At 36.1% G+C, this 57475-nt stretch carries 65 protein-coding genes and 1 pseudogene (1 of these 66 only partly in view); 19 read left to right on the forward strand and 47 right to left on the reverse strand.

The window, feature by feature from the left end:
• Positions 1-420: 420 nt before the first annotated feature.
• Positions 421-1587 carry a pyridoxal phosphate-dependent aminotransferase gene (locus AC4D4B_RS03300; RefSeq protein ID WP_490999164.1) on the forward strand — a complete coding sequence of 389 codons (1167 nt, stop codon included), beginning with the start codon at positions 421-423 and terminating at the stop codon, positions 1585-1587.
• Between the two features lie 302 nt (positions 1588-1889).
• Here AC4D4B_RS03300 and AC4D4B_RS03305 read toward each other — a convergent pair whose 3' ends face one another.
• The 8 genes from AC4D4B_RS03305 to AC4D4B_RS03340 form a co-directional block, all read right to left on the reverse strand.
• The gene (locus tag AC4D4B_RS03305) at positions 1890-2315 is read right to left on the reverse strand and encodes a hypothetical protein (protein ID WP_490999165.1); all 426 of its coding nucleotides are present in this window, start codon (positions 2313-2315) and stop codon (positions 1890-1892) included.
• Positions 2316-2585: 270 nt separating this feature from the next.
• Positions 2586-2906, reverse strand: coding sequence for a hypothetical protein (locus tag AC4D4B_RS03310; RefSeq protein ID WP_490995612.1), 321 nt, complete (start codon positions 2904-2906; stop codon positions 2586-2588).
• A gap of 253 nt (positions 2907-3159) precedes the next feature.
• Positions 3160-3696: a dihydrofolate reductase family protein gene (locus tag AC4D4B_RS03315; RefSeq protein ID WP_490999166.1), complete on the reverse strand. Its 537-nt coding sequence runs from the start codon at positions 3694-3696 to the stop codon at positions 3160-3162.
• Positions 3697-3816: 120 nt separating this feature from the next.
• Positions 3817-4347 carry a cysteine hydrolase family protein gene (locus AC4D4B_RS03320; protein WP_490999167.1) on the reverse strand — a complete coding sequence of 177 codons (531 nt, stop codon included), beginning with the start codon at positions 4345-4347 and terminating at the stop codon, positions 3817-3819.
• A gap of 122 nt (positions 4348-4469) precedes the next feature.
• Positions 4470-4796, reverse strand: a complete 327-nt coding sequence (locus AC4D4B_RS03325) for a hypothetical protein (RefSeq protein WP_490999168.1) — start codon at positions 4794-4796, stop codon at positions 4470-4472.
• A gap of 159 nt (positions 4797-4955) precedes the next feature.
• Positions 4956-6398, reverse strand: coding sequence for a 4-hydroxyphenylacetate 3-monooxygenase, oxygenase component (hpaB, locus tag AC4D4B_RS03330; protein ID WP_490999169.1), 1443 nt, complete (start codon positions 6396-6398; stop codon positions 4956-4958).
• 112 nt (positions 6399-6510) lie between these two features.
• On the reverse strand, positions 6511-7296 hold the full coding sequence (locus AC4D4B_RS03335) for a glucose 1-dehydrogenase (protein ID WP_490999170.1): 786 nt from the start codon (positions 7294-7296) through the stop codon (positions 6511-6513).
• Positions 7297-7319: 23 nt separating this feature from the next.
• Complete coding sequence (locus tag AC4D4B_RS03340; protein WP_490999171.1) at positions 7320-8171, reverse strand: GRP family sugar transporter; 852 nt, start codon at positions 8169-8171, stop codon at positions 7320-7322.
• Positions 8172-8418: 247 nt separating this feature from the next.
• Here AC4D4B_RS03340 and AC4D4B_RS03345 point away from each other — a divergent pair, with 247 nt between their 5' ends.
• A complete protein-coding gene (locus AC4D4B_RS03345) occupies positions 8419-9678 on the forward strand; it encodes an esterase/lipase family protein (RefSeq protein WP_490999172.1) in 1260 nt (419 codons plus the stop codon).
• A gap of 239 nt (positions 9679-9917) precedes the next feature.
• A complete protein-coding gene (locus AC4D4B_RS03350; RefSeq protein WP_490995620.1) occupies positions 9918-11195 on the forward strand; it encodes an MDR family MFS transporter in 1278 nt (425 codons plus the stop codon).
• Between the two features lie 147 nt (positions 11196-11342).
• On the opposite strand, the gene AC4D4B_RS03355 is transcribed toward AC4D4B_RS03350, so the two are convergent.
• The 7 genes from AC4D4B_RS03355 to AC4D4B_RS03385 all read right to left on the reverse strand — a co-directional run bounded on the left by AC4D4B_RS03355 (position 11343) and on the right by AC4D4B_RS03385 (position 16676).
• Positions 11343-11555, reverse strand: coding sequence for a DUF3006 domain-containing protein (locus AC4D4B_RS03355; RefSeq protein WP_490995621.1), 213 nt, complete (start codon positions 11553-11555; stop codon positions 11343-11345).
• A gap of 292 nt (positions 11556-11847) precedes the next feature.
• Positions 11848-12549: a TVP38/TMEM64 family protein gene (locus AC4D4B_RS03360; RefSeq protein WP_490995622.1), complete on the reverse strand. Its 702-nt coding sequence runs from the start codon at positions 12547-12549 to the stop codon at positions 11848-11850.
• A gap of 190 nt (positions 12550-12739) precedes the next feature.
• Positions 12740-13555, reverse strand: coding sequence for a GNAT family N-acetyltransferase (locus AC4D4B_RS03365; RefSeq protein WP_490999173.1), 816 nt, complete (start codon positions 13553-13555; stop codon positions 12740-12742).
• A 73-nt stretch (positions 13556-13628) separates the two neighbouring features.
• Positions 13629-14489 (reverse strand): DUF421 domain-containing protein, encoded by an 861-nt coding sequence (locus AC4D4B_RS03370; protein WP_490995685.1) that lies wholly within the window; start codon positions 14487-14489, stop codon positions 13629-13631.
• Positions 14490-14521: 32 nt separating this feature from the next.
• The gene (locus tag AC4D4B_RS03375) at positions 14522-14719 is read right to left on the reverse strand and encodes a DUF1657 domain-containing protein (RefSeq protein WP_490995624.1); all 198 of its coding nucleotides are present in this window, start codon (positions 14717-14719) and stop codon (positions 14522-14524) included.
• 291 nt (positions 14720-15010) lie between these two features.
• Positions 15011-15709 (reverse strand): Crp/Fnr family transcriptional regulator, encoded by a 699-nt coding sequence (locus tag AC4D4B_RS03380; protein WP_490999174.1) that lies wholly within the window; start codon positions 15707-15709, stop codon positions 15011-15013.
• A 178-nt stretch (positions 15710-15887) separates the two neighbouring features.
• Positions 15888-16676, reverse strand: coding sequence for an HAD family hydrolase (locus AC4D4B_RS03385; protein WP_490995626.1), 789 nt, complete (start codon positions 16674-16676; stop codon positions 15888-15890).
• 270 nt (positions 16677-16946) lie between these two features.
• Between AC4D4B_RS03385 and AC4D4B_RS03390 the strand changes: the two genes are divergently transcribed.
• From AC4D4B_RS03390 to AC4D4B_RS03400, 3 genes are all read left to right on the forward strand, one after another.
• Positions 16947-18131 (forward strand): NupC/NupG family nucleoside CNT transporter, encoded by a 1185-nt coding sequence (locus AC4D4B_RS03390; RefSeq protein ID WP_066102060.1) that lies wholly within the window; start codon positions 16947-16949, stop codon positions 18129-18131.
• A gap of 182 nt (positions 18132-18313) precedes the next feature.
• Positions 18314-18442 (forward strand): YpzI family protein, encoded by a 129-nt coding sequence (locus AC4D4B_RS03395; RefSeq protein ID WP_490995627.1) that lies wholly within the window; start codon positions 18314-18316, stop codon positions 18440-18442.
• A gap of 66 nt (positions 18443-18508) precedes the next feature.
• The gene (locus AC4D4B_RS03400) at positions 18509-18919 is read left to right on the forward strand and encodes a putative ABC transporter permease (RefSeq protein WP_490995628.1); all 411 of its coding nucleotides are present in this window, start codon (positions 18509-18511) and stop codon (positions 18917-18919) included.
• Between the two features lie 28 nt (positions 18920-18947).
• Here the strand turns inward: AC4D4B_RS03400 and AC4D4B_RS03405 are convergent, their stop codons facing one another.
• Positions 18948-20171 carry a BRCT domain-containing protein gene (locus AC4D4B_RS03405; RefSeq protein ID WP_490999175.1) on the reverse strand — a complete coding sequence of 408 codons (1224 nt, stop codon included), beginning with the start codon at positions 20169-20171 and terminating at the stop codon, positions 18948-18950.
• 279 nt (positions 20172-20450) lie between these two features.
• On the opposite strand from AC4D4B_RS03405, the gene AC4D4B_RS03410 reads away from it, so the two are divergent.
• Positions 20451-21389 (forward strand): alpha/beta hydrolase, encoded by a 939-nt coding sequence (locus tag AC4D4B_RS03410; protein WP_490995630.1) that lies wholly within the window; start codon positions 20451-20453, stop codon positions 21387-21389.
• Between the two features lie 49 nt (positions 21390-21438).
• On the opposite strand, the gene AC4D4B_RS03415 is transcribed toward AC4D4B_RS03410, so the two are convergent.
• The 9 genes from AC4D4B_RS03415 to AC4D4B_RS03455 all read right to left on the reverse strand — a co-directional run bounded on the left by AC4D4B_RS03415 (position 21439) and on the right by AC4D4B_RS03455 (position 30152).
• Positions 21439-22050: a DedA family protein gene (locus AC4D4B_RS03415; RefSeq protein ID WP_490995631.1), complete on the reverse strand. Its 612-nt coding sequence runs from the start codon at positions 22048-22050 to the stop codon at positions 21439-21441.
• Positions 22051-23049: 999 nt separating this feature from the next.
• Positions 23050-23538 (reverse strand): GNAT family N-acetyltransferase, encoded by a 489-nt coding sequence (locus AC4D4B_RS03420; protein ID WP_490995632.1) that lies wholly within the window; start codon positions 23536-23538, stop codon positions 23050-23052.
• A gap of 368 nt (positions 23539-23906) precedes the next feature.
• On the reverse strand, positions 23907-25088 hold the full coding sequence (locus tag AC4D4B_RS03425; RefSeq protein ID WP_490995633.1) for an MFS transporter: 1182 nt from the start codon (positions 25086-25088) through the stop codon (positions 23907-23909).
• Positions 25089-25161: 73 nt separating this feature from the next.
• On the reverse strand, positions 25162-26001 hold the full coding sequence (locus AC4D4B_RS03430; protein WP_490999176.1) for a MerR family transcriptional regulator: 840 nt from the start codon (positions 25999-26001) through the stop codon (positions 25162-25164).
• A 118-nt stretch (positions 26002-26119) separates the two neighbouring features.
• A complete protein-coding gene (locus tag AC4D4B_RS03435) occupies positions 26120-26599 on the reverse strand; it encodes a methylated-DNA--[protein]-cysteine S-methyltransferase (protein WP_490999177.1) in 480 nt (159 codons plus the stop codon).
• Between the two features lie 38 nt (positions 26600-26637).
• Positions 26638-27081: a GNAT family N-acetyltransferase gene (locus tag AC4D4B_RS03440; protein WP_490999178.1), complete on the reverse strand. Its 444-nt coding sequence runs from the start codon at positions 27079-27081 to the stop codon at positions 26638-26640.
• Positions 27047-27589, reverse strand: coding sequence for an HAD-IIIA family hydrolase (locus AC4D4B_RS03445; protein WP_490999225.1), 543 nt, complete (start codon positions 27587-27589; stop codon positions 27047-27049). Before AC4D4B_RS03445 ends, AC4D4B_RS03440 begins: the two co-directional genes overlap by 35 nt.
• 75 nt (positions 27590-27664) lie before the next feature.
• Positions 27665-29791 carry a heavy metal translocating P-type ATPase gene (locus AC4D4B_RS03450; RefSeq protein ID WP_490999179.1) on the reverse strand — a complete coding sequence of 709 codons (2127 nt, stop codon included), beginning with the start codon at positions 29789-29791 and terminating at the stop codon, positions 27665-27667.
• 1 nt (position 29792) lies between these two features.
• Positions 29793-30152: an ArsR/SmtB family transcription factor gene (locus AC4D4B_RS03455; protein WP_490999180.1), complete on the reverse strand. Its 360-nt coding sequence runs from the start codon at positions 30150-30152 to the stop codon at positions 29793-29795.
• Positions 30153-30422: 270 nt separating this feature from the next.
• On the opposite strand from AC4D4B_RS03455, the pseudogene AC4D4B_RS03460 reads away from it, so the two are divergent.
• Positions 30423-30627: pseudogene (locus tag AC4D4B_RS03460) on the forward strand (hypothetical protein).
• A 164-nt stretch (positions 30628-30791) separates the two neighbouring features.
• On the opposite strand, the gene AC4D4B_RS03465 reads toward AC4D4B_RS03460, so the two are convergent.
• From AC4D4B_RS03465 to AC4D4B_RS03480, 4 genes are all read right to left on the reverse strand, one after another.
• Complete coding sequence (locus AC4D4B_RS03465) at positions 30792-31691, reverse strand: EamA family transporter (protein ID WP_490999181.1); 900 nt, start codon at positions 31689-31691, stop codon at positions 30792-30794.
• A 664-nt stretch (positions 31692-32355) separates the two neighbouring features.
• On the reverse strand, positions 32356-32688 hold the full coding sequence (locus tag AC4D4B_RS03470) for a zinc ribbon domain-containing protein YjdM (RefSeq protein WP_066102117.1): 333 nt from the start codon (positions 32686-32688) through the stop codon (positions 32356-32358).
• A 225-nt stretch (positions 32689-32913) separates the two neighbouring features.
• Positions 32914-33558 carry a protein kinase domain-containing protein gene (locus AC4D4B_RS03475; protein WP_490999182.1) on the reverse strand — a complete coding sequence of 215 codons (645 nt, stop codon included), beginning with the start codon at positions 33556-33558 and terminating at the stop codon, positions 32914-32916.
• Between the two features lie 562 nt (positions 33559-34120).
• Positions 34121-34321: a cold-shock protein gene (locus tag AC4D4B_RS03480; RefSeq protein ID WP_066102120.1), complete on the reverse strand. Its 201-nt coding sequence runs from the start codon at positions 34319-34321 to the stop codon at positions 34121-34123.
• Positions 34322-34788: 467 nt separating this feature from the next.
• Here AC4D4B_RS03480 and AC4D4B_RS03485 point away from each other — a divergent pair, with 467 nt between their 5' ends.
• Positions 34789-35019, forward strand: coding sequence for a hypothetical protein (locus tag AC4D4B_RS03485; protein ID WP_490995641.1), 231 nt, complete (start codon positions 34789-34791; stop codon positions 35017-35019).
• Between the two features lie 110 nt (positions 35020-35129).
• Here AC4D4B_RS03485 and AC4D4B_RS03490 read toward each other — a convergent pair whose 3' ends face one another.
• From AC4D4B_RS03490 to AC4D4B_RS03500, 3 genes are all read right to left on the reverse strand, one after another.
• Positions 35130-35312, reverse strand: a complete 183-nt coding sequence (locus AC4D4B_RS03490; RefSeq protein ID WP_490995642.1) for a hypothetical protein — start codon at positions 35310-35312, stop codon at positions 35130-35132.
• A 249-nt stretch (positions 35313-35561) separates the two neighbouring features.
• The gene (locus tag AC4D4B_RS03495) at positions 35562-35963 is read right to left on the reverse strand and encodes a cytidine deaminase (protein WP_490995643.1); all 402 of its coding nucleotides are present in this window, start codon (positions 35961-35963) and stop codon (positions 35562-35564) included.
• A gap of 59 nt (positions 35964-36022) precedes the next feature.
• Complete coding sequence (locus AC4D4B_RS03500) at positions 36023-37174, reverse strand: MFS transporter (protein ID WP_490995644.1); 1152 nt, start codon at positions 37172-37174, stop codon at positions 36023-36025.
• A 92-nt stretch (positions 37175-37266) separates the two neighbouring features.
• On the opposite strand from AC4D4B_RS03500, the gene yeiL reads away from it, so the two are divergent.
• Entirely contained in the window at positions 37267-37929 is a 663-nt protein-coding gene (yeiL, locus tag AC4D4B_RS03505; protein ID WP_490999183.1) for a transcriptional regulator YeiL, read from the forward strand.
• Between the two features lie 91 nt (positions 37930-38020).
• Here the strand turns inward: yeiL and arsC are convergent, their stop codons facing one another.
• The 4 genes from arsC to AC4D4B_RS03525 all read right to left on the reverse strand — a co-directional run bounded on the left by arsC (position 38021) and on the right by AC4D4B_RS03525 (position 40261).
• Positions 38021-38440 (reverse strand): arsenate reductase (thioredoxin), encoded by a 420-nt coding sequence (gene arsC, locus AC4D4B_RS03510; RefSeq protein ID WP_490995646.1) that lies wholly within the window; start codon positions 38438-38440, stop codon positions 38021-38023.
• Positions 38441-38444: 4 nt separating this feature from the next.
• Entirely contained in the window at positions 38445-39536 is a 1092-nt protein-coding gene (gene arsB / locus AC4D4B_RS03515) for an ACR3 family arsenite efflux transporter (protein WP_490999184.1), read from the reverse strand.
• A 25-nt stretch (positions 39537-39561) separates the two neighbouring features.
• Positions 39562-39864, reverse strand: coding sequence for an ArsR/SmtB family transcription factor (locus AC4D4B_RS03520; protein WP_066102141.1), 303 nt, complete (start codon positions 39862-39864; stop codon positions 39562-39564).
• 172 nt (positions 39865-40036) lie between these two features.
• Complete coding sequence (locus AC4D4B_RS03525) at positions 40037-40261, reverse strand: hypothetical protein (protein ID WP_490999185.1); 225 nt, start codon at positions 40259-40261, stop codon at positions 40037-40039.
• Between the two features lie 359 nt (positions 40262-40620).
• On the opposite strand from AC4D4B_RS03525, the gene AC4D4B_RS03530 reads away from it, so the two are divergent.
• On the forward strand, positions 40621-42801 hold the full coding sequence (locus tag AC4D4B_RS03530) for a beta-glucosidase family protein (RefSeq protein ID WP_490999186.1): 2181 nt from the start codon (positions 40621-40623) through the stop codon (positions 42799-42801).
• A 59-nt stretch (positions 42802-42860) separates the two neighbouring features.
• Here the strand turns inward: AC4D4B_RS03530 and AC4D4B_RS03535 are convergent, their stop codons facing one another.
• Both AC4D4B_RS03535 and AC4D4B_RS03540 read right to left on the reverse strand, forming a co-directional pair.
• Positions 42861-43610, reverse strand: coding sequence for a hypothetical protein (locus tag AC4D4B_RS03535; RefSeq protein ID WP_490995651.1), 750 nt, complete (start codon positions 43608-43610; stop codon positions 42861-42863).
• A 482-nt stretch (positions 43611-44092) separates the two neighbouring features.
• A complete protein-coding gene (locus tag AC4D4B_RS03540) occupies positions 44093-44293 on the reverse strand; it encodes a cold-shock protein (RefSeq protein ID WP_066102150.1) in 201 nt (66 codons plus the stop codon).
• Between the two features lie 287 nt (positions 44294-44580).
• On the opposite strand from AC4D4B_RS03540, the gene AC4D4B_RS03545 reads away from it, so the two are divergent.
• The 4 genes from AC4D4B_RS03545 (at position 44581) to AC4D4B_RS03560 (ending at position 47335) form a co-directional block, all read left to right on the forward strand.
• On the forward strand, positions 44581-44736 hold the full coding sequence (locus tag AC4D4B_RS03545; protein WP_490999187.1) for a hypothetical protein: 156 nt from the start codon (positions 44581-44583) through the stop codon (positions 44734-44736).
• Positions 44737-44779: 43 nt separating this feature from the next.
• Positions 44780-45961 (forward strand): DUF418 domain-containing protein, encoded by a 1182-nt coding sequence (locus tag AC4D4B_RS03550; RefSeq protein WP_490999188.1) that lies wholly within the window; start codon positions 44780-44782, stop codon positions 45959-45961.
• A 360-nt stretch (positions 45962-46321) separates the two neighbouring features.
• A complete protein-coding gene (locus AC4D4B_RS03555) occupies positions 46322-46528 on the forward strand; it encodes a hypothetical protein (protein WP_490999189.1) in 207 nt (68 codons plus the stop codon).
• Positions 46529-46600: 72 nt separating this feature from the next.
• The gene (locus AC4D4B_RS03560) at positions 46601-47335 is read left to right on the forward strand and encodes a TMEM164 family acyltransferase (protein WP_490995654.1); all 735 of its coding nucleotides are present in this window, start codon (positions 46601-46603) and stop codon (positions 47333-47335) included.
• A gap of 219 nt (positions 47336-47554) precedes the next feature.
• Here AC4D4B_RS03560 and AC4D4B_RS03565 read toward each other — a convergent pair whose 3' ends face one another.
• The 6 genes from AC4D4B_RS03565 to AC4D4B_RS03590 all read right to left on the reverse strand — a co-directional run bounded on the left by AC4D4B_RS03565 (position 47555) and on the right by AC4D4B_RS03590 (position 52044).
• Positions 47555-47755 (reverse strand): cold-shock protein, encoded by a 201-nt coding sequence (locus tag AC4D4B_RS03565; protein WP_066102150.1) that lies wholly within the window; start codon positions 47753-47755, stop codon positions 47555-47557.
• A 347-nt stretch (positions 47756-48102) separates the two neighbouring features.
• Positions 48103-48726, reverse strand: a complete 624-nt coding sequence (locus tag AC4D4B_RS03570) for an FMN-dependent NADH-azoreductase (RefSeq protein ID WP_490999190.1) — start codon at positions 48724-48726, stop codon at positions 48103-48105.
• Positions 48727-48904: 178 nt separating this feature from the next.
• Positions 48905-49948: an LLM class flavin-dependent oxidoreductase gene (locus tag AC4D4B_RS03575; protein ID WP_490999191.1), complete on the reverse strand. Its 1044-nt coding sequence runs from the start codon at positions 49946-49948 to the stop codon at positions 48905-48907.
• Between the two features lie 13 nt (positions 49949-49961).
• Complete coding sequence (locus AC4D4B_RS03580) at positions 49962-50306, reverse strand: DoxX family protein (RefSeq protein WP_490999192.1); 345 nt, start codon at positions 50304-50306, stop codon at positions 49962-49964.
• A 12-nt stretch (positions 50307-50318) separates the two neighbouring features.
• Positions 50319-50963 carry an NAD(P)-dependent oxidoreductase gene (locus tag AC4D4B_RS03585; RefSeq protein ID WP_490999193.1) on the reverse strand — a complete coding sequence of 215 codons (645 nt, stop codon included), beginning with the start codon at positions 50961-50963 and terminating at the stop codon, positions 50319-50321.
• A 220-nt stretch (positions 50964-51183) separates the two neighbouring features.
• Positions 51184-52044: an SDR family oxidoreductase gene (locus tag AC4D4B_RS03590; protein ID WP_490999194.1), complete on the reverse strand. Its 861-nt coding sequence runs from the start codon at positions 52042-52044 to the stop codon at positions 51184-51186.
• A gap of 183 nt (positions 52045-52227) precedes the next feature.
• Between AC4D4B_RS03590 and AC4D4B_RS03595 the strand changes: the two genes are divergently transcribed.
• Entirely contained in the window at positions 52228-52782 is a 555-nt protein-coding gene (locus AC4D4B_RS03595; protein ID WP_490995660.1) for a TetR/AcrR family transcriptional regulator, read from the forward strand.
• Between the two features lie 251 nt (positions 52783-53033).
• Here AC4D4B_RS03595 and AC4D4B_RS03600 read toward each other — a convergent pair whose 3' ends face one another.
• A complete protein-coding gene (locus AC4D4B_RS03600; protein WP_066102150.1) occupies positions 53034-53234 on the reverse strand; it encodes a cold-shock protein in 201 nt (66 codons plus the stop codon).
• Positions 53235-53683: 449 nt separating this feature from the next.
• The gene (locus AC4D4B_RS03605) at positions 53684-54688 is read right to left on the reverse strand and encodes a DNA/RNA non-specific endonuclease (RefSeq protein WP_490999195.1); all 1005 of its coding nucleotides are present in this window, start codon (positions 54686-54688) and stop codon (positions 53684-53686) included.
• Between the two features lie 588 nt (positions 54689-55276).
• Between AC4D4B_RS03605 and AC4D4B_RS03610 the strand changes: the two genes are divergently transcribed.
• Both AC4D4B_RS03610 and AC4D4B_RS03615 read left to right on the forward strand, forming a co-directional pair.
• Positions 55277-55717: a hypothetical protein gene (locus AC4D4B_RS03610; RefSeq protein WP_490999196.1), complete on the forward strand. Its 441-nt coding sequence runs from the start codon at positions 55277-55279 to the stop codon at positions 55715-55717.
• Positions 55718-55952: 235 nt separating this feature from the next.
• Positions 55953-56441 carry a hypothetical protein gene (locus AC4D4B_RS03615; protein WP_490999197.1) on the forward strand — a complete coding sequence of 163 codons (489 nt, stop codon included), beginning with the start codon at positions 55953-55955 and terminating at the stop codon, positions 56439-56441.
• 241 nt (positions 56442-56682) lie between these two features.
• On the opposite strand, the gene AC4D4B_RS03620 is transcribed toward AC4D4B_RS03615, so the two are convergent.
• Positions 56683-56895: a hypothetical protein gene (locus tag AC4D4B_RS03620; protein ID WP_490995664.1), complete on the reverse strand. Its 213-nt coding sequence runs from the start codon at positions 56893-56895 to the stop codon at positions 56683-56685.
• A 573-nt stretch (positions 56896-57468) separates the two neighbouring features.
• On the opposite strand from AC4D4B_RS03620, the gene AC4D4B_RS03625 reads away from it, so the two are divergent.
• A protein-coding gene (locus tag AC4D4B_RS03625) for a CBS domain-containing protein (RefSeq protein WP_490995665.1) crosses the window boundary here: on the forward strand, positions 57469-57475 show its 5' portion. The gene runs 719 nt beyond the window's last position; only the first 7 of its 726 coding nucleotides appear in the window; the start codon lies at positions 57469-57471; its stop codon lies off the right edge, out of view.

The raw sequence follows: 57475 nt of genomic DNA on the forward strand, positions 1-57475 counted from the left end.
TATCTTCTTTGCTAAAGCCTTTCGAAGCTTATACACATACATCGTATTAAAAAACTTCTCATTCTTCTTTTTAGCAACCGAACTAACGACAATATGCACACTCTATATTTTCGCAAGACGACTGAATAATACTTTCCTTCTTCACCATTTTCATACGCCAATCAATCTCATTTAATACATGGCCTCTACATTTCACATTTACAGAAAAACAATCACTACCGAAAGAGTCATCACAACCTCCTCCTCAAACATTTGCCCTTTAGAAAATCCTTGTATAACACAACAAATCTAATACCCATTTTTACTACCACTATTTTCAAAATCTAAAAGCTCACTATAGACATTTCTAAATAAAGGTTATAGAGTTTTATCTATTATCTAAATATTAAAAACTATTTTCTCGTCGTAAAGGTGAATGATATGACATATTCTAATCGCTTAAAAAAACTGCCAGTCCAATTTTTTGCAACACTTGTCCAAAAAGTTAACAGCGCTATAGCTGAAGGAAGAGATATTATTAATCTAGGACAAGGAAATCCTGATCAACCTACTCCCGCACATATCGTCAAAGCCCTGCAAGTAGCGGCTGAAGATACACAAACTCACAAATATTCTCCATTTCGAGGTTTGGATGAATTGAAAGAAGCTGCGGCACAATTTTATCACAAGCAATATGGCATCGAGGTTGACCCTGAAACTGAAGTTGCCATCCTTTTTGGCACGAAGGCCGGGCTAGTTGAGCTACCAATGTGCTTGCTCAACGATGGTGAGCTAATGCTCTTGCCAGACCCAGGCTATCCCGACTATTTATCAGGAGCCGTGTTAGCAAACGTAAACTATGAAACTTTTCCACTAACAAAAGATAATCAATTTTTGCCGGATTATAAAAGCATTCCTTTAGAACAAAGGACCCATGCAAAGCTAATGTATTTAAACTACCCAAATAATCCGACTGGAGCTACCGCCGATCATGCCTTTTTTGAAAAAACAGTATCATTTGCAAAAGAAAACAACATTACCGTACTTCATGATTTTGCCTATGGAGCTATTGGCTTTGATGGACAAAAACCTATCAGTTTTCTTGAAACGGAAGGTGCAAAAGAAGTCGGCATTGAAATGTACACACTCTCGAAAACTTACAATATGGCAGGCTGGCGCGTGGGCTTTGCTATCGGAAATCCAGATATCATCGAAGCACTCAATCTCATTCAAGATCATCTTTACGTCAGCCTCTTCCCGGCTGTACAAAGAGCAGCAATCGCAGCCTTGACAGGTGAGCAATCCTGCGTAGAAGAGCTTATAGATCGCTATGAACGACGACGAAACTCCCTCATTGACGCTTGCAATAAAATCGGCTGGAAAGTCGAAGCACCAACTGGATCATTCTTTGCTTGGCTTCCTGTCCCTGCCGGCTTTAAGAGCGAAAGCTTCGCTGATTATTTGCTTGAAAAAGCAGATGTAGCCGTTGCAGCAGGAAAAGGCTTTGGTGAATACGGAGAAGGCTATATTCGTGTCGGCTTATTAGTAGACGAAGACCGGCTAATAGAAGCAATAGAACGTATTGGAAAGCTAGGCATATTTACTTAAACAAATGCCGTAGTTAAATAATACTCTCTATTCCTGTGCCTCAAAATGCTTAATCGTACCATGATCAATACAGCGGCCACTTTTTAAGATAGAAAAACTCCCCAATTGAAAAACAGATTTTATTTGAATCTGTTTTTCAATTCGGGAGCATATCTATTTTATGAAATAAAAAGCTATTAGTTTCATTCCCTACAGGGATTTTGTCCCTTTATCAGCATAAGAAAAGACCGTCAACATGACAATCTTGATTTACTGCTTCCCCTAGCTGTGAAAGTAATCCCCCCCCCGTTAATGGAATAAGACTATTTTTCTATAATTATATAGTCTTTCGTTTTAGAATATGGAATCCCGTGTTTATTAGCAAACTCAACTAATTCTTTGAATACGTCGTTGGGAGTGAAATTTATAATTCGAATGGTAAAACCTTTTTTTACTTGTATAAAAGCACCTTTGTTATACCAATTGACTCGTTTAAATTTTATCTGTTTTGTTTGCTCAGGGAATATACTTGTTTTATATAAAGGCCATTTAAAAAACAAAATTTGATACGTCAAACAATCATCATTTATCACAAATTTATATTTAATACATAATAAAACAAGAATAACTAAAGAAAATATTATTTGGAAGTATAATAACCAATCGGAAAAGTCATTTATTGAAATTGTTAATATCATTAATGGTATACACCCTAATACTTCTCTTTGAGTCTTTGCGATATAAACCAACTATCTCCCCTCCCTACGAGTTCACTTTAACATAAATATCCAGTTTTTGTTGAACTCGGGCTGCCCTTTAGCCGCCTAACAAAAAAGAGCTGATCTGTATTACACCCAAAAAGTCAGATTTCAACTCTAACTTTTTGGGTCACTACATCACAGCCCCGATATTGGAGCGGGTACTCCCGATAGTTCCAGTGTATTCTTTCACAAAGAGAGTTAGCATTAGCTAAGACCTTCTTTTTCCTCAAAGTTCTATCTTTTATTTCAGCTGAAGATTTAGTTCTCCCTTTTTCTTAAAAGTTGCAAAGTCCCTTTTTTCTGTTCTTTAAAGTCCTCAAATCGTCTAGGAACATTAGTTACTCCATGATATATTGAATAAAACTCTTCCCACGGTTTTCCATCCAAGCGATAATATTTTTCTAATATATCTATATAAGTAAACAAAGCCTGTTCTACCACAATTTCAGATAGCTCATACTCGCTTGGCAATTCCATATCCAATCTTTCACACAATAATTTTTGTATTCTCTTTGCGTACTTTATCTGTCCTATGGAAACATCTACCGTCTCATATTCCTCTTTAATGCTCACTTTCATTTGGTTCCCTTCCGATAAAAAGTCGTTACAAATTATACTACTCTAATTATTAATTAAAAACAGATAATTTACAATACCTTCTATTATATTAAGATAATAACCGATTTAGTTTCTAATCGATTTGCAAGTCATCCTACTAATTACTAAATATTATTAAAATCAACTATGTCCACATAATTAATCATCAATTTTAGTCCACGTATAGATTAATGTAGACTTTAATGGAATTTCATCATACAAATTGATTAGAAAGTCAATGAGTGAGAGTTTTTTTAACTATATAATGGAGTTCCACAAACTGATTATAATTTTTCATCCTTTTCAATATGAGGTCTAATTGATAATCTCCCTCTCTAAATAAAGGGATACCATTGCCTAGTATAGTTGGGACAATCGTTACGATTAATTCATCCACCTCTTTTATAAAGGAATGTAACAATTCTCCACCACCGACAATCCATATATTTTTCCCATCTTCACTTTTTAGTTTATTAACAAATTTAGTTACATCTTCATTAATAAATTTTACGTCCTCGGTATCCTCAATAGAAGACCTTGTAAACACATAGCACTCTTTGTTTTTATATGGGAATTCCTCAGAATCTTGTTCCATAATCCAATCATAAGTCCTTTTACCAAGTAAAATGGTATCTACTGTTTTATAAAACTCTGAAAATCCGTTATCACCTTCACCTTCGACATTGAATAGCCACTCAAGAGAGTCATCTTTGGTAGCTATATATCCGTCTAAGCTTGAAGCAATAAATAACACCAAATTTCGTTTACTCATAAAACCCTCCATTAAATAGAATTATATGTCTGTTAAAATTGTACCCATTATAATCGGCGTGCTCCAAAAAAACCTTTTTTTCAAACCAACCCTTTAGAAAAAAAAGCGACTGCTATTATTTCACAATCGCTCTAGAAATGTAATGTCTCGACTCGAGTAAACATCCGCAAACCAACGTAATACACGGTTATGATGGTTTATAATTTGTTGGGCAGTAATGTCTTCTGAATTCCAAGTGCTGTGTGTATCTGAAGCTAAAGTGACTTTATATCCCATACTAAAGGCTCTTCTGCAAGTTGTATCAACACACACTTCTGTTTGAATTCCGGCAAGTATTAAATGTTCAATCCCCTGCTTTTTCAGTTCATCATCTAAAGTAGAATTAAAAAATGAATCAGGGGTAGTTTTTTGAATGATAATATCTTGATTATTCGGAATAATTTCAGAATGAATCTCCCAGTCCTTTGTTCCATATTCTAAAGGGTGTCCAGCAGATGCATTATGCTGTATATAGAAAATCGGTGTCTTAGAAGATCGTGCCCGACCAATCAATCCTTTTAAGTTTTTTAACAGGACATCTCCTTTATACACAACGTTACCTTCTTGAAACATTCCATTTTGAACGTCTATAACCAATAGTGCTTTTTTCATTATTCTCCCCCTTATGTTTCTTTGAATAGATTCTACTTGTGTTTTCCATTTCCTTCATCCGTTAATCTTCACCGGTTCTATAAAGAATAAAGAATGCAAATTTACAAACTCGACCTTAAGCTCTATTTCATATCAATATTTTCCAGCTGTTTCTTGAGCTCCCATTGCTTTGGTTTCTCTTTCTCCCAAAACCATTTAGCCCCCTTTTCTATCCACTCTTCTCGATAACTTTCAAATGTATATCCTAAATCTTCATCGTCGTACCCTGGTTGAAATCCACAACAAGCACAAATAAGGCTTACATCAGGAATACCCTTTTCATATAAAGGCCCTGGTAAACGATCATAACCACATACCGAACAAACAAAAAATCTCTTTTTTCTAAAAAACATTGCGCCACCTCTAAATAAATATTTCTCTATTATTATCGAGATTCGTACACCTACCAATCTCCCTCACTCTACAAATCTATTCCTTTTGTTGCAGTAGCTTTCTTTATCTAATGGTACCACTAAATGGATATTTACTCCTTTATATACAGGAACAACAATCTATGCAAAACACCCAAAATAAAGACAGCTATCATTATCCGATAACTGTCCTCCCTCTTAGTATTCATCTAAAAATTGATCAATTAATTTAACATATTTTTCTTTTGGGTAACTCATATAGAGCCCTGAAGCCAATCTGACTGCGTCACCAAAAAAGAATCGTTCATACAGGGATTGCCGCGATCCGAAAGCACTCATGGATATATCCCACGCCAACCGAAAAATCTTCACTTTTTCTTCTGCTCCAACGATGGCTCCCTGCAAATACAAATCAAGATCCGCACCAATTTCTGATGAAAAATCAGCTTCTGTTGGAATGGCCATAAGCCCACTCGCTCCGATTAATTGAAGAATTTCCGTACATCTTGGATACAAACGAGCAAACAATAAAATGGATGCCTGTAACGGATTTGCGTCCGGTACCATCGTTCCCCACTTATCCACCTTGGCATTTATCTCTGATGCCAGGAGCAACGCCTTTAATGATTCCAAACCAACATATATTTCACTGATTTTATCATGTATATGCTGATACTCACCCACCTGAATGGAATCAATTAGCTTTTGAGCAAGCCCTAAAATCAGTTCTAGCTTGATGATTCTCCTACTTGTAACCTGATGGACTGCCAGTAAATGAAAACTACTTTCCAGATAAATTCTTTGAGCTATGTTAGGATTCTCATAAAAAAGCACTCTCTCCCAGGGTACTAATACCTGATCAAACACAACAATTGAATCCACTTCATCAAAACGGGAACCAAGCGGATGATCAAATGCCGAATCGCGGTAGCTAAACGATTCTCTGCATATAAATTTCAATCCAGGCGTGTTGCTTGGAATGGAAAAGCCATAAGCCAAATCTTTATTATGCCCAGCGGCATTGGCAGGGAACACAAGTATTTCATCCGTAATTCCTCCCTGTGTGGCTAAAAGCCTGGCTCCATTTATAACAATCCCATCATCCTTTATTTCTGTCGTCTGTGCTGATATTGTCTGGGTGAAATTTTCAACATAATAGGATGAGCGATTAACCTGTGGATTAATAAATGTATGGGTGAAAGATAAATCTTGCTCGCGGGCATTCTCAAATATCGTCAGCATGTTTTTAGTGAAGCGTTCATCCTGCTCAGAAAAAATGGCCGCGGCAGACGCAAAGGACATCATCACAGTATTCATGTAGTCTGGTGATCTGCCCAAAAACCCTCCGCTCGATTTAGCCCATACTTGTGTCATCAGTCTTCTTTTTTCTAAATCCTCTTTTGTTTTTGGTTCCAAAAAAGAGGTCCCAACCAGATTGCCAGTAACAGGTGAACGAAATGTCATGATATCTCGGTTGGATTCCTTTAATTGCAAATCATATAAGGCAGCCTGACTTTTCATGACTCCTTTAAAAGCTTGATGTTCAGAAATTTCACCATTTACTTTTTGTCCATCGATCCATATCGTTGAATGAAGATTATCTATACTCTCGATGTATTCCAAACCAGATCTTATCGGCATAAAACTCCACCCTTATATTTCAGATACAATAGACTATGTACATACCATCCTAATAATGTATGTACGATTGTCTGTTAATTATCCAAAGGGCATGATCTTTTTTACCGAATGTTTATCCTCTGCCTGCCTGGAAACCTGGATATTGTGTCATTCCACCATCTACAAATAAGCTTAATCCTGTCACATAGCTTGATTCCTTCGAAGCAAGCCAAACTGCACACGCCGCAACCTCTTCAGGCTTACCGATATATCCCATCGGAATAAGATCAAGAACTTGCTTCTTCGCTTCAGGATCATTGAATTTTTCTTCATTGATAGGTGTATTGATTGCGCCCGGACATATATTATTTACGCGAATTCCTTTCGGAGCATACTCCAAGGCAAGCGTTTCACTCATTAGTTTAACCCCACCTTTACTTGCCGCATAGTGGACAAAATGGGGCCATGGAATTTGCTCATGTACAGATGACATATTAATGACGGAACCTTTTATCTTATGTTCAACCATATACTTAATGGCTTCTCTGCTTCCTAAAAAACATCCTGTTAAATTCGTGGAAATAACCTTATTCCAATCTTCAAGGCTTAATTCGTGTGAAGGCACTTCATTTTCAACTCCAGCATTATTAACCATGACATCAAGTGTACCAAATGTCTCAACTGCCTCATTTATTAACCTTTTAACGTCCTCTTCTTTCGAAATATCCGCCTGAACAGCGATGGCGTCCCCACCACAGGCTTTAATGATTCGAACAATCTCATCTAGATCTTTTTCAGTTGAACGATAATTAATAACTACTTTTGCTTTCTCTTCCCCAAACCTGAGGGCCATGGCCTTTCCAAGCCCTTTACTTGCTCCTGTTATTATTACAACTTTACCTGCTAAATCTTTATACATCATATGTTTCTCCTCTCGACTATTTATTTTTTGGTATATCCCAATATAACGCCTCCGGCAATAACAAGGAGACAGCCTGCGATGACCATTATTAATCTTTTCTTATCCTTTTTCTCACCCAATAAGAAAATCCCGCCAAGCGTGGAAATCACAATACCTGTTTGAGAAAGAGAATAACTTGTGGCTACTCCGATTTTTGGAACTGACAGAAGAAGTGCAATATTACCCGTTGCCCAGACAAGCCCGGAAAGCATATTTCTCACTGTATATTTATTAAACGCATGCTTCCAAAAGCCTATTACAAGACCAACAATTAGCATCCCGGAAGCTTGTGGAAGAATAGCTGACCAGCCATCAATTTCATACCATCTGATGATGACCACATAGCCTATATACCCCAATGATGATAATGTCAGAGTGATCAAACCTTTTTTTAACTGACTTCCTTCTTCATCACTGTCATTACCGACTGAATTAAGAATCACGCCTGCAATTAAACAGCAAAGGGCCAGTATCCCCATCATAATTTGCGCTTTCGTGCTCCATTCATTAAAGACAATCAATCCAAATAAAGAAGTTCCGATTAATTGCATGCCCGTTGAAATGGGAACGGTTTTCGATACACCTATATATTTAACGCTGATAAATTGCCCTGTTTGGCCAATTGCCCATAATCCACCTGAAATCATTCCTACAATCCAAACTGTAGGGTTAAATACAGGTTCAGAAAAAAACAGCATAATAACAGCAAAGAGAAATGCACCCAATGTGATTCCTAATGTTTGGCTATAAGCATTTCCTCCAAGTTTCACACTAATTAATACCAAGCTGCCCCAGCATACCGCAGCTAATAATGCTAGTAATATTCCCGACATATAAATCCCACTTTCTACCCTTATAGTATCTTTTTACTTTTATATGGCTGTAAAATACCCTTATTTAGCTGTCTGGAAACGTTAGGCTGAATTTCCTATTTATATTTAAATCACAATTTATTACTTGCTTAATATGTAAGCGCTACCATATAGTAATAAATGACAGAATTATCAAAATACTCCTTTGTAAGAACTCGAAACCCGTCACTTTGTCATGGGCTATTTTTTATTTTAAGGAGGAATTGGTTTGAAATCGAAAGTAACAAATCTTATTTTGGTCACAGGATTAATCATTAGCCTTTTTGCTTTTTTACCACAGAGTAAGGCGAGTGCCGTAGAAAATCAAGGCAATGATTATCCTATCGTGTTGGTCCATGGTTTAGGTGGATGGGGAGAAGGCGAATTTTTAGGGTACAATTATTGGGGCGGATTAAAGAATGTTCCCGAGTACTTAAAAAGCATGGGTCATCAAACCTTTGTAGCAAGTGTCAGTCCAGTAGCCAGCAATTATGATCGTTCTGTGGAACTCTATTATTATATTAAAGGCGGCACAGTAGATTACGGAACGTCCCATGCCAAACAACATGGACATTCACGTTATGGACGTACCTACGAAGGGGTCTACCCTGAGTGGGATGCCAATCATCCGGTCCACCTTGTCGGCCACAGTATGGGAGGATTAACGACACGAGGTTTGGTCGATCTTCTAGAAGACGGAAGTGCAGAGGAACGTGACTATCATCAGGCCCACCCGAATGAAAATATGTCCTCTCTTTTTGAAGGCAATAAATCATGGGTGCACAGTGTGAGCAGTATTGCCACTCCTCATAACGGTACAACATACGCGGATGATGAAAATAGAATCATCTCTTTTATTAAGGATCTAATCATCAATGTCGCCAGTGTTACAGGAATCAGCCAAGAAAACTTAGTATATGATTTTAAATTGGACCATTGGGGAATACGCAGAGAACCCGGGGAATCTTTCAAATCGTATCTCTCCAAAGTCATTAACAGTAAGATTTGGGAGAGTACTGATATAAGTGCATATGATTTAAGTACACCAGGCGCTGCTGTACTTAATCAAAAGGTAGAGACAAAATCAGATGTTTATTATTTCTCCTACACCGGTCAAACCTCCAAAAAGAGTATTTTGACAGGTCAGCATATACCATCTGCTTACACACATCTATTTCTCCATCAACCTACCAGTTTCTTAGGGAAATTTAGTAGGACCAACCCACAAGAAGGACCTATTATCGATAAAAGCTGGTGGCCAAACGATGGGTTAGTCAGCACTGTTTCATCTTTCTCTCCATTTGGACAACCAGTAAAAGCTTATAATGGGGTAGCAGAAAAAGGGAAATGGAACTATTTCCCTATCAAGAGTAATTGGGATCATATTGATTTTATCGGCATTCTCAGCCTAAGCAGTAAAACGACAGCCTTTGATGTTTATCCTGTTTATAAAGAAATAGCTGAAAATGTACACTCATTGGATGAATAACCTCACATTTCTAGAAACAAAGAAGTAAGAAGTGTATTATGCCAAGTTCACTATTCGTGAATTTGGCTTTTTTATGCTCCATCGAAAGTCGTAGATACTATCCGTAAAATTACGGATGTAATCTTCCCTTTTTAAAATTAAAATAATAAATAGAAACAATATTCAATATTTTCTTAATTTATATTGAAATATTATCAGAATGTTATAAAATTACATAATGGGAAAAGGGAGGGTCAACCATGGGATTTAAACAGTTTCACCGTACAATTAAAATACGGATTATAGAGTCATTTTTAAGTTCCGCTATTGGAGGTATGATATTTCCATTCATGGCGATTTATTTATCTTCACATTTCGGGGTAAAAATGGCAGGACTTTTATTACTGATTAATGTGTTTATCGGCATAGCCATCAATTTCTTTGGAGGATATTTTTCAGACAGCTTTGGTAGAAAAAAATTAATCGTATTTGCTGAATCGCTTCGTTTTTTAGCATTTGTTACCATGATGATTTGCAATTCACCATGGTTTACAGAACCGCTGATAACATTCTTTATGATGACAGTTAACAGTATATGCTGGGGCTTAGCAGGGCCTGCAAATCAGGCAATGCTGATTGATGTCAGCCGTCCTGAAGAACGAAAATCGATGTATACCATTATGTATTGGGCAAATAATCTATCCATCGCTTTTGGCGGTGCCATTGGCGGATTTATGTTTAGAGAATACTTCTTTGAATTACTCCTCGCTCTTTCCATTACTTCATTGATTGCATGGACCTTAATTACATTTTTTATTGAAGAAAGCTACATACCTAATAAAACTGAGAAAAAAACACCACCCCAACATGTCAAACAATTATTTTCAAATTATCATTCTGTTTTTAAAGATAAACTCTTTGTCTTATACGTATTAGCAGGAATCTTTGTACTATCAATGGAATTCCAATTAACAAGCTATATGAGTATTAGGCTGTCGGAAGATCTATCCATTCAGAATCTATTAGGTATCGAATTTGGCGGGATTGAGATGGTCGGGTTCTTACGTACAGAAAATACGATTCTGGTTGTCATTTTAGCCTTGTTTGCGACAAAGCTTGTTTCTAATATGAACGACCGAAATGTATTAATCACCAGCTGTATTGTCTTTGTAGCCGGCTATGCTGTGATTTCTTATTCCAATAATATCTGGTTCTTATTTGGAGCAATGTTTATCGCAACTGTTGCTGAAGTATTACGTGTGCCTGTCCAGCAAAATTATATGGCTAATTTGCCCCCAGAACATGCAAGGAGCTCTTATTTAGCAGTAAACGGATTAACCTATAATGTAGCCAATCTAATTTGTTCTCTAACCATTACATTGAGTGCCTATCTATCCAATTTAGCTACATCTATTTTTATTACTGGCATCGGTGTAGTCGGGGTTGTTATTTTTATCAAAATCACTCCTGCTCTCGATAGAAGAATTCATCCAGAAACTGAGGCCAAGGTCAAGGCTCCAATAAGCATAACAGATTGAAGGATTGATTGAAGCATCCTGTTTTTAGTAAAGATAAATGCTCCTGTTTAGGGGAGCCTCTTTGCCAGAGTATATGTGTAGCTGTACACTGAAAAAAGCTCAAAGCATGTTACTTTGAGCTTTTTTGTTTTAAGTAATTGGTAGTATTTATTCAAATAAGTCTTCCATTAGAGCTTGTACACGCTTTCTCCTTTTTTCAGTCTGCGTTAAATCAAGCTCATAGTTGCCATCCTTTTCAATCAGGACATCTCCTTCCCTTACATCAACAGGCAATTTGGTCAACTCAATATCCACCATACTTTTATCAGATTTCTCACAGACTGCCAAATTACCTTCTATTCGATCAACAATTAATCTCATCGTTTGTTCCTCCATTATTAATATAAAAAAGCGAAGACTAGCAAGTATTTGAGGGAAAGATTGGCTATTATGTCCGTATGCAGTTGGATTCGTGTCGACTTTGGATGGATTCTTCCTGTTTCCCGCCTTTTCCTCCCCTCTTTGGCTCTATTCCACTTTTCTTCGCTCCGCTTCCTAATTTGTCTTTTTAAAATACAAAAAAGAAAAAAGAGAGACCGTATATCGTTGCCGCACCCCAAAGGTTAGAGTAAAAACCAACATGTAGGGGTCAATACTATCATCTTCCCTCCGTTTAACATTTATTACGCATAAATTTAGTATAATCATGTTTCCTTTTATTTCTTATCCTTGTGAATATGTAGGATGCACACGTGAGTAAAATGATTATTGCCACTATCATGTATTCATTGATTCCACTAGAATATAAACCGGCTGGAATAAGGGCCAAGATAAAAAAATAAATAAAGTTCCCAACGGCCGTACCTACTATAAATTTTTGCAATGTAATTGTACTTAATCCTGCAATAATATTAATGAGGCTGGTTGGTATAAAAGGAGTAACTCTAGCAACGAATATATATGAAATACCTTTATCTTCAATTCTTTGTAATTGTTCAGGAGAAATTTTCGACGAAAAACGATCAGTAAACAGATACCTAATGAAGATAAATATGATCATTGCCGCCAGAACACTGGTAATCCAGCTCCAGATAAAGCCTTTGAAAAATCCAAATACTGTAATGTTGATTGTAATTACGAGAATCAAGGGAATAATTGTAAAGGTATTCTGAATAATCATGATACACAGCATGAAAAAGTAGACATATAAAATAGAATCCAATAACGCTGTTTTTATATATTCGTGATCACCATTTATAATGGCCTCATAAAGTGTACTTTCCTGTATTTGAACAAAAAAGAATATAGCAAATAAGAGTAACAGAGCAATAAAGATTTTTCTACCATTCAAATGATTATAAATGTTTTTCTTCATCTCTCACCATCTTCTCTTTTGCCTTTTTCTTTCCAGTTTTCATTGGAAAGACAGCATATTACCCTATACCCTAAAATATAAACTTATAGACTATTTTAATCATACACCCCTTCCATATTCTTCAAAATTATCACAAAAACATTTCCCGGGTAATAAAAAAGAAAGCTCAAATGAGTACCTTTCTAATAGCTTATGATTGATGAGTCCACACTGATTTTGTATAGGCTATTTTCAATCCTGCTCTTTCCATATTATTTTGACTGATACTACCGAAACTCGCCTGACCAACTATTAACTTACAATTATTTCGTTTTGCCTCTATGATACGTCGTTGTATTAAAGCTCCCTGTACCCCTTTATTTCTATACTGTGGAATAGTTCCTGCTGCAGCTAAGTATGCCCCTCTCTCTCCCATGAATAGTACACCAATGCCTGCTGGTTCATCCTTATAATTAGCTAAATAAAATTTCCATCCAGACATACCATACAGTACTTCATTATTTTGGGCGATATTTTCTTTTAAAAACATCGGCATATTGAAGGCCTTTATATACAGCTCTGCAAATAAATCAAATTCGTTTGATTTAAACTCACGTATTGTAACAGATGAATTTTCATCTTCATCCATTAATATTTTTTGTGGGTCAGCATACAGATTAGCTAAAAAGTCAGTGTGAAAATAACCCAGGTTTGCAAGGGCCACATAGAGAGTCGAGGTTGCATGTGCAGGAGTCAATTCAAATCTCGCTGGGATACCTTTATCATTGTATAATTGGATCATTTCATTCAGTAAAGGAATATCTTGATCCATCATTCCTTTTATTTTGTTAAATGCTGGACCTGGGATATTTTGAGCAACAAAAGCTATTGCGTGACCGAACTTCCTTATTTCTATACCCATAGGATTATTTGTGATCTTTTCTATTCTTAATAATCTCGAATAGATTGCATTAGTGTCAACTTCTTCAATCCATTTTGCTAGTTCTTTAGTTACTACTTGCATCATAACTCCCCCCTCCTTTACATAAATTGTAAAATATATAGAAAATAAAACAAGGGACTTCCGTTTGGGATGTCCCTTAATCCTTTAATATATAGGCGACCTTTTTGATTGCTTCCTGCATTTTTTTACTATTTTTTAGATAAATCTGTTTTGCTTCATTGTCATCGGATGAAAGTGCTAATAATTCTAAATCTGCCTGGCATTTTTTCATCGTGGCATATAATAGGGGTCTTTCCTGAGGAGATGGAACCTGAATCTTATCGTCGAACAAATCGACTGTTAGTTCACCATATGTATTTACTTGTCCGATGAATACATTATCCAATGTCACATTCATTTTAGCTAATTCATTGTTCAGCCATACTTGACTTTTGCCAATTCGTATAAGTGGTTCAGGTAGGATTACTCCATCCATTATAACCGTTTGTGGCTCTCTTTCTTTTGGAACCTTCATGTTCAAGTCTTTTGCTGTTAATGGTCTGTTTTCTTTTTTCAAAAGTACATTCAATACTCCATTTGCCTCTAAAACAGCATAATCTACTTCTGAAATATCAAAAACACCTTTCTTACGTAACATTTCTAGTAATTCATCAGTAGTTACCTTCTCTTTCTTTAAATTACCTTCCAAAACTTTACCATCCTGCATTAAAACCGTACCATTGCCATCTACAAAATCACGTAACTTCTTGCTTTTTAGAGTGATTCGGCTTGATGCATAAGGAATAGCTGCTGTTGCAACAATCGCGATGATTCCTAGATGGATTTTTTGGTCCAGGCCTGTCACAACTTCAGCTCCAATATTCCCTATCGTTATTCCTGTGACATACTCAAACATGGATAACTGGGCTATTTGCTTTTTCCCGAGTATTTTGGTAATGAAGAATAAAATTAGTAAAAAAAGAACGGATCTTACTATGACATCTAACCATTCTGGCATTTCCAATACACATCCTCCGAATGATAAAGAGTTTAGCTTGTTAATATTTCGACTCTTTTTTTAATATCTGTAACAATCTCTCCAACAAGCAACATTGCCTGATGCAAATCCGCAGCAGTCTCTTTTTGTTCTGTATTTAACGCTAAAATTGATAGACTAGCTTCAATTCCTTCAAGATTTGCCAAGCATATCCTTACTGTTGCTTTAACAGTCATCTTTTCTACCTCCACTACATAAGGTAACTCCTCATTTATTTTAGTATGTGCTCTAATATTTCTTCTATACTGTCCTTAATGCAGATGGGCTTTATTAACCACTCCAATATCTATTAGTTCTTTGGGACTGCTTCCCGTATTATATCCATCTGTATTTAGCCCAAAAGCTTCGAGTATTGTCCGCGTATTTTAAGGCTGGCAAACACCTCTTTTTTGCTGGTTAGTTTATTAGCGAAATATAATAATGTATACTTTTCAAAAATAAAAAAAGAGTATATTTCGTTAGAATATACTCTTTACTTGCCGTTATTCATAAATATTATTTTTTGCTATTTCCTTTAGCCTATTGAGATCCTTAACAAAAAGTTTTCCGTTCGACCTACTGATTATATTCTCATTGCAAAGGGTTTTTATGACACGGTTTAAATGTCGATAGCTTGTTCCTACCATGTCCGCAATATCCTTTAAGCTTGAGCCTACAGCTTCTTCATGATAAACCGGACGCTCACCATCTGTAGTTGTTGATAATAAGAAACTAGCTAATCTCACTTCTACAGGATACAAAAGATTTAATGTTGCTGCATCAGTTTTAGCGCGAAATCTACGTGTAACCACATCTAGTAAAAATGACAGAAACCTTGCATCATTACCTACTGTATGTCTAATGGTTTGAAACGGTATTTTAAGCACCAGACAATCGGTACTAGCTTCAATCGTGTGAAGCACAAGCGTACCTTGTATATATTCAATATCACCAATGATCCCTAATGATTTTTGGAAGCGCAATATTAAACGTTTATCATCAGGCGTAATGGTGTATATTTTAACTTTTCCTTCAACGAGAAAATACATATCATTGATTTCATCGCCTTTAGAACAAATCAACTGTCCTTTTTTTATTTGCACAACATCAATATCATTTAAATCAATGCCAGAAAAAATCTCGCACATATCATATTTTTTTAGATACTTTAAAATGAACTTCTCTCTTTCAGCTTTTTGCATCAGATGTTTCACCTTCAATTATTTAACCTTCGTTTGTCAGTAATCTTCCCTATTCCATCACGAAATACGAGTAGAAGTATAGCTTTTAAATTTGCGTTGGTAAATATATAATCATTTCCAACCAAAATAAGAGTGACTTTTTCTACCAAAGTCACTCTACTTTAAATCTATCAAATTGTTATGCAATCAGTATATGCTCTTTAATCGTTTCGGTCACGCCTGATTGATTATTTGTTTTTGTTTCAAATCTGGCTGTATCCTTTATTTGATCATGGGCATTTCCCATCGCAAAGCTGTAATAAGCACTTTGCATCATTTCAAGATCATTTAAATAATCACCGAATACCATTGTTTCATTGGGGTCTATATTTAAAAGCTCTTGTACTCGCTTTATGGCAATACCTTTATTGGCACCCGCATTCATAATATCCATCCAAAAATATCCACCCATTGTTACTTGATAATTATTTTTATATGAAGTAAAGAAGGTTGCACTGTTTTGCTCAGCCCCTTTGAAATCAAGAAGGCTTACCTTTAAAATTTCATCTTCTACAAGCATCAAATCTTCCACCAACTCACATCGGGCATAATATTTATTTATTTCTGCCAAAGCCTCTGGTTCCGACCTTTCAATATAGGCTGCTTTTTTTCCACAAAGGACGATATGCACTCCCTCGATGGTTCTTGCTATATTCACAAATTTTTTTGCCTCTTCAATGTTTAGTGTATGAGAAAATAACTCTTTCCCTTTATATACAACATACGTTCCATTCTCAGCAATAAACAACATTTGTTCTTTTATATCATGAAACCTCTCTACGAGATTATAATATTGACGTCCACTGGCTGCTCCAAAAATAATCCCTTTCTTTTTTAATTTATCAAAAACTTCATAAAAGTCCTCAGGGAATTGATTATGATCATCTAAAAATGTGCCGTCCATATCTGTTGCTATTAATTTAATCATGTACTGCCCTCTCTCCTCGATGCTATTTATAATTTATTATAATTGACTTCTACCTGTTTTACATGATTCAAGGCATTCTCCATTCTTATAAAAATAAATAAACGGCCTCATTTTCAGAAAATTTTTATATTTATTTTGAAGCTTTTTTAGGACATATGTCCTTGTAAGCCAATATGTTATATAAGTATAATTCTTCAAGGCTGATGGTTAATTTTATTGCCATTGAGCAAAATGATTGTAAATAAATAAAAAGATTGAGAGGTTTTTTTAATGAGCATTATTCTCGGTATTCTCGGAATCGCATTGCTAATAGGAATTTCCTATTTATTTTCCAATGATAAAAAGAATATCAATTTTAAAGCTGTTGCCATCATGATTGGCTTCCAGTTAGTTCTAACTTTCTTATTACTAGGTACAACTGTCGGTTTAAAGGTAGTTGATGCAGTAGCTGGAGCGTTCAATAAGTTATTAAGTTACTCCCAGGAAGGTATCGAATTCGTAATTGGTGGATGGATTCCTGAAGGAGGTTCTCCATTCTTTGTAAATGTCTTAATGCCTGTTATTTTTACATCTGCATTATTATCTGTTCTTACACATTACAAAATTCTTCCTTATATTATCAAATATATTGGCGGACTTATTTCAAAAATCACTGGTTTACCTCAGGTAGAAAGTTTCAATGCAGTTAACTCTATCTTTTTCGGTCAATCAGAAGCAATTCTTGCAATTAAAAGTCAAATTGGCAAGTTAAATTCAAACAGACTATTTATTGTTTCAACATCAGCAATGGCAAGCGTATCTGCAGCGTTGATTGCATCCTATATGACCATGCTGCCTGCGAAATTTGTATTAATCGCTATTTTCCTTAATATGTTCAGTGCATTAATCATTACTTCCATCATGACACCAGTTAAAGCAACGAAGGAAGATACTGAAATCGATATTAACGATATGGTTCAAACAAAAAATGTATTTGAAGCCATTGGTGCCGGAGCATTAGACGGTGGAAAAGTAGTGGTAATTGTTGCTGTAATGCTAGTTGCATATTTAGCAATCCTAGGACTTTTAAATGGTATTGTTGGCGGAATTGTTGGAGTTGATTTAACTACAATTGTAGGATATCTCTTATCTCCAATCGCTTTCATTATGGGTATTCCAGCAAGCGAAATGATCACAGCTGGATCTGTAATGGGTACAAAATTGTTAGCAAACGAATTTGCTGCGATTTTACAATTCCAACCTTTAATGGCTGACATGTCTGAAAAAGCAGTTGCCGTTATTTCTACATTCTTAATTTCATTTGCAAACTTCTCTTCTATTGGTATCATTAGCGGATCTATCCAAGCGATCAATGGTGCAAAAGCAAAAGAAGTAAGCGCATTTGGTTTCAAACTATTCATCGTAGCTACAATGGCATCTATCTTGTCTGCTACAATTGTAGGATTATTTATTTAATAGTTACCTCGGATAGGATTCTTGGAGATAACCCAAGAATCCTATCTTTTTTTATTAAAATTAGCGATCCCTATTCCTACGATTTCTCCTAACTTGTACTTGTATATTTTCCCTTTAAAAATAGTAATGAAAAACCAAAGAAAGGTTACCCTAAGCTTAATCCACAAAAAGGAGTGAGTAATATGGGTAAAGACAGACAAGAAAAGAAGCTGAGAAACAGCAAGCGCGTTGAATCCGACCGTGATCAAGCACTACATAATAATGGTTCAACTCGTTTGGACACACCTGATGAAGCACGAAAAGACCAATAAATGAATTATTACTTTGGTTAAAGACAGTATTTTATCCTATTGACCTTAATGCCAGGAGGTGTCCCAATGTTTTATAATCTGATGAAAACCTTACATCTCGGGATTATTGGCGGTGCTCTTTATCTATTTGTAGAGTTACTATGGCGAGGACATACACATTGGACGATGGGTGTGCTCGGGGGCATTTGTTTCACTTTGTTCGGCTTGCTTACTCTAATTAAAATCCCCCTATATATGAAAGCTTTGGCAGGTACTCTTTTAGTGACCTTCCTAGAACTATGCGCCGGTCTTATTTTAAATATATGGCTCAAGCTTTCTATATGGGATTACAGTGCCCTTCCTTATAATCTCTATGGACAAATTTGTGTGCCATATGCTCTATTATGGTTGCCTTTATCAATAGCTGGAATCAGTCTGTATCCCCGTTTACACTCTTGGTTATTCCAGAAAAATCACTCAAACCTTCGCATAAATTAATAAAGGACCAATGAAATTCATTGGTCCCTCATCTAATCATCAATCGGAATTGTTCTTCCGTTATGATAGGCACATTAAGAGATTTTGCCTTTCTATATTTGACTGTCCCTACCCCTTTTGACCCCATTAATAAGTAATCTGTTTGGTTCGTAACCGCTCCCGCCAGTACTCCACCCGCTTGTTCAATTAATTTCCTGAAATCATACCTTCTTATTGAAAGTGTTCCAGTAATAACAACGGTCTTACCTTTTATTCCATGCTTTTGAGGCACTTGATGGAATACCGGTTTATGAATACAAACGCTATTTGTACAATATAGTTGCTCACCATCATTCTTTACTTTATTCCCACAATCAGGGCAATATTCAGGTAGTACAAAGCAAGTTTCTGTACCTGTCCGTTTTTCTATTTCCACACCAATAATAGTTTGTACATCCGACATTAAAACCTGGTCGCCAATTCGAATATCCATTAACTTGATTAAAGAGAATCCAGGCATCTGAAGAGAATAATAACGTTCTCCTGCTAAATCAATCGCTTTTATTCTGACAACAGGCTCAATCCTTCCAGATGAACTTACCTCAGGACAAATATCATCAACTGTTAAAATTGCTTCATCAGGTGAAAAAGGTAATATGAACCCTTCGTTGCAGTCATGTGAATCAGCAGAAAGTATTTGCAGACCTGATACGGAATAGCCTATCTCTTGACGGTGATATTCCATAAAAGTCTCGTAAAATAAATGAATTCCTTCAATACTATTTTCTATTTGCTCATAATAGACCACGTGAAATCCTTGATTCTTTAGAAACTCTAGCTGTTCAATCTCGTTATAACCACTGTCATTATCCAAGCCGAATAGATCAATAATATTTGAAACAATGACCCTTAGCTTTCTTTGCTCATAATCCATCTGCTGCTGGAGTATTTTTTTCGTTAAATCTTTATGATGTAAATACAAGCCATTTCGATTCAACTTTTCAAAATCCGAGAAAGTGTGAATGACATATGCCCTCACCTTTAATAATCCCTTAAACAAAATCTTGTCAGGGACATCCACACTGTTTCGAACCACTTGAGTTACATCCACTTCAAAATGGTTTTGATCAACCATGATTATCTTATTAAGAAGTCCGTTTTGATAGGTCATTTCTACTGTTAAACCATTGATGAGTAATTTGATAAGTAAAGGATTGCCAGCTTGCTTTAAGTATTCTTTAAGTCGTTGTTGGTATTTATCTGTATGAGTCATTGTCAGTTCCTTTATAAAATCCTATTAGACTTGTAAATTGTGTATCTATATTTTAACAGGTTGTTTGGCCATTTTATTTAAGGAAATTTTAACATCTATTAACTGCACCCATATTAAATTTTCTCTTATTACAAGTCTTCCAAGTCTCCTGATTAATATAAAGTAAATTCAATCGCACACTGGTACAGTCCTTACTGCTTTATAGATATACCTTATACCAAAAATTCATTTTTAGATGTATGATAGTTGTTATGACAATTTAGAAGAAGGATGTGGACTATGAAAAAGTGGATTGCAATTATCACCATACTCATACTAGCCATTCTGACTGCAGCCAGCTTCTACTTTTATAAAGTAGCCGTTAATCGTTCTGATAAGGATTTTCTAGATGATAATCCAGATTTAGATGTCTCAACCGACAACTCTCTACTGGAACAGGCACTTTCATGGATGAGCAAATCAAACTTTGAGACTGTATCAATTACTTCTATGGATGGTCTGAAATTAAGTGGCTATTATTTGGAAGCTAATGAACCAACCAATAAAACCGTTATTATTGCGCATGGATACGCAGGCAAGGCTAAGAATATGGCTGCATACGCAAAATATTATCATGAAACCTTAAATTATAATGTGCTTATGCCGGATGCGCGTGGACATGGTGCTAGCGAAGGGGATTATATTGGTTTTGGTTGGCCAGAGCGCAAGGATTATCTTCAATGGATTGATTATATGATCGATCGTAAAGGAGAAGATTCAAACATCGCCCTGCACGGTGTTTCGATGGGGGCATCTACTGTCTTAATGACAAGCGGCGAAGAGCTGCCAAATCAAGTAAAAGCCATTATTGCCGATTGCGGATATACGTCTGCCAAAGATGTTCTATCCTATCAATTGAAAAGAATGTATCATCTTCCAAGCTTCCCAATTATCCAAACTACTAGTTTGTTAACAAAAATCCGGGCAGGGTACTCTTTTGGAGAAGCTTCAGCCATTGAACAGGTGAAGAAAACAAACCTGCCTATTCTCTATTTTCATGGTGGGTCAGATACTTTTGTTCCAGTAGAAATGGTACATGAGCTTTATGAGGCTACTTCTTCTGAAAAAGATATCTATTTAGTACCGAAAGCAGAGCATGGCAATGCCTATGATATAAATCCAGCTTTATATGAAGAAAAGGTTAGCTCGTTTTTAACAAACTATATGCCAAACAAATAATAAAAGCCCTTGTCCTCCATTTCATCTGGAGAATAAGGGCTTTTCAAGTTTACTTCCGTTCTTTTCTTTTTCGAATATACCAAACAATACACAGGATAAATAGTACAAAGAGTATGACATAGATTACATTTGAGAAAGTGTCCATATAGTTTACAATCTCATGCCAATTTTCTCCCACACTTGCTCCCAGATTGACCAGGATGGTATTCCAGACAACTGTCCCTATTGTTGTAAACAAAATGAACAATGGAAAATTCATATTGGACATCCCTGCAGGTATAGAAATCAGGCTCCGAATTAAGGGAATTAGACGGCAAAATAAGACTGTCCAAATACCATACCTATCAAACCAGGCATCAGCCTTATAAATGTCCTCTTTTGTAAGACGAAGGACCTTCCCATATCGATCAATGATTTTTTCTAAACGACTGACATCAAGCAATCGGCCAATGAAATATAAGATGATTGCACCAGAAACCGAACCTATTGTAGATACCATTATGACACCAACTACCGTCAACTGAGTTTTATGTGTTAAAGCTCCTCCAAACGTTAAAATCACTTCAGACGGAATAGGAGGAAATACATTTTCTAAGGCAATCAGGAAAAACACACCCCAATAACCAAATTGATTCATCAAGTCCATTATCCAAGACTCCAATTGGACCATCCTTTCTATGTATCAGTTATATGTTATGACCAATCAGAAATACCTTTAAAGCACTATCATAATATTCCTTCTTTGGACAATCATAGTAATCTTCATTATACAATATCAACATAAAGCAAGGAGAAAGTAAAATAAATACCCTTAGCCTCTCCTATGATATAGGCTAGGAAGAAAAACATATAGATGTATATTTCCAAATTACTGCTGGTGTCTTTCCTTCTAGTACACCAACTCAGCAGATATCAACCGATAAAATTTATGCAACCTATGAACAAATCTCGATGCGTATAGACTTACTTTCTTTCCTGACTTGTCGATCTCATCTATGGAAGATTAAAGAGTAGCGATCTTGCTGCTAAGGGGACATGATAATTATGTTTTTAATTCTATTATTTATTGGTGTCCTTCTTTTTCTATGACTGTTTATGTATAGATTGTTGTATGTAATATATAACGAAATATCTTTAAATTGGTTTCAAAAATCTATTGAAGTAATGTTTTTAATACTATATTATATTAAAATAATAATTTCCAAGTTACACGGAGGACTAAATTATGCTTAAAAATCCAATCCTATGGACAAGTATCACTGCCATATTTACTGTTCTAGTTTATATTGATACTTTTTTTCTTGGCGTATTTTTATTCACTATTCCTATGGCAGTGGTAGTTGCTATTATTTCAACAATTATATCTGTACTACAAAAAAAATATAAATACATATTCTATAACTTAGTTTTAGCTATAATTGCATGTTTGTGTTATCTCATATTTCCGTGGTAGTAATTACTTTTCAAAAGGATGCCTATTTGGGTGTCCTTTTTTAGTTGGCTAGTTTCCATAAAAATGTCTTATTAATACGTTCACTCATTACTTAATATTCCTATATTCCATTACCATTTCTTCAACATTTGATACTTAAACTTTTTTTAAAATCTAAATATCTTTTATTACCAATCTTCTTTACTGCATCCTCTTGATTGCACCTTTTTAAATACTCTTTTCATATTTATTAAATTCTTCGGTGGATCCCACTAATTTGAATTGACAGTCCTGATAAAACTGGTTAAGTTTGGGGTTGCATGAGACACAATCAAGTCTTAAATACAAATATTGGCCTGAAAACTCCGCTTCAATCCACCGAATTATTTCACTTCCCATTCTCTGACCTCTATATTGATTATTTACAGCAAGGCGATGTAAATATAAGGAACTATCCTCTTGATTCCCCCATAAATCTAGATCCCATTCACTTTGAACAGATGATAAAGTAAACGTTCCTATCAAATTATGATCATACTTGACTACATAAGTCTCATTGTTAAGAATAGCACGCTCTATATCCAGATCCTCCCCTCCAGACAACAAATAAGACCATTGGTCAATTTCTTCTGATTTAAGCCAGGAGGCAACCCCTTTTAATAATTGGATAATCTCCATGGTTTCTGATTCTTTGGCTAATCGAATTTGAAGTTCCATCTATCGCTTACTCCTTTGCGAATTTAATAAATCTGGTTACAGGTTAATAGACAGGGTACAGCTTTTATTCAGGGACAAACTCCCTGTGAATCACTTTTGAAAACACTTCTATTTTAATCCTTATATAATTAGTGAGTTTATATCTTAATCTTACGATTGAATAGAAACGTGGATTACTACCTATGTCTTTTTATAATACCTCAAAAATACTTGTCCGATATTATTGGACGGACTTCCTTCACTACACGATTATATGCTAAAGGAGATAGAAAAATGAGCTTTAAGGAAATCAATACAGTCATATTGTCCGTAAATAATTTCAAAAAATAAAACCAGCCGCACAAAAAACACAGCTGGTTTTCCTCTATCTATGACTGGACTTCCGTTGTCCTTTCACGCCACACAAATGAAATCAGCAAGCTAATTCCCAATAATATAGCCGCAAACATATATGGGTAGATGAGATCAATATCAAATAAAATCCCGCCAATTGCCGGTCCGATAATATTCCCAACACTCGTGAATGCTGAGTTCATACCACTGACAAATCCTTGATCTTTTCCGGCTATACGAGATAGATAAGTCGTTATTGCCGGTCTGATTAAGTCAAAAGCAAGGAATACCATAAACGTTACCGCCAACACGCTCCAATAAGCAGATGCTCTTGTTAAAAGGAATGCAAAAACAGCTCCTACCAGTAAACATATCTTAACCAGCCATATTTCCCCGATTACTCTTGTAATTCGCTCGAATAAAAATACTTGTGCGATGACTCCTAATATGGCACTAACCGTAATGAGCATGGCTATATCTTTAGCAGTGAAGCCATACTTTTGATCAACGAATAAGCTATACATAGATTCAAAGGTTGATAGACCAAGTGAAGCTGATAAGATAATTAAGAACGGAATAAGGTAAATAATTGTAAATAGTTTATGATATCCTTTCTTGCCAGGAGCTTCTTTTGAAGAATTCGTCTCTACTGTGCGCTCAGGTTCCTTCAACATTAAAATGGAGAAGATTCCCGCGAATATCCCTAATCCAGCGGCGAAATAAAAAGGCACTCGCGTACCTATATCCGCTAAGAATCCACCAATTCCCGGCCCAATGATAAAGCCTGTATTAATTGCTGCTGACAAATACCCCAATGCTCTTGGACGTTCCTTCATCGTGGTAATATCTGCGATAAATGCTGTTACTGCAGGCATAATAAATGCCGCACTAACTCCACCTAAAATTCTGGACAGGAACAGTACCCATACCTGTTCTCCCAAACCGAATATCAACTCTGATATGCCAAATAAAAACATACCGATTATAATCATACGCTTACGTCCGTATAAATCTACCCATTTTCCTGCAAATGGTGAGAAAATGAGTTGTGCGACCGCAAACGCTGAAACGAGGTAGCCCATAATCGTGCCATCGAGGTTAAGTTCTCGCATAAGTGTAGGCATAACTGGTATTACAAGGCCAATCCCTAAAAATGCAATAAACATATTACTTAATAAAAGGATAAGTACTTTATTCTGATTCTTGCTGCCTGACATCGTTTTACTCCTTTTCTTGTATACTAGTTTATAATTCCTACTAATAAAAATAAACCCTATAGTTACTATAGGGTCAAGTAGATTTTATTCGTACTTTCAATTCAACGATAAAATCATCTTCATTGACTGCCGTATCGGTAAAAGGCATATACAACTCATAGACGATTTTTTCAGTTGGTATTTTTCTGTTTATAATATAAGAATAAAGCGTCTCATAAGAGGATTCATATACTCCTTCTGCTGAATGGAAGGCAATACATACGTATTCACCAGCAGGTAATTCACCAATCTCCATATATTTATTTGAGACCGTGATTTCCTCGTCTGTGAGAACTGGTGTAAAGATAGATGTATATTGCCAATCTAGCATAGAATCATATTTTTTTAATGGATACGTCGCACAATAGACACTATCAAATACCGTCCCATGGTCTTCTAATACTTTCATTAAATGGCCATATTCTTTTACTGGTATGGCAGTGGCGGATGAAGGTACCTGATTATATGTAAGGATACGCTGTTTATCATATTTTTTTATATACACTTTTTCTAATTGATCAGGAGAGGGTTGATTTAGTATTTGCTTCTTCTTATAACGCAGAATGGCCTTAACATCCTCCAGCCGACGCAGCTGCTGCTCAATTTTACTTTCCTGCGCATCTAAAAATTCAGCCATCTCCCCCGCTGATAACTGTAATACAGATTTTATCTCACTCAACGGGACTCCGACATGCTTCAGTGATTTAATGATATCCAAATAAAACAGCTGCGTATTGCTATAATATCGATATTGGTTATCAGGATCGGTATAGGAAGGTTTAAATAAGCCTATCTTATCGTAAAACCGAAGTGTTTGAACGGATGTATTTGTAAGCTTTGACACTTCACCAATCAAAAAATATTGTTTCTCCATTTCTGACTCCTTATTGTCTCTTTCGTGCAATTAGATATACTTCATTATAGACTATCAAAGACCGTTTATAAGCCAAAATAAAACTGATTCTAAACGAATCAATGCGATCCCGCTCGAATCACCTTAAATTTTTAATCCGTTCAAACTCCAGTCCCAAAAGCTTCTCTTTTATATCCAGTCCTCCCCCATAACCGACCAATTTCCCAGTAGCACCGATGACACGGTGGCATGGAACGATAATGAAAATCGGATTCTTATTATTTGCCATCCCTACTGCTCGAGAAGCACTAGGATTCCCTATCCTCTCTGCCACCTGTTTATAGCTTCTCGTTTCTCCATAAGGAATCTGCAACAATTCCTGCCATACACTCTGTTGAAATGGAGTACCACGAGGGTTCAAGTTTAGCGTAAATTGCTCCCGCTCCCCTTTAAAATATTCCTCTAGTTGCTTGGCGGTTTCTTTGATTAACTGTGTTTCCTTCTCCTCAGCTTCTATTGGCTTTTCGCCTAAAAACACATCTGTAATCCCGATTCCATCTTCTGCGATTCCTACTTTACCTAATAGCGTCGTATAATAATAGACATATTTATTCCCCACCTAAAATTTCCTCCTTTGTTTCATCATTCTGTTCATTATTATCTAAAATACCTAATAAATGAGTCATACTCATTATCTAAAGTAAAACCATTATTTTTATACAGTCTTCGCGCTTGTTCATTGTCAGGTGCTGTTTGAAGGGATAATGATTTTGCCCCCGTTTCCATGCATAAGTTAATAGCTGCATCCATTAACAGCTGTCCAATTCCCTCTCGTCTTGCTTCTTGTATAACATACAAATCATTAAGTATCCAAGTTCGTTTCATGGCAATAGAGGAGAACGACGGGTAAAGCTGTATAAATCCCACATACCTTTTATGATTCACAGCCACAAAAATAATTGAATCCCTCTTTTCTAAGCGCTCACTAATAAAAGTCATTGCACCATCAAAATCACTTGGTTGATGATAAAATTCTCGATACGAATTAAATAATTGGCTAACCCCTTCACGATTCTTTAGAGCGGCCTGATAAATTTCCACCTATTTTATCCTCCTCTTGATTAATTAGTGATTGGAAAATCCATTGCACAGCATCCTTTAAATCTTCAGCAATATACTCTATTGTCATTCCCTTAATTTTTTTCTGATGTTCCAATAATGTTGCATGTCCTGATCCCGTTTTTACAAGTATTTTCAAACAATTTGCCTGTTTAGCTGCTGCCATATCACTCCATCTATCCCCAATCACAATGCAATTTTCTAAGTTTAATAGATGTTTAGAAGCAGCCTTCAATAACATTCCTATCCCTGGCTTTCTGCACTTACATCCATCTTCCGGAGAATGAGGACATATTAAAGTATTATCGAAACCAAAGCCTTTTAACTCATCGATAAAATCTTGCTCGGTTGCCATTCCTCTAGAAATTCCTGGCTGATTTGTAAATGAGAAAATTTTTATATTATTTTCTTTAATCTGCTCGATACAAGAATGCGTAAAGGGAAAACACTCAAATTTACCCGGATAATGAATCGTATCATCTCCACCTATTGTTCCGTTCTATATATCAATTACAAAATCCTTTTATATAAAAAAACAGGAAGCAAACTGCTTCCTGCATCGTCTCTATTCTTTCACTCTCAACAATCTTAAACTATTTAATGTCACGATTAACGTCGCACCCATATCAGCAAAGATGGCAATCCATAATGTTAACCAGCCTGGAATGACTAATAATAGGGCAATCGCTTTAATTGCCAATGAGAAGGTGATGTTTTGTTTGATGATGGTCAGCGCCTTACGACTTAACTTAATTGTATATGGCAATTTACTTAAATCATCAGACATTAAAGCTATATCAGCTGTTTCCAAGGCTGTGTCTGTTCCAGCACCGCCCATGGCAACTCCAAGATTAGCTGCAGCCAGCGCAGGAGCATCATTAATTCCATCTCCAATCATAGCTACACGCAAATTACTTTTACGGAGATTTTTAATATAGTTTAATTTATCCTCTGGTAGTAAGTCAGCCTTTATATCTGAAACACCAACTTCATGACCAATTGCTGCTGCTGTTCCTTCATTATCTCCTGTGAGCATAATCGTTTTTTGTATTCCAATTTGATGAAGCTTCTTAATAACTTCTTTAGAGGATTCCCTCACTTCATCAGCCACTGCAATAATTGCTAATATTGCTTTTTCTGTACCAAGAATCATCATAGTCTTACCTTGTGTTTGAAGTGACTGGATCTGATTCCTTTGCTCTGTTTTAATCTGATCCATTAACAAATCTTCAAATAAGTGCAAGCTTCCTACAAAATACGTTTCTTTATTAACACTGGCCTTTATTCCCTTACCTGTAATGGATTGAAATTCATCCACGATTATATCTTTATAACTCAGATCCATCTCTTCAGCTTTTTTTGTTACCGCTGAGGCCAATGGATGCTGTGAACCATTTTCTATTGCTGCAGCAATCATGAATAACTCATTTTTATTTTCAGCAAAGGCGATATAATCTGTTACAGTAGGGATACCTTTTGTAAGGGTACCTGTTTTATCGAAGGCTATTGCATTTAAATGGCCAGCTTCTTCGAGATGAATACCACCTTTAATCAAAACACCATTTTTAGCCGCATTCCCTATGGCTGTTACAATAGCAACCGGCGTAGATACGACCAAAGCACACGGACAGCCTACCACTAAAGCAGCCAACCCTTGATAAATCCAAGCACTCCACTCCGCACCGAAAAATAATGGAGGTACAATGGCAATTAAGAACGCAACCACGATGATCACAGGGGTGTAATACTTTGCAAATTTATCTACAAAAGCTTGTGATGGAGCTTTTTCCGCTTGAGCCTCTTCTACTAAATGAATGATTTTAGCTAATGTTGTATCTTCTACCCGTTTTGTTACCTTTACTTCAAGCAGTCCTTCTTCATTTAATGTACCGGCATACACATCATCATCGATGGTTTTAAAAACCGGAACACTTTCGCCCGTAATGGCTGCCTGATTTAAAGTTGACGTTCCTTTAACCACTTTACCGTCCATTGCTATTTTTTGTCCCGGCTTTACGATCATGACGTCACCGATCACAATATTTTCGACACCCACCATAATTTCATGATGCCCACGTCTAATCAAGGCTTCTTTCGGAGCAATATCCATTAAGGATTCAATCGATTGTCGCGCTTTATCCATTGAATAACGCTCCAATGCTTCACTAATGGCAAAAAGGACAACTACTGTGGCTCCTTCACCCCACTCTCCAATCAACGCTGCACCAATAATAGCAATAGTCATCAACGTATTCATATCAAAGGTTAATTTCCCTAAATTTTTCAGGCCGTTAATAAAAAGGGTATAACCACCTATTAAAATCGCTGCTCCATATCCAATTGTAGGAATTATCTGATCTTCACCATATATCTGGCCTAAAAACCAGCTAATCACTATTAATATAGCTGAGATATAAACTTTGTAGGTTTCTTTCTGTTTCCAAAACGGAGTCTTTTCGATTTTTTTCTCTTTTTCATCTCGTATTTTTAAATGCTCAAAAGCACCCGCTTTTTCTATATCTTCAATTGTAGCTGAGCCTTGCACATAAATCTTGGATGCTCCGAAATTCACCTTAGCTTCTTTGACTCCATCTAGATTTTTTACATTGTTCTCAAATATATTGGCACAATTAGCACAACTCAACCCTTCAATCCGGTATGTTTTTTGATCTGTTTTTACATGTTGATTCATTTCATTTCACCTCTTTCTTGTGCGTTAAGGCAATCATGATGATTTGTTTAATATGTTCATCATCCAATGAATATAGAGCTAATTTTCCCTCTTTACGATATTTAACAATGTCTTGTTTATAAAGGGTCCTTAGATGGTGAGAGGCAGTCGCAACTGATGAACCGATTATATTCGCTATATCACAAACACATAGCTCTTCATCCTGGCATAAAGCATATGCAATTTTCGCTCTATTTTCATCAGCTAACGCTTTGAATAATTGAGCAACGCTGGATAAATCTTCTCTTTGTATATCTGTCCTTATGCGTTCAACCTTAGTTTGATCAAACCCGTATACATCACATGTATCCTTTTTACTCATTATTTCACCCTCTTCATTCAAACCTTCGTTTGATTATATTATATATCCCTTCTACTTATCATTCAAATATATGTTTGAATATTGAAAAAGGTTTGGGTTATTTTATTATTTGAGCAAAAGTCTAATTCCTTTTTTCTCGCAGGTATAACTAATCTTATAAGGTTGTTTTCTAACCTTCCTACTTTCCCAATGATTTTGATTTGATGGTAAAATGAAATATAGGAATTTACTGGAATTTCAACAAAGAATAGAGATGAGGTTGATGGACTGTTGGCAAGGTGTACACACTGTAATTTTAAGTGGAAAGTTAAAGACATTTGGTCACTCGGCTTTACTAAGCAAGGAAAGGATTGTCCAAGGTGCAAAAAAGCAATATGTATCTTTTAAAGATAGAGGTTTTATATTGGGGTTGGGTTATTTAAGCGGAACAATTGCTATACTAATTATTATTTTTTTCTTTTTTTTATTAAATTAAGCAATCAGGATGAAACCATATTTTAATTGGCGACCGATGGAGTTCTGCTGCTTTTAAGTCCGAGATGAATTCGTGCTAAGTGATATCTACAAAAAAGACTGTCGACATTGTCGGCAGCCTCTAAATTGAACTAAGTAAATCTTTATTGTACAAAAAAATTAATATTACAATTCAATCGGTTCATTTTGAATTTCACGGTTCCACCGCATCCTCATATTCGGATAAGCAATTCCGCATAAAATAATAATTACACCTACCCATTGTGCTCCAGTTACTACTTCATTAAGCACAAGAGCAGACATTAATACAGCCATAGGCAATTCTGAAGCACTTAAGATGGTCCCGAGCCCACTTCCTATCTTAGGCATACCTATATTAAAGAATATAGGAGGAATTAAGGAAGCACATAAACCTGCAACTATACTATATATAAATAAGCCATCCATCAATGTACCATTTAGAAGGAATACTGGCGGGAATACGATTAAAATGAGTAACGCTGCCCCCGTTGTCATAAATGCACTCTTATAAATAGGATGAATTTCGATATTGCTGCGTCCACTTACTACAATGAAAGAGGCAAATGATGTCGCAGATAGGAGTCCCCAAACTATACCCACTAATGAAACTTCGCCATTACTTGCCAAGATACCTGATGCAAGAATAGATCCTAATAAAATGATCACAGTGGCAATAATATTTTTCTTACCAGGAGCCTTTTTATCGAAAATATATTGTAATACAAAACTAATCCATGTAAATTGCAAAAGCAAAATGATGGCAAACGATGCATCTACATAAGTCAGCGATTTATTATAAAAGATTCCCGTCAGTCCCATTGGGAAGCCACTTATTAATAAAATTATTATTTGCTTACCTGACAGCTTAACCTTAGGTACAAATAATGCTACAATCCACAGCATAACAGCACCCAACAAATACTGACTACCTGTAATTTCCCCCTGAGTAAACCCTTCCCCATAGGCAAGTTTCACAAAAGTAGAAACCACCCCATACGAACAACCACCTAAAAAAACAAGTAAAGCATATCTCCAAATCCCCATAAAAACCTCCTAAAAATAAAAAGCTGAAACGGCTCGCTCAGAAACGAGGAGCATAAGACAGAGACTCGAAGGGGAGGTTCTTCCCCCGTAGAGGCTATGCTTATGTCCTGAGTTTCTAGCCGTTGAAGCTGGATTGCATATAAAGCTGAAACTCAAGGAACGAAGACTAAGTACGCCACGTCCTGTGGCAACGTCTTCATGACCTACATCCTGTAGGCCCGCGAGGAGCATAAGACAGAGGCTCGAAGGGGAGGTTCTTCCCCCGTAGAGACTATGCTTATGTCCTGAGTTTCTAGCCGTTGAAGCTGGATTACAAAAACCTAACCACATACAAAACACCCACCCCTAATAAGGGATGGGTGGCGAAAATAATTCCTATAAAAATCCACCTGCCACATAATTCATATATGCAGCTTTTATAAAATATATCGTATTTAAAGATTATATGGGCAAAATAGAGAAAAGTAAAATATTTTACTCTCTCCGCTCTATAACCTGTTAATCTATCATTAATGCTGAAGCTCTTATCCGAATATAAGAATTCACAGTGTATTCCACTTTTTTATTTTTATTCCTTTTTTATTCGTTGCGCTACATTCAATTCCCTTTGCAAATAAAAAAGCGTTCATCAAACCTATATCTAATTTGATAAACGCTTTTTTTATTATATCTTCTTAACAAATTCTGATTTTAATTTCATTGGTCCAAAGCCGTCGATTTTACAATCAATGTCATGATCAGCATCCACAAGACGAATATTCTTCACCTTTGTACCTTGTTTCAAAACCGATGAGCTTCCTTTTACTTTTAAATCTTTAATAACAGTTACAGTGTCACCATCATTTAAAATATTCCCGTTAGCATCTTTATACACTTTCACATCTTCACTTTCAGATTCTAACGTCCACTCATGCCCGCATTCCGGACATACTAAAAGCGGGCCATCTTCATATGTGTATTCAGAATTACATTTAGGGCAATTTGGCAATGTTGTCATTTTTATTTAACCTCCGAGCATTTAATACTATTTATACACTAATAGTATTCGCATTTTACGTATTTTCATGTTTATCCATAAAATTGATTATAACCATGACAACCAGCCTTTTAAAAGTAGTGTTTTATTGGTAAATAGCCACAATAGATTTAGGTTGAGTTGAAATAAGGTTTCTATATAACATTTTCCTTCACGACTCTCCTTTTCAACTGTAAGCCCAAATATCTACTCGGTAGAATCAAATAAAACCCGTATTGGCTTTGGGAGATATCTTTTTTTATAAATGAATGAAGTCAAATTGAGGATGAAGGTTGGAATTTTTTTAGTGAAATATTTTTTTGAGTAGATTTGAAAATACGCTCGCTCCAAATCTTTCCACTGATTATCTTTTTCCTGTTGCATGAAACGGGCAACATCTATCACTTTTACTCCTCCACCAGAAGTAATGATAATATTCTTAAGATGTATATCAGCGGGATTTAATCCGGCTTCCTCTGCCATTTCTAAAGCTTTGCTTATCTCTTTAACTTTCTCTTCAGGTACAAAAATACCTTTTTGCAGACATTGAAACAATGTATGGCCCTCAATAAAATCAATGACAATATAATTATTACCATCATCATATAACGACGGATAATAATCTATATGTTGCAATTTACGGTAAATGGCCGCTTCCTCAAAGGCTATTCTCTTTTTATGAGGAAAATATACTTTTAAAGCCAAATCCTTATCTTTAATTTTAAATACAAAAGCACTCCTGCCTGTACCTATTAGCATTAGATTTTGGCTATATTTATTTAATCTTGGTTTAGATCCATTCATTTCAATCTCTACACTATCGGCTAAAGCTTTATATAATATAGTAAACACCTCATTTTAAAATAAAAACCCCACATCATATAAGTCCAAAACTATCTAGGCTTATTTGAAATGGGGACTTTCCTTATTAATATTAAGAATTAGCATCATTATACTATATACCTTTGAAGTAATTAAAATTTCTGCTTTATATTATTTATTGGGTGAAAGAAATGATTCATTTAAAGATGCCCAAATAACAATATCCCTTTTTTCTTTAGCACTGGTAAACAGTTTATAAGATAGGTGAAAAGATTCGAAAATCTGTATAGTAGTATATTTCAGATTACTTTTGATAATAGTATTTTTTATACAACAAGAAGTTTAAGAGCCTTACAGCATACTAATCAATCGTATATCTCTTTTAAAGAAATAAACGTGAAAACTCATCATATACCTAAGGGGATTAGTATATCCTATCCTACACTAAGTTCCATTTATACATTTTACTTGTTGAACATATAGATGCATAAAGGCCCTATTCAATTTGGAATAGGGCCTTACAGTATGCCTATCTCGTTATTAAATAAAAGAAAGACTCTCCAGGGAGAGTCTTTCTTAATAGCTTTGGCTATTATGCTTTTTGAACATTAGTAGCTTGAGGTCCACGTTGACCTTGTTCTACTTCAAAAGTTACACTTTGACCTTCGTCTAAAGATTTGAAACCTTCGCCTTGGATTGCTGAGAAATGTACAAATACATCTTCTCCGCCTTCGCGTTCGATAAATCCAAAACCTTTTTCTGCATTAAACCATTTAACTTTACCTTGTTCCATGTTTGTTGCCTCCCAGTGTGTATATCACACAATGTATTAATATCCTTGCTCAAATTACCTTAGACGAAAAACAAAATCTTTTCTCAATCTGCCTAGAACAAAAATAATTCTTCTTAAGAATAACACGCTTTATAAAAATTAGCAAATTTTAGAATCTGAATGATAGAAACTACTTAAATATTTCAAGACAAATATAAAAAATCCCGCTTTAATACTCCTCATACTAGAGAATGGATAATTATCTTTAATTATTCACAGTTTCTTCTGCTCCTATTCTATAATCATATCCATAAATCCAGGCTGAATATATTTCCTATTTTCTTTTTATCCTTTCTTTATTTTCAGAAAATAACAAATTGAATGGAAGTTAACAAGAAGACCATAAGTATCTAACAGGTGTGTTAGATATACAGAATCGAAAAAATATTATGCTAGTATAAAATCAAGAAAACTATGAGGTGACTATTATGAAAGAAACAATCGTAAATACGAGCTTAAAAAGCATGATTAATATAGAAATCTTAAAGGCTGCAAAGGCGGTTGACTCAGCTACGGATTCCTCTGAATATTATTATAAAATCATGGAATATAAAAGAGCGAGAAAATTAAAAGAACTAATATCCGAATTAAATAAAGGTAATGATTATGTCTTACAAAAATTAAATGAACTATCCAACAGAAAATCAGCTTCTATATAAAAGTCAGCAGACAGGCTGACTTTTATCTTTTTTTTAAATTTGTACAATATAAGGACTAAAAAGTACCTTTTCATTGAAGAGCCAAATCTCGTTAAATTACAACCAAAAATTCAGTTCTTTATTTGAGTAAAATTCTTTAGAAATTCACTTTCATTTATAGATATCACTTTTTTCAAATCCGTCGTTCTTAATACAAACTCCTTAACACCAATAAATTCTGATTCTGCAATCAAATAAAACTCTGTTTCCTTTTTAAATCCCTTAAACTGTCTGTTTAATCTAAATAACTTCATTAAATAACTCCTGGCGATCAATTAAAATTCGATAAATAATTCCTGTCTATCTTCTGTTTCATAAAATTATTTCTACAATTTAATTATACTTTACTTAAATATTCAGTAAAGATTGTAATCAATCTTCAACGCCTTCAAAGAATCATTGATAACTTCTATCTGGATAATATCTAACCCTTCCGAATAGCGGGGATTCTATTGTATAAAACAAAAGAGAGAGCTGGCAGCTCCCTCTTTATCCACAATCTATTACATATCTAATTCTGTAAAAGCATATGGCACTAATTCTTTTAAAGTCAATTCCTTACATTCTTTCTTTGCATTCGTTAAATAAACTGGCATGTCAGGAGAACAAAATTCAACTAAAACCTGTCTGCAAATACTGCAAGGCGGTAAATAATCCTCTGTGGCCCCTGAAATAGCTATCGCCTGAAAATCACCTTTTTGATAGCCTTTTGTAATTGCCGTAAAAATGGCTGTTCTTTCTGCACAATTTGTTGCACCAAAAGATACATTTTCAACATTTACACCATTAATAATACTTCCATCTTTAAGTAAAAGGGCAGCCCCAACAGGAAATTTGGAATACGGCATATACGCATTTGATTTTATAGCACGGGCACTTTCCAATAATGTTTCTTTATTTACCATCTAGATCATCTCCAATTACAATAAATTGAAAAGACACTCATTTATACGATTGTACCAAATTAATAACTATATTTTCTTCTTGTCACTAAAATGATCATAATTGCTGGCAATGTAAAAATAGCCATTCCGGCAAAAGAGAGTCCTGGAGAAATATCATATAAAAATCCACCTGCCAGTGTCAATATCGCCGTGCTAAAACTCATAGCAAAAGCCGAGTATACACCCTGTGCATTGGAATTTTGCTCTTTTGGCAGCGAGTTTGTTATATAAAGGATAAATGCATAATGTGCCAAAGCAAAGGATAGTGCATGTAAACTCTGTGATAACATAAAAACCCAAACATTTGGGAATACGGCTACCAGCAACCAGCGCAAAGTTGATCCAGCAGCAGCTACCAATAGTAAAGAAGATGGTTGCCATTTTCTAAACAGATGATCAGCCTTTGCAAAACAGATGATCTCAAAAATAACAGCAATATTAATAATCATACCTATATAGTATGTGTTTACACCTAAATCCTGTAAATAAATATAGCCATAATTATAATAAGATGCGTGAGCACCCTGAAGTAAAAATACGATTAGCAAAACAATCGGGAAGCTTTTAATCTTCCATAAGCTGCTCATTTTCATTGTATTTTTGCTTTCATTTTTGATCGGCTTTTCAGTTAGTATATCCGGGCTAGGTAAAATATACTTGATAAGCATTAAAACAAGCATGAACATCATTGCCCATAAAATCCCACTATCCCCAAAATACCCGGTAACCATACTAATTACTAGCACAGAGACAATAAATCCAAGAGAGCCATATGATCGAGCTTTTCCATATGCCCCATCCCCCTGTCTCATTAAAATACTAGCTGTACCTTCCACTGCGGGAAGTAAAGTTGGATAAAAGGCACTAAAAATAAGAGTGACAGCAAATAGAGAAGCAAATGATGTCGATGGTATATATAGGATTGTCACAGCTAATGAGCAGATAATTAAAAGGAAAGCGACTTTATGGGCACTCCAATATTTAGAGGCGAATGGATAAACAAAGAGTGCTGATAACCCTCGTACTACCAATCCAAATCCCATAATTAAGCTTGCTTCTGACACTGTTAATCCTTTTCCTTGTACAAGAAAACCTGTCCAATAAGGTAAAAATATACCCCATGTCATAAAAAATAAAAAAAAGTTCTGTGAAAACCAACGCGGATTGTTCATTCTTTCTCCCTCCATACTTATTGCATCATAGCATGTTTCACGTTTACAATAATGTGAGATATCTCATATTTTTAATAATTTGGAGGAAAAAAGTGCAGATTTTATCTGAACCATGGCGCAGCCAATATATTGATTTATACAGCATCCAACCCTTTTCCAGTGTTTCGATAAAACCATTTATTCAAGTCCATGAATTTGAGCGTGGTGAATTCATTTACAAAGAAGGTTCTATACCAGAGTATCTATACCTTATTGTTGAAGGGAAAGCGAAACTATATATCACGCTTGAAAATGGAAAAGTATCTCTACTTAATTTTATTGAAGCACCGTCACTTATTGGCGAACTCGAATTATTGGGAGTAGAGCAATATTCTATAGGGGTCCAAACATCAACAAAAACTATCTGTTTAGCTATTCCCATGCATACATGTAAAAATCAATTATTAGAAGATCCGGTTTTCCTGAGGCATTTGTCCATATTTTTAAGCAAAAAAACACATCATCTTTCATTTAAATCTGTCCAAACTCAAATTTATCCGCTCGAAAATCGGTTAGCCTCATTTATTTTAATGTCAGCTGAAAATAATTTTTACAAAGAAAAACACACAGAAGTCAGTGAATATTTAGGAGTCTCCTACCGCCATCTATTACATGTTATCTCGCAATTCTGTAAGGGTAATCTTATAAAAAAACATGAACGTGGCTATCTCATTTTGGATAGGGAGCGGCTTCAGGAATTAGCAAAAATTGATTAATGATAGATATGTCCAATTCACTATCCAAATAAAAAAAGCTAATCTAAATGAGTAGCTTTTTTCATTACATTATCTTTAATAATTAACAAGCTTATTCCCCAGTTTTAGCAAACCGATCGATGCGATTTCTTATCTCATCGCGTACCCTTTGGAAGAATACCCATTTTTCTTCCTCACTTCCTTCCGCTTTTGCCGGATCATCAAATCCCCAATGAACTCGTTTTACGCTTGGCGGTGTTACTGGACAATGTTCATCTGCATGCCCACATAAAGTTACGACCAAATCCGCATGATTTAAAATATCCGGGTCAATCACATCCGATGTGTGATTAGTTATGTCTATATTTACTTCCTGCATCGCTTTCACTGCACTCGGATTTAAACCATGCGCTTCAAGTCCAGCACTTTTGACATTCCAGTCAGGCAAGATTTCCTTAGCCCACCCTTCCGCCATCTGACTGCGACACGAATTACCTGTACATAAAAAATAAATTGTTTTTTCCTTTGGCATTAAATTATTCCCCCTGATTGAACTTTTGTTCAGACGTTTCTACTTTGTTCCTATGGAAATATTTCTTTTCCCAGCGCAGTGCTACACTTACAAGTGCAATCAAAACAGGAACTTCCACTAGTGGACCGATAACAGCTGCAAAAGCTACGCCGCTATTAATTCCAAACATAGCAACCGCAACTGCAATTGCCAATTCAAAGTTATTACTCGCTGCTGTAAAGGATAACGATGCCGTTACAGGATAGGATGCTCCTGCTTTTCTTGAAGCAAAAAATGATACGGCAAACATGATTAAAAAGTAAATGAGCAATGGTATAGCAATTCGAATTGCATCCAATGGGAGTTCAACAATTTTATCTCCTTTTAAGGAGAACATCATCACAATCGTAAATAATAAAGCAATAAGTGTAAGAGGAGAGATTTTAGGTAAAAAAGATTCCTGATACCACTTTTCCCCTTTTAATTTCAACCCAATGAATCGTGTTGCCATTCCTGCTATAAAAGGAATACCTAAATAAATGAGAACGCTTTTTGTAACTTCCCACATCGAAATGACAACAGTAAAATTCTCCAGCCCAAATACGCCTGGCAAGATATTTAAGAAAAAGTAAGCAAATGCCGAATAAAATAGAATCTGAAATACAGAGTTAAAGGCGACAAGTCCAGCTACATATTCACGGTCCCCACGCGCCAGATCATTCCACACAATAACCATAGCTATACAACGCGCAAGACCAATCATAATCAGGCCAGCCATATACTCGGGATAATCATGTAAAAAGATAATTGCTAAGAAGAACATTAGAACCGGACCGAGCAACCAGTTTTGGAATAAGGATAGCAATAATACCTTCCAATCCTTAAATACACGCCACATCTCTTCATACTTCACTTTTGCCAATGGCGGATACATCATTACAATCAATCCAATAGCAATTGGAATGGATGTCGTCCCTACGGACATAGTATCTAACATTGTTTTAAAATCAGGTACCAACAGCGCAATTAAAATACCCACTGCCATGGCTGTAAAGATCCATACCGTTAAATATCGATCCAAAAAAGACAGCCTTTTCGTCACACTTTTTTCTGCCATCTGGTTCTCCCCCACTCTTTGTTGATTAACAATCTGATGAACAGCATTTCACACTAATTGGCTCTAACTGGTCAATGATCGCTTGAATATACGGTTGTTGAGTTTCATTTAGGCGAAAATGTTTCCATGTGCCTTTTTTTCTTTCCAGAATGATCCCTGCATCTTTCAACTTTTTCACTTGTTGGCTGACTGCAGGCTGGGATATTTGAAGAACATCCACAAAATCACAAACACATACCTCTCCCTTTTTCAGACAAGCCAATAATTTTAACCGATTCGGATCACTGACAGCTTTTAATTGCTGAGCCATTTGCTCAATTGTATTCATATATACCTCCAATATATATAACCAAACTCTTATATAAGATATTACTTATATTATATGGGTTAATGATTAAAATCAAGAAAATAAAAAACAGTAAGCTAAAGGATCACCAGCTTACTGCTTCAACTTTCAAAAATCATAAGTAAAATCTCTTATCTATTAACAACATTCTAATTTAAAAATATCCACCTATCCCAGTAACCAGGTAAAACACAATGATTCCTGCTATCTTTGCCTTTGAATCTCTACTTTTAATAAGCAAAGCTGCACAAAGAATAGTATATAGTATAAAGGCGATTAATCTTAACAGCCCCGTATAGGGACCCATATTATGTAGTAGAAAAACAATGATTGATATAAAGGCAAGCAGCCTATAAAACCATTTTTGTAATAAGCTCAAATTACCGTCCCCTTATATGTTATTAGAAATACTCCTCAATCATGATATTATGAGTTCCGTCTTTTTCTTATCTTTACTATTCTATTTTCCACTTTAATAATTAGCATAATACTAAAATATCTACTAATAAAACAAAAATAGTACGAGTAAAACAATGATAAAAAAAATATAATTTACACATTGATACCAAATCATAAAAGGGAATTCGCAGATCTAACAGGGAAGTCTCATTTGCTTCACTTAGGATTTTATAGAATTATCTGGTTACCATAAATATGTAAGCGGTTTAGACTTTCAGATAAAAGTATTAGAAATAATACGTTTATTTTTATAAAAATATTGTGTTAGGAGTGTTCAACATGAATAATCAACATACTACTGATACAGAAAAGAATGGACAGTTTCCATGGATGGACAAGTCATTGTCACCACGTGAGCGTGCTGAAAAGCTTGTAGCTGCAATGACATTGGAGCAAAAAATTGCCCAGCTTCACGGTGCCATGAATACGATTAATATTTATGATATGCCATCTATGGATGAAATGAATGCCATGAGCCCTGAGGAACAAGATCGACTTATGGCCCAAATCCAGGTACAGCGCCATGTAAAAGGTATTGAAGAGTTAGGAATCCCACGTTTTCGTATTACCAACGGCCCTGTAGGCGTAGGTATGGGTGACGGACATCCAAGCCCGCCAGCTACTGCTTTGCCAATGACCATCGGTCTTGCTGCCGGCTTTGATCCTGAGCTTGCTCGTGAGTACGGTGATATCATTGGTTCAGAAACAGCTACGCTTGGTCAGCATGTTCTAGAAGGACCAGGTGTTTGCTTACACAGAACGCCAATCGCTGGACGTAACTTTGAATACTTCTCTGAAGATCCATACCTTTCCGGTGTGATGGGCGTCGAGGTTACCAAAGCCATTCAAGACCACGATGTTATCGCTATGGGTAAGCATTATGCTGTTAACGACCAGGAGTACGAGCGCTTCCGCACAAGTGTTGAGTTGGATGAGCACGTATTGCGCGAGCTTTACCTGCTACCGTTCGAAATGCTAGTTAAAGACGGAGATATCGCTGCAATGATGAGTGCCTACAACCGTGTTCGTGGTGTGTACGCAACGGAAAGTCGTTACCTTCTTAACGATATACTCCGTGACGAGTGGGGCTTCCAAGGATACGTTCAATCTGATTTCTGGTCTTGCCGTTCTGCAGCCGCTTCTTTGAATGCAGGTATGGACCATGAAATGCCAGATGCAAAGTGGTTGAATGAAACAAATGTCAAAAACGCACTTCAAGATACTAGCCTTGAGATTGAAACGGTTGATCGTGCATTGGTGCGCCGCTATACACAAATGTTCCGTTTTAATCAATTCGAGCGTCCATACAATCCAGGTGAGATTGATGCGAAAGGTCATGGTGCTAGATCTCGCAAAATCGGTTCCCAGACCGCTGTTCTTCTGAAAAATGAAGGTGAAATGCTGCCACTTGATCCAAAAGCTTATGACTCCATCGTAATCATTGGTCAATCTGAGTACGTTGATGATGCGTGCAATGGTGGGGGTGGTTCTTCAAAGGTTACTCCGCTCTACACGGTACCACCGGTAGAAGGCATGCAAAATGTCCTTAAAGGTCTTGGTTCACACACGTCAGTCAGCAAGGTTACTGTAGCTAAAGATCTATCAAATCTTAACGAAGCCAAAGAAGCAGCTGCTAAAGCTGATATGGTTATTCTAATGGCCGGCTTAGTTGCCTCTGAAGGTTTTGATTTACCTAGTCCAAACATGCTAAATGATCAGAATCGTATGATCGACGAACTATTAGATATCAATCCGCAGACGGTTGTAGTTATGAAAGACAGCAGCCCTGTCATGATGCCATGGATCTCCAAAGCTAAAGCTGTTCTTGAGGCATGGAACCAAGGTACTGAAGATGGTCACGTCGTTGCCGATTTACTCTTTGGCGTTGTAAATCCATCCGGTAAAGTTCCTACCACATACGCAGCATCTGAGGATGATCTTTTATACGCAGGCAGACCTGAGCGCTACCCTGGCACAGATGAAGGCAATGGCTTCCCGGTTATTCGATATTCTGAGGGCCTTAATATGGGCTATCGTTGGTTCCAGTCCCAAGGAATTAAGCCATTATTCCCGTTTGGATACGGTCTATCCTACACATCCTTTGAGCTTTCCGGATTTTCAGTAACACCTTCACAAACAGATGGCAAATCCCCTATTACGGTAAAAGTGACCGTAACCAACACAGGAAAAGTTGCTGGAGCTGAGGTTGTTCAAGTATATCTAGGTATTCCTGTCCAAGGACAGCCACCTAAGCGTCTTGTTGGTTTCCAAAAAGTTTACCTAGAGCCTAATGAGTCACGTGAAGTTACCATCACGATTGACCCAACTGCTACGAACCATCCAATGGGTGTATGGGACTACTACGAACACGATTTCGTGGTTAAACCTGGCGAGTACACTGTATATCTTGGTACTTCCAGTGAAGATACTCCTTACAAAGGAACAGTAGTCGTTGATTAAGCAATATTAATAGGTAGAAGGATTGAATCAATAATAGGATTCAATCCTTTTTTCGTACATTAAAATATGCTTTCCAATTGAAAGTACTCTATTAAAGGCTTTGTTCTTCCTTCGTTATGCCAATTATGATAGTCTTCGAAAACTTGTTTTGGGTTATTATTAGCCCTCTCTTCAACCAAATACTTTACTGCAAGAAAGCTTCGCCAGTAATCGAACATAATACTTGTTAAACTCCCTTGATAACTGTCACTTCCGAACTCCTCTAACGAATGGATACCATATTTGTGCTTAAACAGACCCATCAATTCTATCTCAATATTTGTAATCTGCTTATTTTCTGTATCAGTTAGTAAGTATTTTCTTGATAAGTACTCACACATTCCTTCCTCAAACCAAATACTGTTCTCTCTTTCATCATCAAATTCATCCAAAAACAAATCGGAGTGATGGGTTAATTCGTGTCCAAGTATAGTTAATATATGGTTTTCAGACATATTAATATAGAAGTCTTCTATTTTAGAATGTTTCTTTCCCTCTAATTGTGTAAGAAATAACCTCCTCCAGCTTACCAAATCAGGAGAAAGATAAATGAGATCTTTATTTGTAAAGGCTGGGATCGGTATATTGGAAAAAACAGTTGTGGCTAGTTCATCTGTTGTCCATACAACTCCTTTTGGCAATTCTTTCAGCTCATAATGATTTACTAATTCAAGCTGATAGCCTTTTATTTTTTTGGAAAACCTCTCAATCAAATATTTGTATTCCTGAAAATCCTCTTCTTTCTCAAATGCAAATATATGCTTCAACACCAAAGACTCCCTCTACTATAAAATTCAAGTTAAACCTTGATATTATTTTAAATGAATTTTCTGTAAATAAATAAATAAAAAATACTCTAAATTATTTTATCGAGAGAAAATCAAGCGTTATGATTATAATGTGTAAAAAAGTAGTGAGTGGCAGATTGCCTTTTCCGTATTCAGAGTATAATAATTTGATTGGAAGCCCCTCATTCATTGGATGTGGAAACATAAGAAGATGTCCGCGGTGTTTGAATAAATAAAACTAAGAGTAGGATACAAATATATGATAAAAAAACCTTTGCAAGTAAGCAGGTTTAAATTAGGGATTATTCAAGCACTGTGCTATACTTAGCCTACCATTTGCTATACAGTTTCATTCGTTTGTTGTCTAAGCTCTATTCATTTCTTGAATAGGGTTTTTTTATTGAGCAATTTGATATAAAAACAAAAAAAGACCCTGCATATGCAGGATCTTTCATTAGCTCTTATTAAGCTTTTTGAACGTTTGTAGCTTGTGGGCCACGTTGTCCTTGTTCTACTTCAAACGTTACGCTTTGACCTTCGTCTAAAGATTTGAAACCTTCGCTTTGGATAGCTGAGAAATGTACGAATACGTCTTCTCCGCCTTCACGTTCGATAAATCCAAAACCTTTTTCTGCATTAAACCATTTCACTTTACCTTGTTCCATAATATGTTGCCTCCTAGTGTGGATTTCCACACAATGTGTTACTATCCTTGCTCAAATACCTTAGACGAAAATCAAAATCGCTTCTCAATCTGAAACCGAACAAAAATAATTCTTCTTTAGAATAACAGGTAATTCCAATAATAGCAATTGATACGCCTCACCTTTCATAATTGGATGTTTATCTATGATGTAATATAGTACTTTTGAAGGCTTATGAAATACTTCAATCCCTATTATTTCTGGAAGGAATTTGAATGTTTTTGTCGAATTTATAGTCTGTTACACCTATGAAGACGAAAAAAAATGATAGAGAACATAAGAGAAAACAGGACAAAGTAGGATATCGCCATCCTGATCTGGTTGCGTTACAGCTTGCCCTGTCCACACTTTCAAACATTCCATCAACCACTTCCGTATACGAACCAAAGTTAACAGGTAACTAGCACAAAGAACAAATTTGGAAAAAGAATCAGGAGGAAATACATAATGCTCAAAAATCGAGTAACACTAATTGATTCGCTGAGAGGATTCAGCTTGTTCGGGATTTTGATGGCGAACTTATTGATTTTTCAATTCAGTTTATGGGGTAAAGACATAATCAATACAGATGAACTGTCTAAGATAGACTTGGTATCTCTACGTTTCATCCAAGTAGCCTTTGAATACTCATTTTTACCGATCTTTTCATTACTATTCGGGTATTCATTGGTGAAGCTTGCTGAATCGATTAAACAAAAACGAGATAAATCAAGGTGGCATCTTGTACGAAGGGCCATTGGTTTAATGACGATTGGTACTCTACATGCCACATATTTATGGGATGGTGATATTTTATCGTATTATGGTGTGATGTTATTCTTACTGCTCCCCTTTCTGCACAGAAAACCGAAGACTCTCTTGATTTGGTCAGGGATATCATTCGTATTGTTTACAGCAGCAAGTTATGGTGATGTATCTGAAATGTTCAAAACTCCAGATATGCTGGCATTCGTTGAGATGACTGATGAGGTACATGCAAACGGAACATATCAGGAAATTCTAGATTATCGTGAAAACGCCATGCCGCCAATTTTTGATATCGATCCATTACTGGCAGTTGGCGCTCTGTTGCTGTCCCCTTTTTATATGCTGCCCATGTTTTTAGTCGGTATGGCGATGGCAAAACAGCGATGGTTTTCTAATCCATCCCAACAAACAAACATCTATAGGCACGGTTGGTGGTTACTCGCTATCGGTCTCACTATGAAGCTATTGGCTCATCTAGAAGGATGGGAAGCTTTCACTGGTATATTCGCTCAATCAGGCGGGCAATTGCTTGCGATTGGTTATGTTTTTGTATTTGCCTACTTATATGTACGTTACCAACAATACTTTCTGTTTACCGTATTAGAAAGTATGGGGAAATTATCACTCACCAACTATTTGATGCAATCTGTCATCATGACATTCATTTTCTATGGTTACGGGCTCGGATATTACCAACAAATCAGCATTGCAGGAAGCATTTTCATCGGTATCCTGGTCTATGTCGCCCAATGCCTATGCAGCGTACTATATCTCAAATATGCGAAGAGAGGTCCAGTTGAATATCTCCTTCGTATGTGGACTAACCTTTCTTGGCGAGGAAAAGTAAAAGAAGCAAACTCCTCTCTTATTAAATCTGCATAAAACAGATCGATTATTTTATTTGCAATGAATATTTCTGAAACATACAATTTGACAACCTACATGGAAAAGCCTATTTCATAGAAAAATATGGTGTGCCTGTGATCGACGTAGGTAACCCTAAAAATAAGCGCTGATACCCCCCTCGCCCAAAGGTGAGGGGGTAGTCTTAAGGCTTCAATAATGAGGGGGAAAAGCCACATTCTCTTCGGCTAAGATATTGGTTCACTCTCATTCTAAGGCAATTTAAACCTAACTTAATCTTGAGTTTCAAAGTATTCCTGTATAAAAATATACTAATCAATGTTCATCCCTATGTAGAGTATATATAGAAATCCTGTTCATAAAAAGGAAAGGTAGAAATTGAAAGAATTAGAAAATTCCAACCGATTGTTTGTCATACCGATTATTGCTATTTTAATATTAGGAATTATTTTTATGACAGCCGTATTGCCAATGGGGAAAATGGAGACTTATTCTTTAGCCATGAAGTCATTAATACTTTATAATGTTGTTCTTCTTAGGGCGCTAGTCGTGGCACTTATATTAGTTTGGATATCAGTAATTTAGTAGAAAAAACAGTCACGAAACAATTATCATAATAAATCCAGCCATTTTGCGATTTTGCAAGATGGCTTCTTCATGAATAAAAAGGAAGGTAGAAAAATGGGATTTTCATTATTTGGACCATATCATATTGGATGGCTCATTGTAATAACGCTAACCGTCATCATGGTTAGTAAGCATTTCAAAAAATTAGATGCCAAAAGTCAGAGTATTGTACAACGAAGAATCGCATGGTTTATTTTACTATTTGAGATTTTTAAGAATATCTATTTGATTAGCAGAAATGAATTTACGGTTGACTATCTACCGTTCGAATTATGTAGTTTTGCGATTTTTGCGATTTTTTATCATGCCTATACAAATAGCTTAATGATTGGGGAAAAGCTCTATAATTTATTCTTGCCTGGTGCAATTGCAGCTTTGTTATTTTGTAACTGGACACATCGACCGATATATGAGTTTATGAGTTTATTTAGCTTTATTTTTCATTTAGCACTTGTTATGTATTGTGTCATGGTGGTATATGCGGGGATTGTTAAACCAGATAAAAAAAGAATAATAGGTTCAATCCTATTTTTAGCTGTGACAGGATCAATTATCTATCCATTAAATAAAATATGGGGTACAAACTTTATGTTTTTAAATGTCCCCTCACCTGGTTCTCCACTTGTTCCACTTGAAAATATCTTTGGAAATCCAGGGTACATATTTGGTTTAGCTTGTATGATTGTTATTTTATGGGTTGTAATGTATTTACCATGGAATAAGCTGCAATGGTTAAAAGAGACTAATGATTTCTCAGCACACTAAAATCGTTACTTCTTTTACCAGGTGATTTTTTCGTCACTCGCTAAATTCATAGAGAAACGGCTTTAATATAGAAGAATGAATTGAAGACAAATTCCAGTAGTTGGCGTGGAAAGTCGGAAAAATAAAAGTGATTCTTTCTTAAATAGGGCTTTTTGTTGATCAAATTGAATAAAAAACAAAAAAAGACCCTGCATATGCAGGGTCTTTCATTAGCTCTTATTAAGCTTTTTGAACGTTTGTAGCTTGTGGGCCACGTTGTCCTTGTTCTACTTCAAACGTTACGCTTTGACCTTCGTCTAAAGATTTGAAACCTTCGCTTTGGATAGCTGAGAAATGTACGAATACGTCTTCTCCGCCTTCACGTTCGATAAATCCAAAACCTTTTTCTGCATTAAACCATTTCACTTTACCTTGTTCCATAATATGTTGCCTCCTAGTGTGGATTTCCACACAATGTGTTACTATCCTTGCTCAAATACCTTAGACGAAAATCAAAATCGCTTCTCAATCTGAAACCGAACAAAAATAATTCTTCTTAAGAATAACAGGTAATTCCAATAATAGCAATTAATACGACCTCACCTTTCATAATAGGATGTTTATTCGTGTGCTATATCCTGCTTCATAATGTCTAAAGAACTCATCCATATAAGATTTTTCATTTAATTTACTTATATTATTTAGAATCAAAAGGACACTACACAGCGGTTACATACCAATCATGTAGTGTCCTTTTAAATTTGTATCACAAGTATTGTAAAAACTACTTATAATTTTGCTGCTGCTTCTTTAACTTTTTCCAAACCTTCCGCGATAATCGTTGCGGCATTATCAGGATCTTGCGCATGGCCTTCGATGATTACTTCGTCAATAATTTCAAAGCCGAAGAAGTTTGTCATAACGGTACGCATATAATTCACAGCCATGTCCATGCTGTTCATTTCTGGAGAACTATAGAAGCCGCCACGAGCATTTAATAAAATCACTTTTTTACCTTTTAATAAAAATTCCTTTTGACCTTGCTCATTGTACTTAAATGTAAAGCCAGCTTGTAAATTGTAATCAATAAATGCTTGTAACGCTGAAGGAATAGTTAAGTTCCATAATGGGAAGGCAAAGACTAGCACATCTGCATTTGTAATGGCTTTTTGTGCTTTTTGCTGGGCCGCTATTGAAGCAGCTTCCCTTTCGTTTAAGTCTTCACCGATTTGCAATTTACCGAAGGCATCGAACAAATCCTGGCCGTAATGTGGCATGTTCTCTTCAAATACATCAAAAGTCGTTACTTGTAGCTTGTTATTTTTTGTTGCTTCTTCTACGAACATTTCATACATCTTTGTTGAAATACCATCTGGACGATTGTTTGCCTTAATTACTAATACGTTAGTCATGACGTTAACCTCGCTTTAGAATGTATTTTCCAACAAGAAATTGGTCTATATAAATATTTTAAAATACTAAAAAAAACTATTCCATTTATATGAATCCAACTAATTCTTGTATACGAAAATATATAGATTTAAATAAAAATATTTTTGAAAACTAATAATGTAAGTTGGTTTAATCTCATTATTTACTTAATGCATTCCGAACCATTGGGGCAACTTTATTTGCCAGTAAGTCAATGGCTTTTTCTACACGAGCAGGTGGTTGATTTCCCATATCAAACTGACCCATAAAACGTGTATGTCCGAATAATTCATGCTGGTATAGAATTTTCTCCGCTAATTCTTCAGCACTTCCTACCGCTAAAATTTGATTTGCCGCTCGCTGAGGCATCGTTTGTTCAGCAGTAACAGGATTGAAGAATTGCCCACGATCTTTCATAAAATGCTGCATGTACTGATTATAATGAGGGGTAAACTCGCGTATCGCTTGATCACCATCTGCTGCAATATAGCCATGTCCTGTTACAGAAACTTTTAATTTTGATAAATCATGTCCTGCTTCATTCGCAGCTTTCCAATAAAGATTAGTTAAATATTGAACGCGCTCTGGTTCACCAGCCAATAGCCCCATTGCCATATTTACCCCAAGCTTTCCTGCACGCACTGCACTGGCAGGCGTTCCACCAACTCCAATCCACATTGGAATTCTGGGTTGCATAGGACGAGGGGAAATCTGTGCGTTACGAAGTGGCGGACGGAATTCTCCATGCCAATTGACGACTTCATGTTCTTGTAATTGCATATATAGCTCAAGCTTTTCTTCAAACAAATGATCATAATCATCTAAGCTTGCTCCAAATAGTGCGAAGCTTTCTAAAAAGGCACCACGACCCAGAATGATTTCGGTACGCCCACCACTTAATAAATCAAGTGTGGCAAAATCCTCATATACTCGTACAGGATCTGCTGTACTAATAACGGATAAAGTGCTCGTTAATTTAATCTTCTTTGTTTCACGTGCAATGGCCCCAAGCAGCATGGCATAGCTTGATGTAACAAAGTCTAATCGGTGATGCTCACCTGTACCAAACACATCAAGCCCCGCCTCATCTGCCCACTTCGCCATTTGAATAATGTTTTCTACCCTCTCATTGGCAGATAACACCTGGCCGTTTGCATCTGGGATACGTTCACCCAATGAATAAACACCAAATTCAAAATTCATTTTTCTCCACCCACTATAAAAGAATGATTACTAACAGAATTGATAAAATCCCCAAAATTCCTATCATAGCTGTATCCTTAAACGTATCTTTTACGCGAATATGTGTAATCACTCCACCGATACCGACTGCCACTAAAATCAAAGCTCCCAGAATTGCAAATCCTTCAATCCAGAATCCTATAATTAGTAATACAGCTGCCCCTAACTCGACCAAGCCTGTTACGACTCTAAACCACTGAGGATATCCCCATTTAGCAAACGATTCTTTGTGCATTTTGGAACCATATGTTTTCTGAACGCCAGCTATTAAAAATAGTAACGCTAAAATTCCTTGTAAAATCCAAGCTAATATAGTCATTGTCCATCCCCCCTATTTGTTGAATACAATCGGCATTTTGCCAATCCATTCATTTTTACTGATTGCGTCGTATATGCAATGTGCGATATTTTTGCGTGAAACGCTCATTTTTGCTTTTGTATCTCCAAATGAAATGGCATAACCATTACCGTCCGTTCTTACATTTGGATTAATGATTCTGACGACTGTCCAATCAACTTTACTTGCCTTCACCAACTGCTCAATACCTTTCATTTCTAGATATCCAGGAGGGAAAAACAACTTCGGCATAAGCGCAGGTATAATCGTTGCGAGTTGTTTTTTGTCTTCCTTGGAACTTACAGATGGTGTTGCAAGAGTAATGAAACGTTTCACACCTTGTGTTTCCATAACGTTTAAAATTGTTTCATGTGCATCACAAATCGGTAATTCTTTTACTTTTCGTCCACCATTCAGTTTAGGACCAAGGGTACTCACGACTGCATCTTGCCCTTTAATCGCTTCTGTTACGACCTTTTCATCAGTTAAGCTACCTACGATCGTTGTCAAATTGGCATGCGATACGTTTAACGCACCTTCCCGGCGAACAAATGCTTTTACCTTATCTCCATTTTGCAGGGCAATATTGATAAATTGTTGACCAATCTGTCCATTGGCTCCAAAAACAGTAATATTCATTTAATAACCTCCGACACCTTTTGTTTATGCAACACTTGTTGTAAATCAATAATAATACGAATATACACACCGAACAACCAACAAACCGATAGGAAAATCGTATATACAACATTTCAGCCTAAATGTTGAAAAAGTAGGAGGTTATCGAACAATCATAAGATTCAATTGCTTTAGAGAGAAAAAACGCCTCCGTAAACAATCGTTTACAGAGGCGTTTTAGTTAACTCAATAGTTGTTGCAATGCTTCTTTAACAGATGTTGGTTTACGTCCAAGGAGCATTTCTAAATCTGAATGAGGGTTCTCTAATCCGCCTTCACGAATACCTTGTTGAATCATCGTAGTCATTGCTACTGCTTCTTCTGGTAAATTCGCTTCTTTTAACATGTTGCCGTACGTAGCAACATCCACATTCATTACCTGAATTTCTTTACCTGTAACTTCATTTACAGCATGAACAAATTGACCTTGCGTTAAGTTTTCACCTGCTAATTCATACGCTTTATTTTCGTATCCTTCACCTGCAAGTACATTTGCTGTTGCTTCTGCTAAATCTGGACGGTAAACCCATCCTACTTTTCCTTTCCCTGCGGCGGTAACCCAAGGAGCACCATTTAAGCTTTGCTGAATACTGCCTAATTCATTTTCAACGTACCAGTTATTACGTACAAATACGTATGGAATACCTGATTCTTTAATAATGTTTTCACGGACACGATGAATTCCTGCTAAGACAAACTCACTCACGTCTGCACGCGGAGCACTAGAATAAACCATTTGTGCAACGCCAGCTTCTTTGGCTGCTTCTACCGCATTATTTTGTTGGCGAGCTGAAGTTTCTGGATCACTGAATGTCGAAATGATAAATACACGATCGACACCTTGGAAAGCCTCTACTAATGTTTCTTTTCTATCAAAATCAGTTTCACGTATTTCAATACCCTGGGCAGCGAAATAATTTCCTTTTTCTGATTCTGTTTCACGCATACCTGCAATAATATCTGAAGTTGGAACCTTCTTCATTAAATGTTCCACAATTTTTGATCCTAAATGTCCTGATGCACCCGTTACTAAAATGTTCATACTATCTTCCTCCTATTGAATCATTTATCCTAGTCCAACTCGTTTGTTGGCACTTTTCGGATAAACAACACTTGTTGTATAATTAATTCTATATTTCATCAATAAAATGTACAATCAACAATACAAGCAAAACATCGTATATACGACATTTCGTTAAATATGACGAAAAAATAGGAGGATATTATGGAGAAAAAGTTAGATCCTCGATTCCTAAGAACACGTAAATTAATTATGGAATCATTTATGGAGTTAGTAATTGAGAAGGATTTCAAGGATATTACAATAAAAGACATTACGCAACGAGCAACTGTTAATCGCGCAACGTTTTATTATCACTTCTTTGATAAATATGACTTATTGGAAACAGTCATCAGTGAAGATGTGTTGCAGGGGATATTAAAAGATGTAACTTCGCACGAAGCATTAACACCAGAAGTTTTAAATGACATATTCTTTAGTTTATTATCCTTTCAAAGTGGGTTGGCCAATCAATGTGCACGTAGTTATGAAGCATTTACACCCAAAATTGAAACTATCGTAAAAGAAGAACTCGCAAGGGTATTTAAAGATTTATTAAAGAAAAAGTACCCCTCTTGGTCAAATGAAAAAGCAGACTTGCTTAGTATTATGATTAGTTGGAGCCTATATGGGATGTCAACTAAATATGTAAAAAGTGGAGACCATCCATCTGAAGAAGTGATGAAGGAAACTTTTGTTACCTTATTAAATGTTTATTGAAGGATTTTTAAGAAAGCTAGCAGTTATTGTATTCGTAAAAAGTAATAGAAAAATACTCCCTTTGCAAGTAAGCAAGTTTAAATTAGGGATTATTCAAGCACTGTGCTATACTTAGCCTACCATTTGCTATACAGTTTCATTCTTTTGTTGTCTAAGCTCTATTCATTTCTTGAATAGGGCTTTTTTATTGCCCAAATTGAATAAAAAACAAAAAAAGACCCTGCATATGCAGGATCTTTCATTAGCTCTTATTAAGCTTTTTGAACGTTTGTAGCTTGTGGGCCACGTTGTCCTTGTTCTACTTCAAACGTTACGCTTTGACCTTCGTCTAAAGATTTGAAACCTTCGCTTTGGATAGCTGAGAAATGTACGAATACGTCTTCTCCGCCTTCACGTTCGATAAATCCAAAACCTTTTTCTGCATTAAACCATTTCACTTTACCTTGTTCCATAATATGTTGCCTCCTAGTGTGGATTTCCACACAATGTGTTACTATCCTTGCTCAAATACCTTAGACGAAAATCAAAATCGCTTCTCAATCTGAAACCGAACAAAAATAATTCTTCTTAAGAATAACAGGTAATTCCAATAATAGCAATTGATACGCCTCACCTTTCATAATAGGATGTTTATTCGTGCGTAATAGTAGCAGAACCATCACCACAACCTATCGTCATATAGTAGCATCCTCTAATACCTCGTTCACATTCCCTATCCTCATCCTCTAAAAAAGACATCAAATATAAAGCACAGCTCAAATACCATCCGTTTTCCTAACAAAAATAGCTAATGATTGAGTAAACCTATTAATAAAAAATAAGCTTGGGATATCCCAAGCTTATAGATCTTTAACGAAGAACTATTCTCTTGTTCATCTAGTTTGTCTCAGAGTTAAAAGTGTTACTCCCCTACCATTCCATCATTATCGTTATCGCGCATATAAGGATATAACCAATGGTCACTCGTTATGGGCATACTGAAACCTGCATCTTTTGCTTCTTTAATTGTCACTTGTCCATTACCATTCACATCAACACTAGAAATATCACCTTTCGTGTTTGAACTAGTTGAACTACTAGAATTACTTGAACTAGTTGAATCAGAAGGCTTACTTTCTGTTAAACCGAGCGATGCGTTTACTTCATCAGGGTTTACATTGTCAAATTTATCCACAATCTCGTTACCCCTTATAGTATAGGAATACTGGTAATGGGAAGGGACCTGTGTTTTCGTATTCGGATAGGTGATAATTGCTTCGAAATTAGTAGCTCCACCCGCACGACGAATCGCATCTTCCATATAAGCTTGGTCACCATGTCGGTTGAGTGTACTATCCTGCGGGGTAATATTATAAGCATTCGATACCCCGCCGAGAGAATCAGCGATGATATGTCCTTCATCTAAATTATCACTCTCGACACCAGGAACTTTCGCCTCATCAGAGTAGTATCTCCCAGATGATGTTACAGGTTCGCTACGATCATCTTGCAGAATAATTTCGTCAGCAATGACCCGCACTAATTGCCCGTATTCATTCGTAAATGCCCAGTATTCACGATCCCCATAGCCAATGTCAACGACAACGTTAGCTTCACGATATCCAGACAAATCGCCACCATCAACTTCAATCCGTTTGTATCCTGAGAACCGTTCATCCTTTGATTGGGTTTTTGTTTCCTCTATTACTGATTCATCAACTACTTGTTCCTCTACTGCTGGTTCATCACTAACCGTAGGGGTAGTTTCTTCTTTTTCTTCTTTTTGGCTATTTTCTTCTGTATTAACTGTGGTTACTTTTTGTGATTCTGTTTCTACATCTGTAATAGATGTATCATCAGCGTTCGAACAACCCACCAATAAGATAATCATTAAAAGTGAGATTATATAGTTTATTTTCTTTTTCATTCTAGGACTCCCCTATAATTAACGTTAATAACATGTAAGTATATTTTATCATATAATATTATTCTATTTTTACTTTCGTTTTCATTTGCTTTTCATTTCCACGATTTTTGATTTAGAATGCGCTGCATATAAATTAAATGAAAAAAATAAATCATAACAAAAAAGCTCGCAGATTTTTATGCGTAATATTGTACGTTTTGGCTCAATATTTACTAGTATGTGGCTCACAAATAAACCCAACAAGAAAAGTCCAATTAACAAAATGTTCTTATATATCTCTTCCTCTTGGATGGCATTTTTAAGATCGTGGTTTATTTTCCAAATTTCTCCATTAAAATAATTATAAAGCCCGCTTGAAATAAAGCAATATTAAAACAACTGCCTCAAAATTAGATACTTATATTAAATAATATTCTTCATTAATAACAAATTTACGGTAAGGTTATTCCGAAGTACCAGTTGAATTAAAGTTATGTGGATTATAAGAGGAGGATGAGCAGTATGAACAGTTGGCGAACGGCTAAAGGATTTGGGTTGGTTCTGTTCTTTCTCTTAGGGAGCCTGTCCTTCCCCACTATAGGAGAGGCTTTGAGCTGCGCGGAACCTGAACGTGCGGAAAAAACTTTCAAGAACGCCGATTTCGTATTTAAAGGGATGGTAAATGAGCGAAAAGGAGATAGTTACATTATCCAAGTGGACACGGTCTATAAAGGGGACCTGAAACCTAGGGCTGAAGTGAAAGACATGATCGGGGATTGGTTACAAGAAACCCTCAAAGAAGGCAGAGTCTACCTTATCTACGGACATAAAAAAGGATTGCACATCGAGGTTGATCCGTGCGGTCGAACAGATGAATGGCTGAAGCTGACAACGGATGTGGAAAAGTTTCCGAACGGGGCACTTGCAGATTATGAAGCAGGTGACTTTTTAGAATATACCCGAAGCCGCGATCAAAGAATTGCTGGTACCATTGCAGGATTACTTCTCTTGTCAAACGTGTGGATTTGGCGAAGGAAACGACTGCAATAGCCGGTTTTTATTTGCTCAATTCTCCTGTAGTGATATCTTTAGATAAAACATTTCCATTCTCCCTTCATCTAAGGATCTCCTTGCTTAATTAATATAGCCACAATCTCACCAAGATGAAGAAAATATTAAATGTGAAGAAATATCCTCTAAGCGGACTAACTTCCTTAATGACCAAACAGGGCAGTAGAGTTTAATATGATGTGAATTTTGGCATTAACCATGCAGGGGGAAATGTATGATGAACAAATGGTTGAAATGTTTTATCGGAATCTTATTAATTTTCACCGTTTCAGGATGTTTTGCAGAGGATTATGATGTAGGGCTTCCGAGCGCTCGTTTAGAAGTAGGCGAGATGGAGGGCCTCCTAGCATACCCGTTAACCGAAGCCAATGTCAGTTGGAGCTCGTCGAGTGGCGAGGTAAAGAACGTTGTGTTAAATATTGAAGAATTCGGTCCTAAACAGAATAAAATATTTGCATATCCCACCCAGGAGGCCAGAATTGACATTATCGAAAATGAGGAAAATAACGGAAGCAGTGGGGCCAGCTGGCCAGACTCTATTGCAGTCACATTGTGGGAAAACGGGAAAGATACCGATCTCGATGTGAATGAAAATGGGGAATTCACCTTCCCTGATACCGAAGGAACCTTCGTAATGGAAGTTATTACAAGAAATTCATCAAACAAGGCTCAGTATATCGGATATGTCGAAATAAAAAAATAGATACGGAAACCAATAAAAAATCGTATCTTTTCCAATAGATAATTCATTCAATAAATTTCGAAGTATTTACTTAACAATAAAAAGGAAGCCAATCCCTGATTGGCTTCTACTTTAACACACATACTTCTCCCATCATTTAAAACCAGTGGATTCAGTTCTCCTTTAACATTTAATACAATAACGTTTCGTTAATGATTGGAAGATAGATTGGTGGCACTAAGAGTACAAAGAACACCAGAAATTACTCTCCTTGTCTTGAAACGTCATCGTTATTTTCGTTATTATCGTAATTTTCCTGACGAACTGGAACCAGGTCACGCATCACCCAATGAGTGACAAATACGGTGATAAGCGCATCGAAGTATGGCTGAGTCGTCCCCATAACAGAAGTGAGACATCCAAAGAAGCAAATGCTAATCAGAATAACTAACCCGCCGTAAGCTAAGGGATTCATAAAATTCCCACCTTTTCGTTTCTTCCTCCATTAGTCATTACAAACTATGACAAACATAGAAAACCATATTAATGCAATACTCCCCTTCTCTACTTCAACTATCCTTAGATTTTTCTAATCATAGTATATGTTTATTCATTTGCGCTACTTGAAATAACACTACCCATGGAAAAAGGAAGCTACATCCTTTTTATCTAATACTAAGCCTTCTCTTTGTTAATTTCACTAATCCTGACCATTCTTGTATCAGCGCTGTAATATTTAATAATGCAACAACATTCATTAAATTAATGTTGTAGAGTGAGGGTCCGTACGACACTTCCATTGGCGGAATATATCCCCAGTTTCATTGATTGAACAAGAGAGAATATAAAAATATTGAATCTAACCTTTTCAAAAAAATAGATTAAAAGGAGGTTATAGAAATCAGAACTTTATGATGGAAGGCTTCTAGTCAAACTAATGCACATTCGGCATTGATTCTGTTCAATGTTGGTATCTATGACTTGTTGATGCTAATGATTGGAAACGGCAGGAGCAACAGACATATTCAAATAAACTGGGGGTATACACATGAATA

Source organism: Pradoshia sp. Z6_59 (genome assembly GCF_058267515.1).

What these genes read in the sequence shown, in the direction of transcription:
- AC4D4B_RS03560 (WP_490995654.1), top strand. Translation starts at nt 46,601, where the DNA reads ATGAATAAAAAGGAAGGTAGAAAAATGGGATTTTCATTATTTGGACCA.
- AC4D4B_RS03465 (WP_490999181.1), bottom strand. Translation starts at nt 31,691, where the DNA reads ATGGGGATTTGGAGATATGCTTTACTTGTTTTTTTAGGTGGTTGTTCG.
- AC4D4B_RS03590 (WP_490999194.1), bottom strand. Translation starts at nt 52,044, where the DNA reads ATGAACATTTTAGTAACGGGTGCATCAGGACATTTAGGATCAAAAATT.
- AC4D4B_RS03575 (WP_490999191.1), bottom strand. Translation starts at nt 49,948, where the DNA reads ATGAATTTTGAATTTGGTGTTTATTCATTGGGTGAACGTATCCCAGAT.
- AC4D4B_RS03315 (WP_490999166.1), bottom strand. Translation starts at nt 3,696, where the DNA reads ATGAGTAAACGAAATTTGGTGTTATTTATTGCTTCAAGCTTAGACGGA.
- AC4D4B_RS03300 (WP_490999164.1), top strand. Translation starts at nt 421, where the DNA reads ATGACATATTCTAATCGCTTAAAAAAACTGCCAGTCCAATTTTTTGCA.
- AC4D4B_RS03405 (WP_490999175.1), bottom strand. Translation starts at nt 20,171, where the DNA reads ATGACTCATACAGATAAATACCAACAACGACTTAAAGAATACTTAAAG.
- AC4D4B_RS03595 (WP_490995660.1), top strand. Translation starts at nt 52,228, where the DNA reads ATGGAGAAAAAGTTAGATCCTCGATTCCTAAGAACACGTAAATTAATT.
- AC4D4B_RS03385 (WP_490995626.1), bottom strand. Translation starts at nt 16,676, where the DNA reads ATGATTAAATTAATAGCAACAGATATGGACGGCACATTTTTAGATGAT.
- AC4D4B_RS03395 (WP_490995627.1), top strand. Translation starts at nt 18,314, where the DNA reads ATGGGTAAAGACAGACAAGAAAAGAAGCTGAGAAACAGCAAGCGCGTT.
- AC4D4B_RS03340 (WP_490999171.1), bottom strand. Translation starts at nt 8,171, where the DNA reads ATGTCGGGAATATTACTAGCATTATTAGCTGCGGTATGCTGGGGCAGC.
- AC4D4B_RS03470 (WP_066102117.1), bottom strand. Translation starts at nt 32,688, where the DNA reads ATGACAACATTGCCAAATTGCCCTAAATGTAATTCTGAATACACATAT.
- hpaB (WP_490999169.1), bottom strand. Translation starts at nt 6,398, where the DNA reads ATGCCGATAAGATCTGGTTTGGAATACATCGAGAGTATAGATAATCTT.
- AC4D4B_RS03365 (WP_490999173.1), bottom strand. Translation starts at nt 13,555, where the DNA reads ATGATGCAAGTAGTAACTAAAGAACTAGCAAAATGGATTGAAGAAGTT.
- AC4D4B_RS03570 (WP_490999190.1), bottom strand. Translation starts at nt 48,726, where the DNA reads ATGACTAACGTATTAGTAATTAAGGCAAACAATCGTCCAGATGGTATT.
- arsC (WP_490995646.1), bottom strand. Translation starts at nt 38,440, where the DNA reads ATGCCAAAGGAAAAAACAATTTATTTTTTATGTACAGGTAATTCGTGT.
- AC4D4B_RS03310 (WP_490995612.1), bottom strand. Translation starts at nt 2,906, where the DNA reads ATGAAAGTGAGCATTAAAGAGGAATATGAGACGGTAGATGTTTCCATA.
- AC4D4B_RS03490 (WP_490995642.1), bottom strand. Translation starts at nt 35,312, where the DNA reads ATGAAGTTATTTAGATTAAACAGACAGTTTAAGGGATTTAAAAAGGAA.
- AC4D4B_RS03360 (WP_490995622.1), bottom strand. Translation starts at nt 12,549, where the DNA reads ATGAAGAAAAACATTTATAATCATTTGAATGGTAGAAAAATCTTTATT.
- AC4D4B_RS03495 (WP_490995643.1), bottom strand. Translation starts at nt 35,963, where the DNA reads ATGGTAAATAAAGAAACATTATTGGAAAGTGCCCGTGCTATAAAATCA.
- AC4D4B_RS03450 (WP_490999179.1), bottom strand. Translation starts at nt 29,791, where the DNA reads ATGAATCAACATGTAAAAACAGATCAAAAAACATACCGGATTGAAGGG.
- AC4D4B_RS03420 (WP_490995632.1), bottom strand. Translation starts at nt 23,538, where the DNA reads ATGGAACTTCAAATTCGATTAGCCAAAGAATCAGAAACCATGGAGATT.
- AC4D4B_RS03600 (WP_066102150.1), bottom strand. Translation starts at nt 53,234, where the DNA reads ATGGAACAAGGTAAAGTGAAATGGTTTAATGCAGAAAAAGGTTTTGGA.
- AC4D4B_RS03550 (WP_490999188.1), top strand. Translation starts at nt 44,780, where the DNA reads ATGCTCAAAAATCGAGTAACACTAATTGATTCGCTGAGAGGATTCAGC.
- AC4D4B_RS03500 (WP_490995644.1), bottom strand. Translation starts at nt 37,174, where the DNA reads ATGAACAATCCGCGTTGGTTTTCACAGAACTTTTTTTTATTTTTTATG.
- AC4D4B_RS03320 (WP_490999167.1), bottom strand. Translation starts at nt 4,347, where the DNA reads ATGAAAAAAGCACTATTGGTTATAGACGTTCAAAATGGAATGTTTCAA.
- AC4D4B_RS03400 (WP_490995628.1), top strand. Translation starts at nt 18,509, where the DNA reads ATGTTTTATAATCTGATGAAAACCTTACATCTCGGGATTATTGGCGGT.
- AC4D4B_RS03410 (WP_490995630.1), top strand. Translation starts at nt 20,451, where the DNA reads ATGAAAAAGTGGATTGCAATTATCACCATACTCATACTAGCCATTCTG.
- AC4D4B_RS03615 (WP_490999197.1), top strand. Translation starts at nt 55,953, where the DNA reads ATGATGAACAAATGGTTGAAATGTTTTATCGGAATCTTATTAATTTTC.
- arsB (WP_490999184.1), bottom strand. Translation starts at nt 39,536, where the DNA reads ATGGCAGAAAAAAGTGTGACGAAAAGGCTGTCTTTTTTGGATCGATAT.
- AC4D4B_RS03605 (WP_490999195.1), bottom strand. Translation starts at nt 54,688, where the DNA reads ATGAAAAAGAAAATAAACTATATAATCTCACTTTTAATGATTATCTTA.
- AC4D4B_RS03520 (WP_066102141.1), bottom strand. Translation starts at nt 39,864, where the DNA reads ATGAATACAATTGAGCAAATGGCTCAGCAATTAAAAGCTGTCAGTGAT.
- AC4D4B_RS03620 (WP_490995664.1), bottom strand. Translation starts at nt 56,895, where the DNA reads ATGAATCCCTTAGCTTACGGCGGGTTAGTTATTCTGATTAGCATTTGC.
- AC4D4B_RS03355 (WP_490995621.1), bottom strand. Translation starts at nt 11,555, where the DNA reads ATGAGATTAATTGTTGATCGAATAGAAGGTAATTTGGCAGTCTGTGAG.
- AC4D4B_RS03425 (WP_490995633.1), bottom strand. Translation starts at nt 25,088, where the DNA reads ATGTCAGGCAGCAAGAATCAGAATAAAGTACTTATCCTTTTATTAAGT.
- AC4D4B_RS03485 (WP_490995641.1), top strand. Translation starts at nt 34,789, where the DNA reads ATGAAAGAAACAATCGTAAATACGAGCTTAAAAAGCATGATTAATATA.
- AC4D4B_RS03585 (WP_490999193.1), bottom strand. Translation starts at nt 50,963, where the DNA reads ATGAATATTACTGTTTTTGGAGCCAATGGACAGATTGGTCAACAATTT.
- AC4D4B_RS03430 (WP_490999176.1), bottom strand. Translation starts at nt 26,001, where the DNA reads ATGGAGAAACAATATTTTTTGATTGGTGAAGTGTCAAAGCTTACAAAT.
- AC4D4B_RS03380 (WP_490999174.1), bottom strand. Translation starts at nt 15,709, where the DNA reads ATGCAAAAAGCTGAAAGAGAGAAGTTCATTTTAAAGTATCTAAAAAAA.
- AC4D4B_RS03370 (WP_490995685.1), bottom strand. Translation starts at nt 14,489, where the DNA reads ATGCCAGAATGGTTAGATGTCATAGTAAGATCCGTTCTTTTTTTACTA.
- AC4D4B_RS03335 (WP_490999170.1), bottom strand. Translation starts at nt 7,296, where the DNA reads ATGTATAAAGATTTAGCAGGTAAAGTTGTAATAATAACAGGAGCAAGT.
- AC4D4B_RS03540 (WP_066102150.1), bottom strand. Translation starts at nt 44,293, where the DNA reads ATGGAACAAGGTAAAGTGAAATGGTTTAATGCAGAAAAAGGTTTTGGA.
- AC4D4B_RS03545 (WP_490999187.1), top strand. Translation starts at nt 44,581, where the DNA reads ATGAAGACGAAAAAAAATGATAGAGAACATAAGAGAAAACAGGACAAA.
- AC4D4B_RS03390 (WP_066102060.1), top strand. Translation starts at nt 16,947, where the DNA reads ATGAGCATTATTCTCGGTATTCTCGGAATCGCATTGCTAATAGGAATT.
- AC4D4B_RS03455 (WP_490999180.1), bottom strand. Translation starts at nt 30,152, where the DNA reads ATGAGTAAAAAGGATACATGTGATGTATACGGGTTTGATCAAACTAAG.
- AC4D4B_RS03530 (WP_490999186.1), top strand. Translation starts at nt 40,621, where the DNA reads ATGAATAATCAACATACTACTGATACAGAAAAGAATGGACAGTTTCCA.
- AC4D4B_RS03350 (WP_490995620.1), top strand. Translation starts at nt 9,918, where the DNA reads ATGGGATTTAAACAGTTTCACCGTACAATTAAAATACGGATTATAGAG.
- AC4D4B_RS03565 (WP_066102150.1), bottom strand. Translation starts at nt 47,755, where the DNA reads ATGGAACAAGGTAAAGTGAAATGGTTTAATGCAGAAAAAGGTTTTGGA.
- AC4D4B_RS03480 (WP_066102120.1), bottom strand. Translation starts at nt 34,321, where the DNA reads ATGGAACAAGGTAAAGTTAAATGGTTTAATGCAGAAAAAGGTTTTGGA.
- AC4D4B_RS03580 (WP_490999192.1), bottom strand. Translation starts at nt 50,306, where the DNA reads ATGACTATATTAGCTTGGATTTTACAAGGAATTTTAGCGTTACTATTT.